Source organism: Fusibacter sp. QWL-12 (assembly GCF_058683495.1).
On the sequence record NZ_CM178745.1, the window covers coordinates 3,341,175 to 3,398,845 of the forward strand.

General features: G+C 36.6%; 60 protein-coding genes (2 of these 60 cut by a window edge). 53 read left to right on the forward strand and 7 right to left on the reverse strand.

Features of this window, described 5'->3' with window-relative positions:
• On the reverse strand, positions 1 to 318 hold the 5' portion of the coding sequence (locus AC4PID_RS16050; protein WP_492132998.1) for a DUF2202 domain-containing protein. 396 nt of this gene lie to the left of the window's left edge; only the first 318 of its 714 coding nucleotides appear in the window; its start codon is at positions 316 to 318; its stop codon lies off the left edge, out of view.
• Positions 319 to 796: 478 nt separating this feature from the next.
• Between AC4PID_RS16050 and AC4PID_RS16055 the strand changes: the two genes are divergently transcribed.
• From AC4PID_RS16055 to AC4PID_RS16100, 10 genes are all read left to right on the forward strand, one after another.
• Positions 797 to 2,356: an ATP-dependent nuclease gene (locus AC4PID_RS16055; protein WP_492132999.1), complete on the forward strand. Its 1,560-nt coding sequence runs from the start codon at positions 797 to 799 to the stop codon at positions 2,354 to 2,356.
• Positions 2,341 to 3,393: a hypothetical protein gene (locus AC4PID_RS16060; RefSeq protein ID WP_492133000.1), complete on the forward strand. Its 1,053-nt coding sequence runs from the start codon at positions 2,341 to 2,343 to the stop codon at positions 3,391 to 3,393. Before AC4PID_RS16055 ends, AC4PID_RS16060 begins: the two co-directional genes overlap by 16 nt.
• Before the next feature lie 73 nt (positions 3,394 to 3,466).
• Positions 3,467 to 4,321: a hypothetical protein gene (locus AC4PID_RS16065; RefSeq protein WP_492133001.1), complete on the forward strand. Its 855-nt coding sequence runs from the start codon at positions 3,467 to 3,469 to the stop codon at positions 4,319 to 4,321.
• Between the two features lie 94 nt (positions 4,322 to 4,415).
• Complete coding sequence (locus AC4PID_RS16070) at positions 4,416 to 5,246, forward strand: DUF2971 domain-containing protein (RefSeq protein WP_492133002.1); 831 nt, start codon at positions 4,416 to 4,418, stop codon at positions 5,244 to 5,246.
• A gap of 157 nt (positions 5,247 to 5,403) precedes the next feature.
• On the forward strand, positions 5,404 to 6,708 hold the full coding sequence (locus AC4PID_RS16075; protein ID WP_492133003.1) for a deoxyguanosinetriphosphate triphosphohydrolase family protein: 1,305 nt from the start codon (positions 5,404 to 5,406) through the stop codon (positions 6,706 to 6,708).
• 198 nt (positions 6,709 to 6,906) lie between these two features.
• Positions 6,907 to 7,311 carry a hypothetical protein gene (locus AC4PID_RS16080; RefSeq protein WP_492133004.1) on the forward strand — a complete coding sequence of 135 codons (405 nt, stop codon included), beginning with the start codon at positions 6,907 to 6,909 and terminating at the stop codon, positions 7,309 to 7,311.
• Between the two features lie 21 nt (positions 7,312 to 7,332).
• Positions 7,333 to 7,644: a hypothetical protein gene (locus AC4PID_RS16085; protein ID WP_492133005.1), complete on the forward strand. Its 312-nt coding sequence runs from the start codon at positions 7,333 to 7,335 to the stop codon at positions 7,642 to 7,644.
• A gap of 24 nt (positions 7,645 to 7,668) precedes the next feature.
• Positions 7,669 to 8,001 carry a hypothetical protein gene (locus AC4PID_RS16090; RefSeq protein ID WP_492133006.1) on the forward strand — a complete coding sequence of 111 codons (333 nt, stop codon included), beginning with the start codon at positions 7,669 to 7,671 and terminating at the stop codon, positions 7,999 to 8,001.
• A gap of 27 nt (positions 8,002 to 8,028) precedes the next feature.
• Positions 8,029 to 8,328 (forward strand): hypothetical protein, encoded by a 300-nt coding sequence (locus tag AC4PID_RS16095; RefSeq protein WP_492133007.1) that lies wholly within the window; start codon positions 8,029 to 8,031, stop codon positions 8,326 to 8,328.
• Between the two features lie 293 nt (positions 8,329 to 8,621).
• Positions 8,622 to 9,527: a helix-turn-helix domain-containing protein gene (locus AC4PID_RS16100; protein WP_492133008.1), complete on the forward strand. Its 906-nt coding sequence runs from the start codon at positions 8,622 to 8,624 to the stop codon at positions 9,525 to 9,527.
• A gap of 297 nt (positions 9,528 to 9,824) precedes the next feature.
• Here the strand turns inward: AC4PID_RS16100 and AC4PID_RS16105 are convergent, their stop codons facing one another.
• A complete protein-coding gene (locus tag AC4PID_RS16105; protein WP_492133009.1) occupies positions 9,825 to 10,172 on the reverse strand; it encodes a hypothetical protein in 348 nt (115 codons plus the stop codon).
• A gap of 85 nt (positions 10,173 to 10,257) precedes the next feature.
• Here AC4PID_RS16105 and AC4PID_RS16110 point away from each other — a divergent pair, with 85 nt between their 5' ends.
• The 13 genes from AC4PID_RS16110 (at position 10,258) to AC4PID_RS16170 (ending at position 20,418) form a co-directional block, all read left to right on the forward strand.
• Positions 10,258 to 11,154 (forward strand): hypothetical protein, encoded by an 897-nt coding sequence (locus tag AC4PID_RS16110; RefSeq protein WP_492133010.1) that lies wholly within the window; start codon positions 10,258 to 10,260, stop codon positions 11,152 to 11,154.
• 250 nt (positions 11,155 to 11,404) lie between these two features.
• Positions 11,405 to 12,289: an acetamidase/formamidase family protein gene (locus AC4PID_RS16115; protein ID WP_492133011.1), complete on the forward strand. Its 885-nt coding sequence runs from the start codon at positions 11,405 to 11,407 to the stop codon at positions 12,287 to 12,289.
• A gap of 145 nt (positions 12,290 to 12,434) precedes the next feature.
• Positions 12,435 to 12,923 (forward strand): hypothetical protein, encoded by a 489-nt coding sequence (locus AC4PID_RS16120; protein ID WP_492133012.1) that lies wholly within the window; start codon positions 12,435 to 12,437, stop codon positions 12,921 to 12,923.
• Positions 12,924 to 12,927: 4 nt separating this feature from the next.
• A complete protein-coding gene (locus AC4PID_RS16125; protein ID WP_492133013.1) occupies positions 12,928 to 13,461 on the forward strand; it encodes a hypothetical protein in 534 nt (177 codons plus the stop codon).
• 73 nt (positions 13,462 to 13,534) lie between these two features.
• Positions 13,535 to 13,708 (forward strand): SHOCT domain-containing protein, encoded by a 174-nt coding sequence (locus AC4PID_RS16130; protein WP_492133014.1) that lies wholly within the window; start codon positions 13,535 to 13,537, stop codon positions 13,706 to 13,708.
• Between the two features lie 184 nt (positions 13,709 to 13,892).
• A complete protein-coding gene (locus AC4PID_RS16135) occupies positions 13,893 to 14,531 on the forward strand; it encodes a TetR/AcrR family transcriptional regulator (RefSeq protein WP_492133015.1) in 639 nt (212 codons plus the stop codon).
• A gap of 1 nt (position 14,532) precedes the next feature.
• Positions 14,533 to 15,387 carry an ABC transporter ATP-binding protein gene (locus AC4PID_RS16140; RefSeq protein ID WP_492133016.1) on the forward strand — a complete coding sequence of 285 codons (855 nt, stop codon included), beginning with the start codon at positions 14,533 to 14,535 and terminating at the stop codon, positions 15,385 to 15,387.
• A gap of 1 nt (position 15,388) precedes the next feature.
• Complete coding sequence (locus AC4PID_RS16145; RefSeq protein ID WP_492133017.1) at positions 15,389 to 16,426, forward strand: ABC transporter permease; 1,038 nt, start codon at positions 15,389 to 15,391, stop codon at positions 16,424 to 16,426.
• A gap of 10 nt (positions 16,427 to 16,436) precedes the next feature.
• Complete coding sequence (locus AC4PID_RS16150; protein ID WP_492133018.1) at positions 16,437 to 17,435, forward strand: Rv2686c family ABC transporter permease subunit; 999 nt, start codon at positions 16,437 to 16,439, stop codon at positions 17,433 to 17,435.
• A gap of 17 nt (positions 17,436 to 17,452) precedes the next feature.
• Positions 17,453 to 17,659, forward strand: a complete 207-nt coding sequence (locus AC4PID_RS16155; protein WP_492133019.1) for a hypothetical protein — start codon at positions 17,453 to 17,455, stop codon at positions 17,657 to 17,659.
• A 97-nt stretch (positions 17,660 to 17,756) separates the two neighbouring features.
• Positions 17,757 to 18,848 (forward strand): DUF5050 domain-containing protein, encoded by a 1,092-nt coding sequence (locus tag AC4PID_RS16160; RefSeq protein ID WP_492133020.1) that lies wholly within the window; start codon positions 17,757 to 17,759, stop codon positions 18,846 to 18,848.
• A gap of 124 nt (positions 18,849 to 18,972) precedes the next feature.
• Complete coding sequence (locus AC4PID_RS16165) at positions 18,973 to 19,689, forward strand: B3/B4 domain-containing protein (protein WP_492133021.1); 717 nt, start codon at positions 18,973 to 18,975, stop codon at positions 19,687 to 19,689.
• A gap of 42 nt (positions 19,690 to 19,731) precedes the next feature.
• Positions 19,732 to 20,418 carry a radical SAM protein gene (locus tag AC4PID_RS16170; RefSeq protein WP_492133022.1) on the forward strand — a complete coding sequence of 229 codons (687 nt, stop codon included), beginning with the start codon at positions 19,732 to 19,734 and terminating at the stop codon, positions 20,416 to 20,418.
• Between the two features lie 89 nt (positions 20,419 to 20,507).
• Here the strand turns inward: AC4PID_RS16170 and AC4PID_RS16175 are convergent, their stop codons facing one another.
• Positions 20,508 to 20,843: a DsrE family protein gene (locus tag AC4PID_RS16175; RefSeq protein ID WP_492133023.1), complete on the reverse strand. Its 336-nt coding sequence runs from the start codon at positions 20,841 to 20,843 to the stop codon at positions 20,508 to 20,510.
• 243 nt (positions 20,844 to 21,086) lie between these two features.
• Between AC4PID_RS16175 and AC4PID_RS16180 the strand changes: the two genes are divergently transcribed.
• The 14 genes from AC4PID_RS16180 to AC4PID_RS16245 all read left to right on the forward strand — a co-directional run bounded on the left by AC4PID_RS16180 (position 21,087) and on the right by AC4PID_RS16245 (position 40,753).
• A complete protein-coding gene (locus AC4PID_RS16180; RefSeq protein ID WP_492133024.1) occupies positions 21,087 to 23,600 on the forward strand; it encodes a beta-glucosidase family protein in 2,514 nt (837 codons plus the stop codon).
• Between the two features lie 17 nt (positions 23,601 to 23,617).
• The gene (locus tag AC4PID_RS16185; protein WP_492133025.1) at positions 23,618 to 26,359 is read left to right on the forward strand and encodes a beta-glucosidase; all 2,742 of its coding nucleotides are present in this window, start codon (positions 23,618 to 23,620) and stop codon (positions 26,357 to 26,359) included.
• A gap of 115 nt (positions 26,360 to 26,474) precedes the next feature.
• Complete coding sequence (locus AC4PID_RS16190; protein WP_492133026.1) at positions 26,475 to 29,195, forward strand: GH39 family glycosyl hydrolase; 2,721 nt, start codon at positions 26,475 to 26,477, stop codon at positions 29,193 to 29,195.
• 111 nt (positions 29,196 to 29,306) lie between these two features.
• Positions 29,307 to 30,146, forward strand: a complete 840-nt coding sequence (locus tag AC4PID_RS16195) for a phosphatase PAP2 family protein (protein ID WP_492133027.1) — start codon at positions 29,307 to 29,309, stop codon at positions 30,144 to 30,146.
• Positions 30,147 to 30,419: 273 nt separating this feature from the next.
• Complete coding sequence (locus AC4PID_RS16200) at positions 30,420 to 31,013, forward strand: hypothetical protein (protein WP_492133028.1); 594 nt, start codon at positions 30,420 to 30,422, stop codon at positions 31,011 to 31,013.
• A gap of 17 nt (positions 31,014 to 31,030) precedes the next feature.
• On the forward strand, positions 31,031 to 31,678 hold the full coding sequence (locus AC4PID_RS16205) for a TetR/AcrR family transcriptional regulator (protein WP_492133029.1): 648 nt from the start codon (positions 31,031 to 31,033) through the stop codon (positions 31,676 to 31,678).
• The gene (locus AC4PID_RS16210; protein WP_492133030.1) at positions 31,671 to 33,200 is read left to right on the forward strand and encodes a sigma-54 interaction domain-containing protein; all 1,530 of its coding nucleotides are present in this window, start codon (positions 31,671 to 31,673) and stop codon (positions 33,198 to 33,200) included. Before AC4PID_RS16205 ends, AC4PID_RS16210 begins: the two co-directional genes overlap by 8 nt.
• Positions 33,201 to 33,559: 359 nt before the next feature.
• The gene (locus AC4PID_RS16215; RefSeq protein ID WP_492133031.1) at positions 33,560 to 34,387 is read left to right on the forward strand and encodes a beta-keto acid cleavage family enzyme; all 828 of its coding nucleotides are present in this window, start codon (positions 33,560 to 33,562) and stop codon (positions 34,385 to 34,387) included.
• On the forward strand, positions 34,387 to 35,331 hold the full coding sequence (locus AC4PID_RS16220) for a 3-hydroxyacyl-CoA dehydrogenase family protein (protein WP_492133032.1): 945 nt from the start codon (positions 34,387 to 34,389) through the stop codon (positions 35,329 to 35,331). Before AC4PID_RS16215 ends, AC4PID_RS16220 begins: the two co-directional genes overlap by 1 nt.
• A 14-nt stretch (positions 35,332 to 35,345) precedes the next feature.
• On the forward strand, positions 35,346 to 36,728 hold the full coding sequence (locus AC4PID_RS16225; protein WP_492133033.1) for a short-chain fatty acid transporter: 1,383 nt from the start codon (positions 35,346 to 35,348) through the stop codon (positions 36,726 to 36,728).
• Between the two features lie 465 nt (positions 36,729 to 37,193).
• Complete coding sequence (locus AC4PID_RS16230) at positions 37,194 to 39,041, forward strand: GTP-binding protein (RefSeq protein WP_492133034.1); 1,848 nt, start codon at positions 37,194 to 37,196, stop codon at positions 39,039 to 39,041.
• Positions 39,042 to 39,148: 107 nt separating this feature from the next.
• Entirely contained in the window at positions 39,149 to 39,517 is a 369-nt protein-coding gene (locus AC4PID_RS16235) for an HsmA family protein (RefSeq protein ID WP_492133035.1), read from the forward strand.
• A 159-nt stretch (positions 39,518 to 39,676) separates the two neighbouring features.
• The gene (locus AC4PID_RS16240) at positions 39,677 to 40,282 is read left to right on the forward strand and encodes a BsuPI-related putative proteinase inhibitor (protein ID WP_492133036.1); all 606 of its coding nucleotides are present in this window, start codon (positions 39,677 to 39,679) and stop codon (positions 40,280 to 40,282) included.
• 180 nt (positions 40,283 to 40,462) lie between these two features.
• Complete coding sequence (locus AC4PID_RS16245) at positions 40,463 to 40,753, forward strand: hypothetical protein (protein ID WP_492133037.1); 291 nt, start codon at positions 40,463 to 40,465, stop codon at positions 40,751 to 40,753.
• 40 nt (positions 40,754 to 40,793) lie between these two features.
• On the opposite strand, the gene AC4PID_RS16250 is transcribed toward AC4PID_RS16245, so the two are convergent.
• Positions 40,794 to 41,228, reverse strand: coding sequence for a Dps family protein (locus tag AC4PID_RS16250; protein ID WP_492133038.1), 435 nt, complete (start codon positions 41,226 to 41,228; stop codon positions 40,794 to 40,796).
• A gap of 154 nt (positions 41,229 to 41,382) precedes the next feature.
• Here AC4PID_RS16250 and AC4PID_RS16255 point away from each other — a divergent pair, with 154 nt between their 5' ends.
• The 10 genes from AC4PID_RS16255 to AC4PID_RS16300 all read left to right on the forward strand — a co-directional run bounded on the left by AC4PID_RS16255 (position 41,383) and on the right by AC4PID_RS16300 (position 50,747).
• Entirely contained in the window at positions 41,383 to 41,679 is a 297-nt protein-coding gene (locus tag AC4PID_RS16255) for a winged helix-turn-helix transcriptional regulator (protein ID WP_492133039.1), read from the forward strand.
• A gap of 70 nt (positions 41,680 to 41,749) precedes the next feature.
• Positions 41,750 to 43,042 carry an MFS transporter gene (locus AC4PID_RS16260; RefSeq protein ID WP_492133040.1) on the forward strand — a complete coding sequence of 431 codons (1,293 nt, stop codon included), beginning with the start codon at positions 41,750 to 41,752 and terminating at the stop codon, positions 43,040 to 43,042.
• A gap of 232 nt (positions 43,043 to 43,274) precedes the next feature.
• Complete coding sequence (locus AC4PID_RS16265; protein ID WP_492133041.1) at positions 43,275 to 43,928, forward strand: bifunctional 4-hydroxy-2-oxoglutarate aldolase/2-dehydro-3-deoxy-phosphogluconate aldolase; 654 nt, start codon at positions 43,275 to 43,277, stop codon at positions 43,926 to 43,928.
• An 11-nt stretch (positions 43,929 to 43,939) separates the two neighbouring features.
• Entirely contained in the window at positions 43,940 to 44,962 is a 1,023-nt protein-coding gene (locus AC4PID_RS16270) for a sugar kinase (RefSeq protein WP_492133042.1), read from the forward strand.
• Positions 44,959 to 45,918, forward strand: coding sequence for a bifunctional 4-hydroxy-2-oxoglutarate aldolase/2-dehydro-3-deoxy-phosphogluconate aldolase (eda, locus tag AC4PID_RS16275; RefSeq protein WP_492133043.1), 960 nt, complete (start codon positions 44,959 to 44,961; stop codon positions 45,916 to 45,918). Before AC4PID_RS16270 ends, eda begins: the two co-directional genes overlap by 4 nt.
• A gap of 4 nt (positions 45,919 to 45,922) precedes the next feature.
• Positions 45,923 to 46,828, forward strand: a complete 906-nt coding sequence (locus tag AC4PID_RS16280; protein ID WP_492133044.1) for a dihydrodipicolinate synthase family protein — start codon at positions 45,923 to 45,925, stop codon at positions 46,826 to 46,828.
• Positions 46,829 to 46,840: 12 nt separating this feature from the next.
• The gene (locus tag AC4PID_RS16285; RefSeq protein ID WP_492133045.1) at positions 46,841 to 47,806 is read left to right on the forward strand and encodes a tripartite tricarboxylate transporter substrate binding protein; all 966 of its coding nucleotides are present in this window, start codon (positions 46,841 to 46,843) and stop codon (positions 47,804 to 47,806) included.
• A 133-nt stretch (positions 47,807 to 47,939) separates the two neighbouring features.
• Entirely contained in the window at positions 47,940 to 48,395 is a 456-nt protein-coding gene (locus tag AC4PID_RS16290) for a tripartite tricarboxylate transporter TctB family protein (protein ID WP_492133046.1), read from the forward strand.
• 11 nt (positions 48,396 to 48,406) lie between these two features.
• Positions 48,407 to 49,912 carry a tripartite tricarboxylate transporter permease gene (locus AC4PID_RS16295; RefSeq protein WP_492133047.1) on the forward strand — a complete coding sequence of 502 codons (1,506 nt, stop codon included), beginning with the start codon at positions 48,407 to 48,409 and terminating at the stop codon, positions 49,910 to 49,912.
• A gap of 25 nt (positions 49,913 to 49,937) precedes the next feature.
• Positions 49,938 to 50,747, forward strand: a complete 810-nt coding sequence (locus AC4PID_RS16300) for an IclR family transcriptional regulator (RefSeq protein WP_492133048.1) — start codon at positions 49,938 to 49,940, stop codon at positions 50,745 to 50,747.
• Between the two features lie 47 nt (positions 50,748 to 50,794).
• On the opposite strand, the gene AC4PID_RS16305 is transcribed toward AC4PID_RS16300, so the two are convergent.
• The 3 genes from AC4PID_RS16305 to chrA all read right to left on the reverse strand — a co-directional run bounded on the left by AC4PID_RS16305 (position 50,795) and on the right by chrA (position 53,095).
• A complete protein-coding gene (locus tag AC4PID_RS16305; protein ID WP_492133049.1) occupies positions 50,795 to 51,649 on the reverse strand; it encodes a DMT family transporter in 855 nt (284 codons plus the stop codon).
• Positions 51,650 to 51,651: 2 nt separating this feature from the next.
• Positions 51,652 to 51,807, reverse strand: a complete 156-nt coding sequence (locus AC4PID_RS16310) for a hypothetical protein (protein WP_492133050.1) — start codon at positions 51,805 to 51,807, stop codon at positions 51,652 to 51,654.
• Between the two features lie 109 nt (positions 51,808 to 51,916).
• Positions 51,917 to 53,095 carry a chromate efflux transporter gene (gene chrA, locus AC4PID_RS16315; RefSeq protein WP_492133051.1) on the reverse strand — a complete coding sequence of 393 codons (1,179 nt, stop codon included), beginning with the start codon at positions 53,093 to 53,095 and terminating at the stop codon, positions 51,917 to 51,919.
• 150 nt (positions 53,096 to 53,245) lie between these two features.
• Between chrA and AC4PID_RS16320 the strand changes: the two genes are divergently transcribed.
• The 6 genes from AC4PID_RS16320 to hisG form a co-directional block, all read left to right on the forward strand.
• The gene (locus tag AC4PID_RS16320; RefSeq protein ID WP_492133052.1) at positions 53,246 to 53,554 is read left to right on the forward strand and encodes a PadR family transcriptional regulator; all 309 of its coding nucleotides are present in this window, start codon (positions 53,246 to 53,248) and stop codon (positions 53,552 to 53,554) included.
• 94 nt (positions 53,555 to 53,648) lie between these two features.
• Positions 53,649 to 54,428 carry a hypothetical protein gene (locus AC4PID_RS16325; RefSeq protein ID WP_492133053.1) on the forward strand — a complete coding sequence of 260 codons (780 nt, stop codon included), beginning with the start codon at positions 53,649 to 53,651 and terminating at the stop codon, positions 54,426 to 54,428.
• A 129-nt stretch (positions 54,429 to 54,557) separates the two neighbouring features.
• Entirely contained in the window at positions 54,558 to 55,205 is a 648-nt protein-coding gene (locus AC4PID_RS16330) for a transglycosylase domain-containing protein (protein WP_492133054.1), read from the forward strand.
• On the forward strand, positions 55,206 to 56,051 hold the full coding sequence (locus tag AC4PID_RS16335; protein WP_492133055.1) for a metallophosphoesterase: 846 nt from the start codon (positions 55,206 to 55,208) through the stop codon (positions 56,049 to 56,051).
• A gap of 346 nt (positions 56,052 to 56,397) precedes the next feature.
• The gene (locus AC4PID_RS16340; protein ID WP_492133056.1) at positions 56,398 to 57,264 is read left to right on the forward strand and encodes an ATP phosphoribosyltransferase regulatory subunit; all 867 of its coding nucleotides are present in this window, start codon (positions 56,398 to 56,400) and stop codon (positions 57,262 to 57,264) included.
• On the forward strand, positions 57,258 to 57,671 hold the 5' portion of the coding sequence (gene hisG / locus AC4PID_RS16345; protein ID WP_492133057.1) for an ATP phosphoribosyltransferase. It continues 195 nt past the right edge of the window; only the first 414 of its 609 coding nucleotides appear in the window; it begins with the start codon at positions 57,258 to 57,260; the stop codon falls past the right edge of the window. Before AC4PID_RS16340 ends, hisG begins: the two co-directional genes overlap by 7 nt.

A 57,671-nucleotide genomic window follows, 5' to 3' on the forward strand; every position in this document is an offset into this window, starting at 1 on the left:
TGTAAAAGGTTTTGTTGTATCAAATTCATCGATGATGGCTGCGTATTCTGCTTTTGCTGCGTATTCGTCTTGGATTGCATAGGTTAACATTTCTTCTAATGTATAACTTGAATCTGCTAAAGCTGCTGCTGACCCTGTGAGCGGTGCATCGGTTGCGAAGGTGCTTCCTGAAAGTGAGCTAAAGATTAATGTGAATGCAATTAGACCAGAAACACCAAATTTTTTAATCTTACTTCCAAAAGTTGCTTTCTTAATCATTTCCATTTTATTAAGTTCCATTTGATTCATTTCCTTTTCGTTTAATAATAAGTTTTTCATAACTTCCTCCTTATGGGTTTTATATAGTGGAGACCTTTTGTCTCTTACAAGCTTGGCTTGTTGTTATGGTCTTATATTAATCTGCAAATGTGATGGAAGTTTGATGGACAAATGGAAAAAGTAAGAAAAAATATATCGAAAGTGTGATAAGTTATATGTTATAATACAATTAATTTAAGACTGGTAAAATACTACCAATTATGGTGAGGACAGGGATACATATCATACAGAAGGGTCATAAGACCACCCACCTAAACCATAGCATAGGGGGGGACTTATGCAACATACATATTACCAAGGCGAGAGTACGCCAATTTTATACATAACCTATAGCCCTTTTTCCTAGTTAGGAAGAGGGCTATAGGTGTTTTTGATTAAATTGATCTTCTGAACTACATGGATTGGTAAATTTTAGAAATGTTTGAGATTGGTGTTTGGGGTTATTGGTGTCATCAGAAAGAGAAAAAAGGAGAAAATAATGAAATACATAAAAAAGCTCAAAATGTTTAATTATAAGAAATTTATACAAAGTGAAATTATATTCAATAGTGACATGAATCTATTAATTGGAGACAACGAGGCTGGAAAAAGTTCGATTCTACAAGCAATTGATTTAATTCTTAGTGGTTCACGTAATAAGGTTGAAACTATTGGTCTTGACAGATTAATTAATATGAGTGTAATAGAAAATTTTATGAATAGTGATAGAAATATTTCAAGATTACCTAAACTAATTATTGAACTGTTTTTAAACGATCAAATGAATCCATTTGTAAACGGAACAAATAATTCGGAAGGTCTAGAATGTGACGGACTAAGATTAATTTGTGAACCAAGTCTAGATTTAACTAGTGAAATTATAGAAGCTTTATCCGTCGAAGATTCTTGCTTTCCATATGAATATTACACCATAAAGTTTTCGACTTTTGCTGATCAGACTTATTCGGGTTATAAGAAGTTCTTAAAGCATTTATCAATTGATAGCTCAACAATTAACACAGAATATGCTTCAAGAGAGTATATAAAATCGGTATACTCAAGTATTGCGAGACCAATTGAAAAAGCAAAACATCAAAGTGAATATCGAAAATCTAAATATATATTTAAGCGTGATAATTTAAATGAAATAAATTCAAGGATACATGATTTTGAATTTGATTTAAAAACAGATTCTAAATCAAATTTGTTTAACGACATAATAATTACAGAAGATAGTATATCTATTGAAAATAAAGGCAAAGGAAAACAGTGTTTTGTAAAAACTGAGTTTGCACTTCAGAGGAATAATTCTGATATTCAAGTTATTTTGTTAGAAGAACCAGAGAATCATCTCAGTCATACTAATATGAAAAAGTTAATCCAAAAAATTACAGATACAGTACCTAAGCAAGTCTTTATTACTACACATAATAGTTTAATATCCACAAGACTAAATCTAAAAAAAGCAATTATGCTTAATAGTGGTTCTTCAAATTCAATATCTTTATCAAGTGTACCAGAAAGTACAGCTAAATTTTTCATGAAAGCACCAGATAATAACGTTCTAGAGTTTATTCTTTCACCAAAAACAATACTAGTTGAAGGTGATGCTGAATTTATCTTGATGGAAAAATTTATTCAAAGAGTCGCAGGTTCTACAAGTTCAGAATTAGGTATACACGTAATTTCAGTTGGTGGCACAAGTTTTAAAAGGTATTTCGATATTGCTAAAGAACTTAATTTGAAAGTAGTGGCAATTAGAGATAACGATGGTGACTATGAAAAAAACTGTAAAGAACTATACAATGAGTATGATGAAAACAACATTATGATATTTGCTGATTCAGATAACGATAGAAGTACTTTTGAAATCTGTGTATATAAGGATAATATTGCAATTTGTGATGAGCTGTTTGGAGTGAGAAGAGTCAGTTTAAGTGTACAAGATTACATGTTAAAGAACAAAGCTGAAGCTGCGCTTGAACTTCTGGAAAATAAAAGTGATTCCATGATCATCCCAGCATATATACAAGAGGCGATATTATGGATAAAAAATTGATTAATGCTGTAGCCGGTTCTGGAAAAACTACTTATATTATTGAGCAGTTAAATTTAGATGAACGTTTCCTTATTTTTACTTATACTGAAAACAATTATGAGAACTTAAAGTATAAAATTATAAGTAAGTTTGGATATCTACCTCATAACATATATTTAATGACATATTATAGCTTTCTATATAATTTTTGTTATCGTCCATATTTAAGTGATAAGATTAGAGATAATGGAATTGTCTGGAAACAACCGCATAGTTCTACCTTGAAATTAAAAAGGACTGATAAAAGATTTTACATTGATAATTATGGACGAATATATTCCAATCGATTAGCTAAATTATTAGAAATAATGAACGTTGAAGAAGCTATAAGATTTAGATTGCGTAAGTATTTCGATAAAATTTTTGTTGATGAAGTTCAGGACTTTGCAGGGCATGATTTTAATTTTCTTTTGAATATATCAGACTGTGAACTTGAGTTACATTTTGTAGGTGATTATTTTCAACATACATTTGATACTAGCAGAGATGGAAATGTAAATAGCTCTTTGCATTCCACTGAAGAGATCTACTTCAACAAATTTAGAAGTAAAGGATTTACAATTGATATTGACACATTAAAGAAAAGTTGGAGATGCTCAAAGTCAATTTGTGATTTCATAAATCAGGAGTTAGACATAAGAATTGAATCAAATAGAACAGATATAACATCAATAAAATTAGTAGAAGAAATTAACGAAATAAATAATATCGTTGAAGATGACAAAATTATAAAATTGTTTTATCAGAATTACAGAAAATACAATTGCACCTCATTAAACTGGTCAATATCTAAAGGACTTGATTGTTTTCAGGATGTTTGTGTAATATTAAATGCCACCACACTTAAGAAGTATAAAGAAAATAAACTTCATGAATTAAATAGTCAAACAAAGAATAAGTTTTATGTTGCTTGTACACGAGCAAGTGGAAATCTTTATTTTGTAAAAGAATCTGACATCAATAAATATAAAATCAGTACTCTTTCTGATAATACATAGTCCTCGCAACTAATGTTGCGAGGACTATAAGAACGTTAGATGAAATACATCCAAATACAGGAGAATAGTTTAAATGAAGAATAGATTTAACACAAATATTTTAAAATCGGGAATAAAACTTAATGAAGTGAATTTGTTTAGGCAATTAGCTAGTGAATTTAATACAAAGTTTTCAAGTAGTACATTTGTAGAAGAAACGCATAGTCATAAAGGATTCGTTGAATATGACTCTCGGCTATTAGGTAAAAGGAAATTGGTTGAGATCTCAGATTTGTTGTTTATAACATATAATAAGTCGATAAAAGAATTTCGGATTAACTTTTTGCAAGCTAAGTATCAGAGCAAGCCTTATAAAAAGTTCATTTCTTTTAGAGGGAATATTTATCAAAGAGAATTATTATCTGAAAAACCTGATGTTTTTGATGTGAAAGGGTTAGGTTTTCACCGCAATATACTAAATTATACTAATTTTAAAAGTATAACTTCATATGGAGTATTTTATGTAGATATTAAAGGGGATATTGATTTTCTTTATACCATGCCAGAATATACTATACCTAGAAGTTTTAAAACTAAAACAGGAATTACAACATTTTATTTTGAACCTAGTCCATATTGTCCTAACGCTAGTTGTAGAGCAGGAATGCTAGCGCAAGAAACAATTTCAACATGTTCAATGGACATATTTGCTTCAGAAGTTATTATGGGCAGGATAGGTGCACCTCTACAAAATTCTCAAGTACCTTATTTTAAAGGTTTGTTTTCCATTTTGCTGAATATGAACCCAGATGATCATGTTTTACGTGAAATAAATGAATATTTAAAGGAAAATGAAAGATACAATAATGAGATGAAAACTTTAAATGATTATCATCCCAATGTATTTGTAGTGATTACCGAAGGAAGAGAAAATAATATAGAAATATAATTAGTGATTCCAGTATGAGCTTCAGCTAACGTTCTAATAGCCCTCATCACTGAGGCGACTAGAGCTATAAGAATGTACAGAAAGAGGTGTAAATATGTACAGAAAGAATTTAATATATCACTATACATCATTATCAACGGGCATGGAATACATTCTGCAAACAATGAGATTGAAAATATCATCTTTCAATATGGTTAACGACCCAAAAGAATATAGAGATTCAGAATTGAGTTTCCTTTCTTATGGGACATTTATGGATGATTTTTCCTATGAGAAAATGGAGAAAATTAATAAGAATATTAATAATCATAAGTTTAATACCAAAATGGTTTGTTTTTCTATAGATGATGAGGATGTAGAAGATTATCATAGAGACTTTATATATCAAAACTATTATAAGCGCGGGTTTTGCTTACCTAGAATGTGGTCTCAGTATGGAGATAATAATAGGGGAATGTGTTTTGGATTTGAAAAAGAAAAATTAATTGACTCTGTGAAGGAAAGTGTAACTCATAAAGAAAATGTACATCATGGTAATGTAATATATACAAATGATGTCAACAGACTACATGAAGCAACTCAAGTTCTTATTGATAAAGAAAATTGTAGTAAATCTCAAGATGAAATAGTTGAGATTCATATTAAAAAGAATTTTCAGGATATCTATTTTACTAAACTTCAAAACTGGAGAGATGAGAACGAATATAGAATAATATATCTGGGAGAAAATCATGAGGATTTGTTTGTTCAAATAGATGATTCTATTAAAGTAATTTATTTAGGGCTTGAATTTCCGCATATCTATCAGCAGTTAGTCGAGAAACTATGCAGATTATATAAAATTGATCTATATAAGTTGGAGTTAAGGAACTATATCGTATTTCTTAATAATATTTATAGTAACACTACAGAGGATAATCTGTAACAATCGGTAAACATTATGATTCCCAACATTCACCTCTATGTCACAGCGTCTGCGAGTCACACGCTGCGCTACTTTTTATGCTAAGGTGCTAAAAATGGGGGAAAGCGGGAATCGACGGAACGTTATGTGCAATAATAAAAATTAGGAGAATGTTCAAATGAGTGACAAAGGAGCAGATTATATTGTTAGTCAGTACAAACAACTTATTACGTTAGAAAAGAGAATTTCAAAAGAAAATAAATTTAGTGATCAAAGAGAACGAAATCCATATCAGAGAGACTACTCTAGAATTTTATACTCTACATCATTTAGAAGGTTGCAAGGAAAAATGCAATTAATGAGTGTTGACAGTTTGAGATTCTATAGAAACAGATTAACACATAGTTTAGAGGTTTCACAAATTGCAAGAAGTATTGCTGAGAAAATGCGTGAAATATTAAGTTTCGAAGAATTATATCAAAAAGATATGTATGTAATTGAAGCATGTTCTATAGCTCATGATATTGGTAATCCACCATTCGGGCATCATGGTGAGACTGTTTTAAATGATTTATCAGAATTATTCGGAGGATTTGAAGGGAACGCACAAACTCTTCGTATATTAAGGACATTAGAAAAGAAACTACCATCTGAAAGAGGATTAAATTTAACATTACGTACACAATTTGCGGTAATGAAATATTTTAGTCCTGCAAGTTCAGGGAAAAAGAAATTCTTATATACTGAAGATTATAATTTTTATAATGAGTTAGTAAATGAATATGGTGTTTCACCACGTACTTTGGATGCTCAAATAATGGATTTAGCAGACGAAATAGCCTATGCAGCACATGATTTAGAGGATGCTTTAGCATTGAAATTATTCACTCTTGATGAATTTCGTTATGAGTTCAAACATTATATGGAAACGAAAAGCTCTGAAGAAACGAAAGATAAGATTTTACTTGCAATAACAAAATTCGATGAATTAGTCAAAAATGCAAATGAAGTTGCAGTAGGTGCTCAAAATATCCACTCGTCAGAAGAGTATTCTCATATATTACGGAGAGAATTAATTTCAAATTTGGTTAATACGTTAGTTACTGATATTGGAATTGTTAAAACTAATGAAAAATTTAGAAATGATACTGGTAGTAAGAATGATTATGAAGTAAATTTTTTGAATTATAAGGAATTAGCAAACGGATTGAAAAAATTTACATTTATCTGTATTAATCGCCAAAATAATGTATTGGTATATGAGAAAATTGGTGAAAAAGTATTAAGAGAGTTATATCAAGCATTTATTGATGATAAATTTAATCCCCAAAATATGTTATTACCTGCAGAATTTAGAGCTGATACTGGAGTATCTAGAGAACGAGCTGTTATAGACTATTTAGCAGGGATGATGGATACTTTCGCAATTGAGACACATAAAAAGTATTATGGTTCAAATGCATTAGAAAAATTATATCCATAGATTACTTCACTTAATACACAAAACTCTCATCTCACATTATAAGGATTATTAATCAATTAGTTAATTTATTTAAGCAGAAAATTAATATCAAGTAGTATATCTACACCTTTATCAAGTTGAACTATCTATCTAGGAGTAAAACCATATAAGTAAGTTACACATGCACTCAATATAGCTTACAACAAAAAGGAGTAAGCAATGAAAAAACAAGTTATGTACCTTGTTATTACTATCTTAATCATCAATTTTGTGATTTTACTAGTCAAAAATAATCAAGAGAAACAATATTGGCTGAGTGATTCCCCTATATCTATTGAACTAGAAAATAGAATTTCAGGCGAATTAATGACATTGAGTTCATCAAATGAAATCAAGCAAATATTAACTGAACTAAAGAACATTAAGTACACTTCTAAAGAAGTCGAAGAGACTTGGGGGTTAGGATACTCGATAACTATTGAATATGAAGATTTGACTGTTAATTATTACTTTGCAACGTCAACGCATTTGTTTATTACTTTAAATGATGAAAGTTGGCGAGAATATGTGATTGAGTCTAATGAGAACTCAATTTATGATCAGCTTAGAGAAAAATTTAGATAACCATTAAGAAAGGAGGATTTAATGAAGAAAACCTATTTATATTCAGGAACGGCGTTTTTGCTTTCGGGATCGCTATTACTTGGCTTGGTTTTTTCAACCATTGGGAATTATATGCCACATTTAACTGGTTGGAGTTCGCCACCAGGTAAATTTGCAACTGTTTTAGAGAACACCATGCAGACTTTTCCCTTGATTTTAAGTCTGGTATTTTTATGTATAGGTTTGTTCCTACTAGGAAAAGTAATCTTTACCGAAATGAAGTCGGAAAGACTGGCAAACACTGAAATATCTAGCTCTAAAGACAACTTAGAAAAGATTGAAAGAGACAAATAAAAAACTATGAGGAGATTTTACATAATGGAAAGTATAAAAATCAAAAGACTTGCCTTTAACAGCTACTTAGAACTCACAGGCATCGTAGGCTTCATGACTGGCGTCTATAGTATGATAGTAACATTATTCCAAATATTTGAGGCAACCGCCAACAACTATAAGTTCCCAGTAATGTCAGTTATTATGATTTTAGTATTTACACCGATTTTTTCAGTTATAGGTGGCTTAATTTTGGGGGTGCTTACTTACTATCCATATAAATGGATTATGAACTTGAAAAAGGGAACAACATTAAAAGTAATTAAGTTTGAGTCAAACTTAGATCAAAGCAGTGTCGGTACTCAAACAAATGAGTAATAAAAATAATACATATAAGGAGTCCATATGAAAAATTATGAGATCAAAAAAATCAGCCCACAGAGTGCATTTAAGGTTTATTTTTACTTTATGATTATCCCTATCATAGCTACGATGATTATTCTTCTGATAGGCACTGTGGCTAGTATATCAATGTCTGGATTATCACTCTTTAGAATGTCGTTTGTTTCTTTTATACCTTTTGTTTTGATGCTTCTAGTTTATGGCGCATTTGTCGCATTGATGGCTATGATTTACAATGCATTGGCAAGTCGTTTTGGTGGATTAGAGCTTACAATATCTGAAAGTCAAGATGAGTCGTACTAATCGTTCATTTCATAAAAACATTTCTACAATCAAAGCCTCTTAGACCATCCTCTAAGGGGCTTTTAAGTCGTTTAAACCATTATTCAAGATTTAATCATATGTAATTAAATCTTTTTGTTAAGATAAACATAAAAGTGAGTAAGATTTTAGAAATGAGTCAAGAAAAGCAATGAAAATCTGATGAAGTTTTTTATGATGAATTTTTGTTCATCATAACTACAAAACGTGTTTAATATTGAAAAACATGTAACAATATTTTGATTTATTTTACTATTTTTATATTAGGAGGTAAAATGTATTCTATCGGTTGGTTAATTAAAACTGAACGAACCAAAAGAAAAATTACACAAGAACAGTTATGTTTTGGAATTTGCTCAACTAGTTATTTATCTAAAGTAGAAAATGGATATGCCTCAGCTAGTCAAATAGTGATCAAAATGCTACTTGAAAGATTAGGAATTAATCATGAAAAATATCTAATTTATTCTAATGAGAAAGAATATGAAATTAATCAGTTAATTTTCCAAGTTCGTCGATCTAATGTTCTTGGTGAATTTGATCAACACAAACAGTATTTGAAAAGAATTAGAATTCTTAATTCTGATTCAGACCATATTATTAATCAGTTCTGCTTATTACATCAGAGCTTTATTGATAAAAGAGAATATATGGCTCCTGAAAAAATACTTGTTAATCTCGAAGCGGCATTAAAACTAACAAAACCAAAAATAGATTACCAAAATTTAGGTAGCGAAGTGCTTACTTTAAATGAATCAGTAATACTAAATAATATTGCTATTCAAATTTATTCACTTGGTCAAAGAAAAGAAGGAATTATAATTCTTAAGGAATTAAAAAACTATTATGAAACTAAATTTATTGATTATGAATATAACAGTAAATTTTATGCAATTGTTCTTTCAAATTTATGTAAATGGATTTATCAAGATGAAAATTATTTTGAGTGTATTAATTTATGTGAATATAGTTTGGATTTTGCAATTAAATATAATATTTTAGATATTTTGATTGATATTACATATTATAAAGGTAATTGTTTGATAGAAATTGGTAAAAATGTAGAGGGTAAAGAATTACTATTTCATTCGTATTATTTAGCTAAATTAACAAAAGCTACTCAGCAATTAGAAATAATAAAACATAAGTTACATGAAAAGTATAATGTTGAATTAAGTTAATAATTTTCTTTTTCTGGTAAGTCACATGTTATAATATTTTGAATGTTATTTTCGTAATTTGTAGTTTCGTGTATCAATGAAGAAAGATTTAGAATTAATAGAATATATAATAGAATTGTTATACTAATTTTACTCATTTTGTCACCACCTTTTAATATTATATTAATAGTTTAAAAAATAAGGTCCATGAACTATAAGGAAAATATATGTTTCCTATTAGTTCATGGACCTTTAGCTTATACAAAACTAAACTAAATATATAATAAATAAAGAGTAGATATAAGAATAAAATAGTTTTTACATAATAATTTTCTTGTCGTTATATTTTACTTTTTCATTTTTATTTAGAAGAATAACATGTGTTTTTAATGTGTCAGTTACATTTAAAAAAGTTATATCAATGTAGCCATCTTTCATATTAATTGATATTTGATCAGATGCAGCTTTGATTATTAGAATACCTGTTTGTGGATAATAATAATAATCTTCAATATTGCTATAGATATTATCAGATACATCGTCTAAATAACCTATATATTGAAAGTTGTAACTATTTTCAATCTTTTTAAACATTAATATAGTGATACTAATGGTCAAAATAAAAGTAAAAGCAACAAGTAATGTAATGAATATCTTTCTGGTCATATTTTTCACTCTCCTATGTATTATTAATGTGCACATTATACATTATTTAACATTAAAAGTAAATATTATAAAATGGAGGAATTAAATGAAAAAAATTATTGTTTTTTTGTTATGTATGTTTACTATCGTTTCATTGAGTTTAAGCTCTTTTGCATCAACTTCAGAGCCAATCAACAATACTTCTAAATCAAACGAAGAACTTTCTAAACTTATCAAGATGGACTTGATGAAAACAAATCCCAACGATTCAGTAACATTTACGTACACTGAAAAAGATTTAATTGAAGCATACCAAAAATTGAGTAATCAAGAACTAAAAAATATTGGATTATCGGATTCTGAAATCGGATTAATTAAAAATATGAATTACGATAAAGTAATGCAAGAGTTATCAAGTTTACCTGAGTCTGATTTAATTGCTATGGGGCTAAGTAAATCTGATATAGAATATATTAAATTTTATTCAGTTAATGCACAAAGCCTATCAAGCATAAGTATCAGTGTTTCAAAAGATGTCTACTATTATTCAAGTACAAAGACGACAGCTAGAGTGAGAGTTGATTGGGAGTGGTCCAATATACCTTTTTGGACTTTCACAGACCAATTAGCAGTATCAGTTGCACAAGTTATGTACTACAATGCAAGCAGAAGTTATTCTAAAGTAGATTATTATATACTTGAAACAGGAAATTTTGCATATAGTTTGTATACAGATTTTGTTCCAGCAGGACCAAGTTCTGTAGTTTCAACTTCAATTGATATCAAACGAGGCATAGTAAATGGCATAGAATGGGCAAAAAAAGGTACAACTTATGTTCAGTTTGAAGTATCAAGTAAATATGTAGAAATGGGAGTCTTTGCAGCTTATGGACATACTTTAGTATTATTTACTCCATCTATAACGGTTTCTTCTACAGGATTTATTAGTTTTACTCCGTCAATAAATGTAACTACATATTCTTCACAAATTGTAATTAGATGATTCTAGTTAACACTTACTCATAAACTAGTTAAAAAATGTGCATATATAATAACTTTTAAGCAGTTTATACTTTGTTAAACTGCTTTTGAGTTTTTTGAAATAAGCTTAATATTGAATTTTATTACTTTTGTTTAAAAAAAGGAATTCATTATTTTTAAGTCATTTAAACCTTTAATCAAGATTTAATCATATGTCAGAACATCCTTGTGTTAAGATAAATATAACAAACATTTGAACGGGGGAGGACCATATGCTGAAAATAGAAAGAGCCAATCATTATTTCACGATATCAAGCGAAATCAGGCCTGTTCTGTACTGTAATTCAGGTGATGAAGTCGAGTTCGAGACGCTTGACTGTTTCAGTAACAAGCTCATACCAGAAGGGGCGACCTTTGGCAAGGACAATCCAAAGCAGAGCAACCCTGTGACTGGTCCTTTGTTTATAAAAGGTTGCAATGAAGGCGACACTTTACAAGTTGAGATTTTGGAGATTTCACTTGGGAGTACGGGCATCGCTGTTACGGGACCGATTAACGACACGTTCGCAGAGCACCTTTCAGAGATTAAAACGCACCGTGTGAAAGTTGCTGGTAATAAGATCATGCTGCCTAATGGAGTGCTGGTTAAAGCAAAGCCGATGATTGGCACTATCGGAACGACACCGAGTGTAGAAATGCCATCGCTAAAACTTGGCGAACACGGTGGCAACCTTGACTGTAGTGATATAACGGTAGGGACGACACTGCTATTACCTGTTTTTGTAGATGGTGGTCTTCTTTATATGGGTGACCTACATGCTGTTATGGGGGATGGTGAACTGGCAGAAGGTGGTCTAGAGATCGACGGTAGAATAAAGGTAAGAGTTACAGTGATTAAAGGACAACATCATCCGTTACCGATGGTATTTACCGAGTCGCACATCGGTGTAATTGGGCTGGGTGGCAACTTAGATTTCGCTGTAGACGCTGCAACTGAAAAGCTTCTTACCTATATGGTAGAGTCACTTAAAGTACCTGCAGATGAAGCCAACTACCTTATCGGATTATGTGCTGAAATTAAGGTTGGACAGTGCGTGAACGATCTAAAATCAGTGGTCGTTAAATTACCTCGTTTGGTAATCAATAAGCCATACTGACTGTAATCAATAAATTTTTTAATTGTCGCTAATCAAACATGTTAGAGGTAAACATTATAACAAATTAGTTACTCATCATTAAACCATATAAATGCGAATAATTAAATATATTGCTTAAACATAATAATAAAAGGGGGAATATTTAATGGAACAAGTTGAAGCAAGAGCACTTTCACTTAAAAGCTATATGAGGTTATTTTTATATCTGAGTATCTTTACATGCTTTATCAATTGGATATTCATGCTGTTTTCTTTTTTTCCATTTTTCAATTTTAGGTTATTTGTGAATATGAGAGCGTTGCCAACGGTTTGGTCGGTTTTATTTCAGCTACTTCTTTTTCCACTATTTACGATCTTCATGTCACAAGTTTCATCTTTTATCTCATACTGGCCATATCGATTGATTTCTAAAATTTTTAATCACAAAGAGATTTCTTACATACCTCTTGATCCATATGCGGTGAGAGAGAACACTGGTGCTGTGACGCAAAGACCGATAACGCCAGATGAACGACACCAATCTGATTTTAATGAACGTGAACGCGTCATAAAAGTGAAAGAGATGAAGAAAAACGATTTCTTAATCAGTGCAGACGATCCTAGATATCAAGCGATGAAGAATAATAGAAGGTAAATTTATGGCAGTAGATCGAGAGCTTTATGGCTTTTTTTCTGTTCCAAAAATCAAATACAAGTATATACTAATTGTATTGAACATCACCACTGGACTGATACTTGGTAGCATCTATAAAGGTCTTGAAAATAAAGACTTCTATGGCTATGCCATCTATTTGGTATTACTTAGTTTCATCTATCTAGAGGACTATGTAGTCCATCGTTTTAACTTTCGATATAATCTGTATGGCGCAGGTATGCTTGGTTTATTGGGTTTAATTATTCTATTAAACTTACCTAGCTTTACTTATAACGATGCAGTGGAAAAGCTAAGCGCGTACTTACCCGACAGTTACGCAGTGTTGAGCTATGAATCGCTCAATACGCTATATGATCAAGGCTTTGTGGAGAAGTCCAAGGTGATCAATAAGGTTGATCTTTTTGACAAGGCTTACATCGTGTATGCTATAGAAACAGAGTCATTGGCGTTAAAAACGTATAAGGTTTATGAAGAGACAGGGAACATAGAACCAGCGGTTTTCGTATATTATCATTAATTAACATGCAGTCATAATTATGCCATATTTGTAGCGCATACTGGTCTCAAGAAAAGCAAATGGAGGCGATATTATGATGTTTTTACCTTTACTACTTATAGGTGGTGTCGTTTATTATATGTACGCACACAAAAATGGGAGTGCAATCGTTACGAAGAATCCTGAAACGATATTGAAGGAGCGCTTTGCGAGAGGCGAGATCGATGAAGCAACTTATTTGAGAATGCTTGAAACGCTGAAACATTAGTTTAAATAGATGGATTCCCCCAAAATTCATAAGGTTTAGATTTCTTTTTTGCCCCGTAGGTTAATCCTACGGGGTTTTGTTTTTGTGTGGGATAAATTTTAAACAATAAGTGTTGATAAGCTTTTTTTATGGGTATGATATGACTAAGTGGTCATATGACTGAACGGTCATAAAGGAGAAGCGTATGCCAAAAGAGACTTTCTTCAACCTTCCCGAAGAAAAACGGGATAAAATTTTAGATGTTGCGATGACTGAGTTTGAACACCTAGGATTTGACAATACTAGCATCAACCAAATCGTCGCAAAAGCAGGTATTTCAAAAGGTAGTTTTTATCAATACTTTGAAGACAAGAAGGATTTGTTTAAGCACATATTGTCACTGATCTTAGAAAAGAAGATGACATACATCACACCTGCTATGATGAACCCACTAAAACACAATTTTTTTACAGTGATACGCGATATGAATTTGTCTGGTCTTAGATTTGCTAAAGAAAATCCTAGATTTACAGCGATAGGCAGCTGGTTGCTCAAGGACTTTAAAAAGCCAATCTACAAGGAGTTTATATCAGAAAATCAAGGGCAAGCTCATGATGTGTATGTGATGCTTCTGAATAACGCCATAGAGCGTGGAGAAGTCAGGGCGGACATAGACGTAGACTTCACTGCAAGGATGATCTTCAAGCTCAGCTCTGAGTTGATCATCGACGAGATCAATCTCAACACCGACAACTGGACAGATGATGTGATCGGTGTACTAGATAAATTCATGAAACTGATAGAAAATGCAATTGCAAATCCTAACTTCAAAAAGGAGGCTTAAAATGATATCCGTTAAAAATCTGTATCACTCGTATACCAACGATGATGTGTTTGCGGTTTCAGATGTGAATTTTGAGATTACAAAAGGAGAGGTGTTTGGCTTCTTAGGTCCTTCCGGTGCTGGTAAATCAACCACACAAGGGGTGTTGACTGGACTTTTACCACTCCAAAAAGGCGAAGTTATGGTGGCGGGCTATGACATGAAAAAAAGAAAAAGAGAGATGTTCAATAAGATTGGCGTTTCCTTTGAACAGTCCAATGTCTATAACAAGCTGACCGCAATTGAAAACCTAGAGTTTTATAAGAAACTGTTCGATGTGCCAACGATGGACCCAATGGTTCTACTTCAAATGGTTGGACTAGATGAAGTGGCTAATAAAAAGGCAGGGACATTTTCAAAAGGGATGAAGCATCGCCTTACTTTTATCAGAAGCATGCTCAATCATCCTGAGCTATGGTTCTTAGATGAGCCGACTACAGGACTTGACCCTGCGATATCGAGACAAATTATTGACATCGTAAAGCAAAAAAAGGCTGAAGGGACAACGGTCTTTTTAACCACTCATAACATGCAAGTGGCGGATGAGCTTTGCGATCGGATTGCCTTTATCATCGACGGCGAAATCAAACTCATCGATTCACCTAGAAATCTGAAGCTACAGTTTGGCGAAAAGCTCGTTATCGTTGAGCACATCCTCGATGGTAAGACGAAACGGGAACAGTTTTCTCTTCTCAATCACGAGGATTTGGCTAAGCTAAATGTCATCATGCAGACAGGTAAGGTCGAGATGATGCACACGAAAGAGGCAACACTTGAAGAAATCTTTATCAAGGTAACAGGGAGGGGGCTTGAGTAATATGCAAAAACTCTGGACGACCTTTATCAAAGATATAAAGCTTTCTTATCAGGGCATATATTTCTATATGGAAATCGGTATGGCGGTGGTGTTTATCCTAGTGATGCTGTTTGCTGTACCTGAGAATTTTGATCGGACGCAGACCTTTTATGCCTTTGTTGAAATCGATTCAATCAAGGGGCAGTTGACAGAGACCGTATTCGACAGCGATGGGTATCACCTAGAGCTGTTTGACAGTCGAGAGGCACTGGAAGAAGCACTTTCAGAAAATCGATCTGCTGTAGGAGCACATATCTATATGGATGGTGATCAGCCAGTGATCGACTTGGTACTTCAAGGTCATGAAAGTGAGAGTATGAAAGCCTTTCTAAAATCTACTTTAGAAGGGGAGTTTATGGCTGAAATGCCAAACTATGTAGATAAAACCTCAGTGGTTTCACTAGAAGCAACCCCTATTAGACTATCAGATCGCGCCAATATTTTACCGATGTATCTGGTGTTAAACGTCGCCTTTATGGGACTTTTCATCATAGCCGCATATGTGTTTTTGGATAAAGAAGAAGGTGTCATCAAGGCCTTTGCAGTAACGCCTGTAAAAGTATGGCACTATCTGGTGAGTAAAATTATGATCATGGCTTTAATGGGTGTTCTGATCTCAGTGATCGTTGTGATTGCGCTGATGGGCTTAAAAGTTAACTATGCACTGATGATTCTGACGATTTTGGTTTTTAATGTTTTTGGCTCTATATTGGGACTTCTTATTACGAGCTTTTTCGACAGTATGACTAAGGCGATGGGGGCATTGTTCTTTTCGATCTTTGTCTTGATGTTCGGTGGTTTCTCATACTTTATGCCGACGTTTTCACCAATATGGATCAAATTTTTACCATCGTACCCGATGATCTTTAGCTTTAGAGAGCTTCTTATGGAAAACGGTGATTTAGGTTACTTGTTTACCAATCTAGCAATCTTCACAGGACTCAGTGTGATTTTGTTTGTCTATACGAACTTTAGATTTAAGAAAACCTTAACGGTCTAGGAGGTGCATGATGAAAAAAATACTTGCAATTATAGGCCGAGATATTAAAAGTGGTACGAGAGATTGGCTGATTATCTATCTGAGCTTGGCGTCAATTCTCATCGCTTTAATTTTAAAGGCGTTAATTCCATCGGTAAGTAATTCGTCGCTGAATCTCGTCTTAACTGAAGACACATCGCCTGCTTTTGTCCAGTATCTAGAAAGTAAGGCGCAGGTGAGTCTGGTTTCAGATCAAGCAGCACTGGAAGAAAGGGTTTTGAGAATCGATGATGTACTTGGCGTCGTTGAAACTGGTGGCACATACAACATTATTAAGCAAGGTAATGAGGCTTATCAAATGGAGGAGCCACTGAGATATATCTTGAATGCTTATGATTCTCAAGACATTAATTTGCCTATAAAAATTATGTTCTCAGATATTGGATGGCGCATGTCACCGATTAAACTTGAAGGCGGGGCATTGCTCATCATCTTTACGACTGTCTTTGGCGGTATGCTGATTCTATTGAACCTAGTAGAGGAAAAGATGAGTAACACTTTAAGTGCCATAAATGTAACGCCAATTAGTCGATCACAATTTATCTTCGGGAAGGGCATACTCGGTTTTTCTATTCCGATCATCGGTGGTATATCTGCAGCTCTAATCTTGGGCTTTACGGGCATCAACATAGCGATGTTTATCGTAACGGTGGTTGCTTTAGCCTTTATCAGCATCATCATTGGTTTTAGCATCGGCGTGATGAACAGTGAGCCAATCTCCGCCATTGCCAGCATGAAAATGGTGTTTTTTCCAGTTCTTGCATCGGTGTTTGGAGCGATGTTCTTACCTGAAAAATGGTTAGTAATCCTTTACTGGTCACCTTATTACTGGGCATATCAAAGTATCCATGGCATCTTACTTCAAGAAGCGACATGGCATATGGTTTTAGTGAATGCGGGCATCATAATTGGCCTAACTGGACTCGTCTTTTTAGCACTTAGAAAGCGAATCCAGCATGGACTTAAGTAAATATAAGGAGGTAGTTTATGAACGGACTTGCTTTATTGGGGATTCTTTTGATACTGTATGCAGCAGCAGTGGTTTTAATTGCGGTTAAGAAGCCAGAAAAGATTTGGAACATGGCAAAAATTCGTATGTTCATTAAAATCTTAGGTGAAAGTGGAACTGTTATTTTCTTCTATGTATTTGCTGCTATCTGCTGTGGTGTCGGGATTTGGCTGGTAATTAAATAAAGTGTCAATGACAAATGATAGGACTTAATAAATTGCCCTCTTAATTATGATAAATTAGCAGTGTAGAGTTAATTTGTTATCAATTAAGGGGGTTTTTATGCGATTATATGGATATAAAAGGATGTGTGCTTTTTTTATAGTTTTGCTGTGTTTATTACTAGTAGCTGGATGTTCGAATGATGCCACCACAGCAAGTAACGAGGCTATGACTGAAAATTCAGGAGATATTAGTGAGAATGATGGTGCGTTAAATCAAGGTAATTCTGAAGATAAAGCGGGTACTGAGAAAGAGACGGAAGCTAGTAAAGAAGAAGTCATTCAAACTGTGAAAGATGAACCCAACACAGTGGGCGGGTTGCCAGGAAACATTGCAAATGGTTCGTTTTGGGGTTTTCAAGGCAACACCATGTATTATACTGCAAATTACGATTTAGGTGTTTACAATTTGGTATCTGGCGAGGTTTATAAAATCAAAAATGCGGCGGGGAATAGCTATCAAGTGCTTGGAGATGAATTATTTGAAAGCAGTTTGATGGGCATACGAAAAGTGAATCTTGTCAGTGGCGAAATAACGAATTTATATAATGATTTTGCAGAGTGTATCAATGCGGTTGATGGTTGGCTCTACTACATCAATGCGAAGGATGACGATAAAATCTATAAAATGGATGTGAATGGTGGTAACAGACAGTCACTCTCAAATCTTGATAATGTCAGTACTTTAATCTATTATGATGGACAGCTTTATTTTAATAGAGATTGGAACTCATGGGAACTGTATAAAATGAACTTAGATGGATCGAATCTCGTCATGCTACAGCAAGATTGGATAGAAACTTTTATTATAGACAATGGTTGGATTTATTTTTCAGATCAGGGTAAGGGGATCTTTAGATTTGACTTAAACGGCGGTAACAAAGCAAAATTAACGGATAGCTACAGCGATCAAATCAACATATGTGGTGGTTACCTTTTCTATAAGAACAGTAACGATGATAATAAGTTCTATAAACTCAATTTAACGGATTTTTCAACTGAAAAAGTACTCGATTATGCAATATCCTATTTCTCAGCTTATGAGGAGTATCTCTATTTTCACGACATATCTGATCCAGAAGCGAGATTGCATCGGATGAGATTTGATGGGAATCAAGCGGAGTTGTTTGATTTGCCGACGGAGATAGAATAAGTTTGCAAACATGGTATTGAATTGTCTCCCTTAACTGGCGGAAACCAGTGAAGGGAGTTTTTTACATTATAGATAAATCAGGGTATAATGTATACGTGTAGCGACTATAGCTAGGGAGGAAATTATGAAGCAGTTTATTATAGAAGAACCTTTTTGGGAAGTATTCCCGAGTGCTAAAATAGGCGTCCTTGTTTTTAAAGGGATAAATAACCATATTGATCATCAAAAGGACTATGAAGAAGTGTTTGGTCAGATATTACTTTCAGCCGAAAAACAAGCGACGAACTATTTTACAGAAACCGAATTCAGTCAGAATTCTGTTGTAAAAGTATGGCGTGACGCTTTTCAAAAATTTAAGACGAAAAAGGGTGCAAGATCATCGATAGAGTCACTATTAAAACGCGTCAATAATGGCAATCATATCGGCTGCATCAATCCACTTGTAGATCTCTATAATTCCATTTCTTTAAAGTATGCGATGCCTTGTGGTGGCGAAGATATTGATACTTTTGTAGGCGATATTAGACTCACAAAAGCATTTGGGGATGAAGCCTTTATCACCTTAGGTACAGATGAATCCGCGCCACCTCATGAAGGTGAAATCGTCTATAAGGATGACGCTGGTGCCATCTGCAGATGCTGGAACTGGCGTGAATCAGTGAGAACCATGCTTACAGAGGAAACGAGAAATGCCTTTTTATGTATCGAGTTAGTTGATGAGAGTAGGGAAACCGAGTTTAAAGATGCTTTAAAGGAACTTTCTGAGCTCACTCAAAAATATCTTGGTGGCACTTTTGAGATGTTTATTTTAGATGACTCGCATAGAAGTATAGAGATATAGAGATATAGAGATATAGAGATTTAGAAGTCATTGGAGGTAGTAGTGAAGCACTTTTCGTATAAACCTGCTTATTTTGAAAATGATAGAAAAGTTTTGGAGATCAACATCTTACCTGAGAAATACTGTAACTTTGACTGTATTTTTTGTCCGATTGGTCGATCCGATAATGTAACTGATGAAACTTATAGCTTTGATGGCATTGAAGAGGACTTGGCTGAGTTACAAGCACTGATAATAGAAAACCAACCAGATCTAGTCTTTATCAATCCAAAAGGTGAGGGGTTGGTACATGATGGGATAGCTGAGATAATTGAGTCAATTAAGTCTTCCAACATAAAAGTACGTCTTTTGACAAATGGTTATCTACTAAATGATGAAAGATTTAAGTATATTACCAACCTTTGCGACGAAGTTATCGGAGAGATGAAGGTGACTAGAAACGAAGATTTTATTAAAATACAGCGTCCTTTAAAAGGCTACTCAATTGAGCAACATATAGACAATATGGCTTCCTTTAATAAAGACTATAATGGTAAATTCATACTGGAATTAACCCTTATTAAAGGCTACAGTGATGACGAACACTCAATTATCGCTTTTAAAAATATGATCAATCACATAAAACCGAGTGAAGTTCAGATTGTTACGATCGATAATGCGCCTTTCAATAATAAATTAGGCGTAGATGAATTAAGATTAAAGGAAATTTCAAAGGGCATAATGGAATAATTGCAATGAAAAAAAGCACTTTTGACAAGTGCTTTTTTATTTGCAGAAAAAAATATTTACATATTTAGTGTAGTTAAATCATAGAGGTACTATATCGTAATTAATTTCTCATCGTTTTTAAGAATCTCAGTTAACCCTTCACCCCAATATTTCACTTCGATGCCCATAGATACTAACTTTTCACTGACGCCAAGTTGGTCTGCACATGCCTTGCAGGCAGTAACTTTAATACCAAGTCGGATAGCGTATTCTACCATTTCTTGAATCATCTCATTTTCAGCGACGAGCTTTGAAGGTGCTCCCCAGATGATCAAGGTAATCTCATCCCACCATTTGTGCTTAATGCTATTAACAGTGTACATCATAACCATTTTTTCTGATGTGATCGGATCGGCATTTGTCCATAATACGTTTAATTTACTCATAATAGCCTCCCAAAATATATTTTCACGTTTGTTTGGTTCAATCATATTATTTAGCTAATGATAAGTCAAATCTAAAAGTCTTAATAAATTACTAACTCAATTATAACTGTGTACAAAAAGACAAAAATCGGAACATCACTAGATAATTTATGGAAGGATTGGCGGTTTTGATACTTTTATAATGTAAGTAAGAATTAAAAGCCAGAGTCTGTAGACAAAACGCACGTATTGAAAGGGTTGGTTATGATTAAGAATCTTGAGTTAATCAAAAAAATGACACTTGAGGAAAAGGCTTCACTTTTATCAGGTGAAAATTTTTGGAATACAAAGGCAATTGAACGTTTGGGTATCCCATCCATTATGCTTACAGATGGCCCACATGGGCTTCGAAAACAAGGCGGGAAAGCGGATCATCTAGGACTCAACAAAAGCATACCAGCCACATGTTTTCCAACTGCTGCAACACTTGCAAACAGTTGGGATGTAGATCTACTTTCAGCAGTAGGTGAAAAGCTTGCTGATGAGTGCCTTAAAGAAGAGGTCAGTGTCATATTAGGGCCAGGACTCAACATCAAACGCAATCCACTTTGTGGCAGAAATTTTGAGTACTTCTCTGAGGATCCTTATCTAACGGGAAAGCTTGCTGCAATTATGATTCAAGGCATTGAGTCAAAAGGCGTCTCAGCATGTCCAAAGCACTACGCTGTTAACAGTCAAGAGCACATGCGTATGACCATCGATGAAAGAGTGGATGAACGCGCATTAAGAGAAATGTATCTGGAGGGTTTTCGTTATGCCGTTACTGAGGGAAAACCGGGTACATTAATGACTTCTTATAATCAGGTCAATGGCACGTTTGCCAATGAACACCCTCATCTTTTAAAAGAGATCCTTTTAGATGAGTGGGAGTTTGAAGGGGTGGTTGTAACAGACTGGGGTGGTAATAACGATCGCCTCGCTGGACTAATAGCGGGCAATCATTTAGAAATGCCAGCCACAGGTGGTATAACCGATCGTGAAATTGTTAAAGCGGTTAAAGAAAAGAAACTGGATGAAAGGCTTTTAGACGAGAGAATAGATACACTTTTATCCTTGATTTTCAATCAAGCTAATAACACGATTGCCCATAATTATAGTATAAATAACACCAATACCGATAAAGATGAATCGATATCGAAGCATCTAGAAAATCAAAAAGCTATACCAATAGACTATAAGCTACAGCATGCCTTTGCTGTCGAAACAGCCAAACAGTGCATGGTTCTCCTAAAAAATGAAGAGGAGATACTGCCTCTAAATAGAACTCAAAAGCTTGCGGTAATCGGTGACTTTGCTAAAAAACCTCGTTATCAGGGTGCTGGCAGTTCACTAATCGAACCGACTGAGCTGGACAATGCTTTGGATCAAATCAGGAAACGAACACCAAATGTTATCGGCTATGCGCAAGGGTTTAACCGATTAGGTGGTGCAAGTCAAAAGTTAATCGATGAAGCAGTTGCTTTGGCTAAGTCGTCAGAAGTTGCCTTGGTTTTTCTTGGACTCGATGAAGGCAGTGAGGCAGAAGGCGTAGATCGGAAAGATATGGCTCTGCGCGGTGAACAGCTAGACCTGATGCTCGCCTTATTAAAGGCACAAGATCACGAAAAATATAGAATCGTCATCGTATTATCAGGTGGCTCGCCTGTGGAGATTCCTTTTGAAGGGAATGTTCAGGGCATACTTCATAGCTATCTCGGAGGACAAGGCAGCGGTGAAGCAACTGCCGCTTTATTATTTGGTGAGTTAAGCCCAAGTGGTAAGCTAGCTGAGACTTATCCAGTCGCTTATAAGGATGTGCCATCAAGCGCTTATTACCCAGGAGTAGAGAAAACCTCAGAACATAGAGAAGGATTATACTTCGGCTATAGGTATTACGATAAGACAAAGGTAAGAGTCAGATACCCTTTTGGATATGGATTATCTTATACCAGTTTTAAATATTCGGATCTTGTCATAGACGGCGATCAAGTATCCTTTAAAGTGACCAACAGCGGCAATATGGCAGCCAGTGAAATCGTTCAGCTCTACATCGGAAAAGAACAAGAAAACGTATATCGCTGTGAAAAGGAGCTCAAAGGCTTCGGTAAGCAATTCATCGAATCAGGAGCTTCGCACGTATTTACCCTTCAACTTGAACCGCATCATTTTGAGTACTTTGATGTGTTTGCGGATCAGTGGGAAACGGAAGCGGGTAGATATGAAATCGCCATAGGGGCGTCTTCTGAAGACATTAGACTCAAAGGCTATATTGAGATTACAACAGAAAAAGTGGCGGATCATCCCTTTGTCGCTTCACCTAAAAGTGTCAGTGAAACGCATGCCAGCTTAAGTCAGGATCGTATACTAGCACCGTACTATACGGGTGCGGTCAAGTCGGTCTCATCTGAAGCGTTTGAGAAACTCTGTGGGGCTGAGCTACCTAAGAATACTTGGAATCGACAATCACCACTGGGATTTAACGATACGGTTGGACAGGGTCACTATAAGAGCTGGGTAGGTCGAACGCTCGCAGGTGTGTTGAATTTAGCGAGAAAGGTTCTGTGGAAAACAGGCCATCCGATTCTTGCCAATAACGTCTACTTTGTAATTAACATGCCATTTAGACAAATCGAGAGATTTACCAAGGGCAAGTTTAGCAAAAAAAATGTTCATAGATTACTAAATGTGATTAATTATGGTCTGATAAAAGGCCTAATGCACCGAATAGATGATAACTAAACCATGGGGAGGATTATATGTTAAGTCGAAAGGAATTAAAAGCGAAAGTAAAAGGTGAGTTTGCAGATTATAAAGCAAAGCGCGCTGAGACAAAGATGCGCATCCAACAGCTAGACCAATCAGAGCAAGCTGCAGCGCGTAAAAAGCTCAAATCAGATGCAAAAGAAGCGAAACAGCTTAGGAAAGCGGCACTCAAAGCGATGCCAAAAGCTGAAAGAAAGCAGGAAAAGCATCACGATAAGTATTTTAAAAAGCTAAAAACAAGACCAAGACGTTATACGATTTGGGCAGTAGTTCTGTTGCTATTCGTTTATGTTGGTGTGACTTACGGTCCGGTTCTGGGTGACATCTCTGACCTTATGAAGCTTAAGCTGACGACTGAAACACAAGCGGCTATAGACGCGAGAGCGCATGGTGAATCAGTGGCTGAGTTGATTTCAGATGAAGGTCTTGTCCTTCTTAAAAATGAAAATGAATCTTTGCCTTTAAAGGATAAGAAGGTCAATGTATTCGGATTTTCAGCGATCAACTTTAGAAGTGGTGGTTCAGGCTCAGGTGCAGCTGATCAAAGCCGTACGGTAAGCTTCTATCAAGGACTTGAGAATGCAGGAATTGCATATAACAAGGATTTATATGACTTCTATATGAGCCAAAAGGGTGCTTTGATGGAAGAGAAAGCAACTGGACTGGGTCAAATCGTAGATATGCTTATGGGTAAGGAGTTTGTCAATGAACCAAGTGCGGATTATCTATCAGATGAAGTACTAGCAGAGGCAAAAGCATACTCTGAAAATGCAATCATCGTCATCTCTAGCTCAAGTGTCGAGGCATCAGATGCAACGCCTGAAAAGCTAGCTTTATCAGAGGGGCAAAGAGCGCTTGTCGATAAAGTTGCGAGCCAGTTTGAAAATGTCATCATCATCGTCAATGCTGGTAACACAATGGAGCTTGGCTTCTTAAACGAGTACGATAACATTCATTCTGCACTTTGGGTTGGTACACCAGGGTCTAGAGGTGCAAACTCAATCGGTAAAACACTAACCGGTGAAATCAATCCATCGGGTAGATTGGTGGATACCTATGTGTATGACGTGAACAGCAGCCCTGCAACTGTAAATTTTGGAGATTATGACTATACGAACATCAAAGGCATGTCCTTTATCAACTATAACGAGGGCATCTATATCGGCTATAGATTCTATGAAACCTACTATCAAAACGACGAAGCTGGCTACCAAAATGCCGTTCAATTTCCATTTGGCTATGGACTCAGCTATACAAACTTCGACTGGCAGGTGGGCGAACTGGTAACCACAGATGAAACGCTATCCGTAGATGTTACAGTGACAAACACGGGTGACACTGCAGGGAAAGAGGTTGCACAGCTATACTTTTCTGCCCCTTATTATGAAGGTGGTATCGAAAAGTCAGCGATAGAGCTTGGTGCATACGCGAAGACAGGGTTACTCGAGCCTGGCGCATCGGAAACGATAACCTTGTCAATGCCGATTAAGGATTTATCATCATACGATATGTTGACAGAAGAAGCCTATGTTTTAGAGGCAGGAGAGTATAAGATTTTTGTAAGTAAAAACGTGCATTCGCCTGTAGCGACACTTGATTATAACGTGGCTCAGACGATCGTCTATAAAACTGATGAAGTAACGGGTACTATTTATGAAAATCAATTTGACTATGCAAATGGAGATTTGACTTATCTTTCAAGATCGGACTTTGATGGCACTTATCCAACATTAGAGGGGATGTCTTATACTGCAAGTCAAGCGGTCGTGGATGGATTTACATCTAGACCTGCTGCAGCTGAGGGTGAACCGGGTATAACGGGTGCGGATAACGGGATTATGCTCGCTGACTTGAAGGGATTATCAAAGGACGATCCTAAATGGGATGCATATGTCGATCAATTTACCATAGAAGAAATGAAAAAACTGATTACAAATGGCGCTTATAAAACTGTAGGCGTGGAAAGACTTGGCTTACCATCTACGATTTTACTAGATGGTCCTGCTGGAATTAACTTCTTCTTCATGCAGACCTCAGCAGCATCTTATCCGACAGAAATCGTTATTGCTTCTACTTGGAATGACGACCTTGCCTACCTCATGGGAGAAGCAGTGGGAATAGAAGCCAACGCTTATGGCGTCAATGGATGGTATGCGCCTGGTATGAACATCCACCGCTCTGCGCTAGGTGGCAGAAACTTTGAATATTATTCAGAAGATCCACTGTTATCAGGAAAAATGAGTGCAAGTATGGTAAGTGGTGCTCAAAGCAAAGACATTCTCGTCTTCATGAAACACTTTGCACTCAATGAACAAGAAGTTAATGCGCGTTCAGGCGTAATGGTATGGGCAAATGAGCAAGCAATCCGTGAAATCTACCTTAGACCTTTTGAAATCACAGTTAAGGAAGCGGATGTAACGGCGGCTATGTCAAGCTTTATCCATATCGGCTACAAATGGTCAGGTGGTAATCCTGAGCTCCTTCAAAATGTATTAAGAGAAGAGTGGGGATTTAATGGGCTTGTTTCAACCGATGCACTTTTAGGCGGTTTTATGGATTTAAATCTAGCTTTACGTTATGGTAATGAGTTGATGTTAGCGGTAGCACCGACATTTACAGAGCGATACTTTGACGAACTCTATAAAGCAGACCCAGTAGGCATCACCGCTGGTGCAAAGGAACGTACTAAAACGATTTGTTACACGTTCTTGAACTATACGGATGCTGTTAAATAACCAGACATTATAGTTACCCTTTATTTGAGGTAAGGCATTTCCATTGGGATTGCCTTGCCTTTCTTTTAATTCAAGGCGTATAATAAAAAAAATGAGTGTGGAGGCGTGAAGCGTTATGGAATATCTCTATGAAGCTATAGTGCATCAGAAGGATTTACCAATAAAGATATTTACACATACACTAGAGCAGTATCCGTATCACTGGCATGAAGATACTGAGCTTCTTTTAATATTAAAGGGTGCCTGTGAGATGCGAGTAGGTAATGAACAAGTCATACTCCGTGAAGAGGATTTATTCATCATCAATAAGGATGAGGTTCATTACACTAAATCCACATCACCCAATGAAATGACAGAGATACTTGTACTTCAGTTTGACTTATCACATTTCAGCTCGGTTCTTGAACTCAATGATGGCGCTTGTTTTAGAATTACTGAAAAAAGATCGTCACAGGATAAGATGATACAAGGTCAGATAAAAACACTTATGGCAAGACTGATGTTTGAGGTTTTAGAGCATAACAAAGGGTATCGGGTCAACGTTGAGATGATGATGCTAAGGCTTTTGTCTATTTTAGCTGAGCATTATGCGACCTGTGAAAAACCAGAGGGCACCACTTTAGAACACGGTGATCAGAGGTTACTGAGTATATTAAAATACATTGATTCACATCATATGGATGCCGATCTAAGCTTAAATCAGATTGCAGATGCTTTTTACATGAACCCTCAATATCTCTCAAGATATTTTAAAACGCATATAGGTCTTTCTTTAAAGAAGTTTATAGATAACATGCGTTTAAACAAATCGTTGGTGGCACTCCAAATGACAGAGGAGAGAATTATCGATATTGCACTTAAATATGGATTTCCTGATGCGAAGGCATACTATCGCGTATTTAAAGAGGTACTAGGCGGAACACCACAGACGTATAGGGAAAAGCATAAGATAGAAAATGACGTGATTCAAGCAATGGATTATTTCAATATTAATTCAAGAGATACCTTTGCCAAACTCAATCAATATTTAGAGTCAGCGCCTTCACTAAGTCACAAACGACAACATTCGTCCGATGAGGATACGGGTATCGTCGGTAGTGCGACGATTAAAGAAGTGACACTCAATTTAGGTGTAGAAGTTCAGGCAAATCTAGTTGAACAGGCTAACTTATTGAATCAGTCTAATTTATTGAATCCGTCTAATTTATTGAATCCTTCTAATTTAATTGATCAGAATAATTTGGTTGATAATCGTTATTTAAATGATCAGCATAATCTGGTTACTTATCATAAGCACAAAAAGTCGGCTTTAAAATTAATGACCTTTGGTTATGCTGGGCATGGGCTAAGAGCAGATTTTAAAGATCAACTAAAGCAAATTAAGACGGATATTGGATTTGAGTATGTTCGTTTTCATGGGATTTTTTCCGATGAATTTAACCTATGTCAGCGTAGTGCCAATGGTAGCATTCAATATAACTTTGATAAAATCGATCAACTATTGGATACTTTACTTGAAAACAAGGTTAGACCCTTTCTCGAACTTGGATTTATGCCAAGTGCACTAGCAAGTTCAGAGAAAAACCTGTTTTTATGGCAAGCCAATCTTTCTGCACCAAAGCATCTGAGTGAATGGGAAGAGTTGATTGAGACATTTATAAAACATCTTCTAAATCGTTACGGTTTAAATGAGGTTGCAAAATGGTATTTTGAATTTTGGAATGAACCTGAGATTAGAGGTGTTTTCTGGCACGATACAGATACCAGTTTCTTTGAATTTTATAAAACGACCTATCAAACCATCAAACGGATAGAACCATCCTTAAGAGTAGGTGGATTTGGCAATCTGTTTTTTAGTGAAGAAGATGACTGGCTTAAAAAATTTACTGAATATGCGACTGAAAACGAAGTGAAAATAGACTTCTACACCTTTCACATCTACAATTTCTTTTTGTCAAACAACGATTTTGTTGATGATATTTTGTCTGATCTGAAAGATCGATTTGATAACATCGATGTTGAGAAAATCGTTCAGATGCAAAAGAACAAGGTGTTTTTGGGCAGTTCCGAGCAAATGCATCAAAATATTTTAGACATCACTGAAAAAGCAAAACAGCTGCCGTTTTCTGATGAGTATAATCCATCACTTTGGATCACAGAATGGAACACCAACACAAATGGAAGAGAATTAATCCGAGATACCGCTTATACAAGTGCGTTTATTTTAAAAACCGTGTTTGAGAATGACCATTTAGTCGAAGGTATGGGGTATTGGACTTTTACGGATATCTTCGAAGAGCTAATGGTGCCAGACCAGCTTTTTCATGGTGGGTTTGGACTCATGACGGTAAACGGATTGAAAAAACCAGCTTACCGAGCATTTGAATTTCTTGACGCACTCAGTGAGGATATCGTCTTTTCGAACGATGATATGAGAGTCACTCGGATAGGGGATACTTATCAAATACTGATGCATCATTACTGCCATTATAATGATCTATACGCTTCAATGGATTTCTCACAAATTACACTTTACAAGAGAGATACTGTTTTCGGAAAGGTAAGCGATAAAGTCTTCAGAATGTCCATAACAGGATTAAAAGGTAAATACCGCATTGAGCATCAATATGTTAATTCAGACCATGGATCCGTCTATGACGGTTGGATTAAGATGGGCGCACCAAATTCTATCTCAAAAGAAGCGTACACAAAACTTGCAGCGACCTCAGAGCCAGGTTATCTCTATCAGGAGTTTGTGTTCAATGAAGAATCGGTACTTGAACTGAGTCTCAAACCGCATGAAATCAGATTACTAAAACTAACACCGATATATTAAAGTCAAAAATCGGAACATGACTTATCGTGTTTCGGAAAGCGGAACATGTTCGTAATTTCGTACAATATAAGTAGAACGCTTGATGTTTTTAAGTGATACTTAGGGGGAATTATGAAAAGCATAAGAAAATTAGGCTGGTTTACTTTGGCAATGGTTATTCTATTAGCTGTTTTGGCAATAGGCGATCTGGATTATACGATTTCCAAGCAACTTATTAATCGCAAATCTTTGTTTGGTGAGTTTTTTAACATTTTAGGTGAAATTCCTGCGAACCTTGGACTATTAATCGGTACGACCATCCTTTATGGTGCAAGCAAGAGAGAAACGGCAATTCAGAAAATCTTAAAAGGGCTTCTATCTGTTCCATTTATGCTTTTATTTTCTATTATGACCGTTCTTGGTTCGGTGAGATATATCTATGAGTTTTCTGAGACAGGTATGCCGACTGCAGTGACCATCGCGGCTCTAATAGGAGGCGTCGCACTTTTCGCATTTGCATTTTCTAGAACTTTAGTTTGGAAGAGAGACCGCTTTTTGAAATGGCGCAGCCGAGGTGGTTTACTAATCGTCTTAGTTGTAGGTGAAATTATCGTGGTGAACTTACTGAAAATAGTGTGGGCAAGACCAAGAATGCGTTCGATAACCTCTGTAAGTGAGTTCAAACATTGGTATGAAATCAATGGCCCAATGAATTCAGAAGAGTTCAAATCATTTCCATCTGGTCATACTGCAAATGCATTTGTTCTGCTAGCGTATACGATGTTTATCCCTCAAGATAAAGCAAAACTAATGAAGCAAGTTACTGCTTTCGCAGTTATTTGGGGCGTATGCACAGCCATTAGTCGCGTTATATTAGGTGCTCACTTCTTAAGTGATGTGTTTGTCGGTGGCTATATTACCATTTTAATCTTTTATCTGTTACAGCGTGTTTGGATCGAAAAGAAAAACTAAAAAGTAAAAACTAAAAACTAAAAACTAAAAACTAAAAATTAAAATAGACTTAGGTAAAAGCATCTCATGAGAGGTGCTTTTTATTTATGTCAATTATTTCTTAAAAAACGATTTTGAAAAAGTCATTGACGAGAATACGGATTGATGGTAAATTTAGTTTATAGACCACGTGGTCTACAGAGTAAAACCCGACTGAATAGCTATACATCGTATAAAACTACAATTCGGATGTGATGATTTAATTCGACTGAAGTCGATTGAAAGGAGATTTTTATGAACTTTTTAAAATCAAGTAAGGATGTAACACAAACCAATAAAATACTAGCTTTAGTTTTTTCTGCACTCGCTTTGATCTTTATCGTCATTATGGCAACCAATAAAGCTTTCTTTGATTGGGCATTTACAAGACATCAAAACGTACTCAGCTGGTATTTAAGACCTTTGTCTTTAATTCCATTTTGCTATTTTGCTTATAAACGTAATCCGATGGGGATTGCAGCGACTATATTTTTACTACTCACCAGTATGGCATGGTTTCCAGTGCCATCATCTGTAGATGATAAAGTCGTTGGATTCTTACAAGTGGAGAAGGATTACTTAACTTCAACATGGACCATAGGTAAGATTCTAATCAGTTCTCTTGTGCCGATAACCATGGGCTTTTTAGCGGCAGCTCTCTGGAAGCGCAACCTCAAATGGGGCATCTTTGTATTAATTACCATCGCTTTTGCTAAAATGTTTTGGAGCGTCCTCGCTGCAGGTTCAGACGGTACTGCAATTATGGTACCTGCTATGATTGGGCTTGTTATTTGTATCGCAGTCGTTTATTATGGTTTTAAAAGAGCTGAAAAAAAGAAAGTAGCTTAAGCGTTTTAGGAGGACATATGAGCAATGAAGTTGAAGGTCGCGAGAAGTCTTTTGAGAAAAAAGAAGAAGTCCTTGAAGCGGCACTAAATGAATTTATAGAGGCGGATTACGAAAAAGCTTCATTGAATCGGATCATAAAAAACGCAGGCATCAGCAAGGGTACATTCTATTATCACTTTGAAAACAAGGAAGCGCTTTACTTGTTTCTCTTAACGGAGAGCAATCGTATGAAGTGGCAGTTTATCCAAAGTGAATCGAGCGCTGCACCGGTTGATTTTGCAGCTATGGACATATTTGACAAGTTTTTATATCAAGCGGAGCAGGGCTATACATTTGCAAAGAAATTCCCTAAGTTTTACCAGCTAAGTGTGATGTTTTCAAGAGAAAAGGGCAACCCTATCTACGACAAAGCTCTAAAAGCTTTAGGGGGAGACGGCGACGCTTTAATGAGACAGCTCATCGATGCAGCTTATGAAAATCATGAGTTGGATGCGTCTTTCGATAAGGGGTTTATCGCTCAAATTTTAAGCTATCAGTTTATGCACTATGATCAAATCTTTAATGTCGCTACAGACTTAGAACTTAATATGCAAAACCTTAAAAATTATGTCGCATTTTTGAGATATGGATTTGGTGCAAAGAAGGCTGAGGAACAAGATGACTGATAGAGAACGTATTATACAACTTAAGCAGTTAGTAGAAAAAATCAATGAAAATTGTCAAAATAAAAAACCTCATGAAAATGAAACGCTTTTTAATGCTTATCAAACGCTATATGGTGAGCTGATGGAAGAATATTTGGATTTTAGAGAAATATGTGACCATCTATTTGACGGGATCTATATCTCTGATGGTACAGGTAAAACCATCTTCGTTAATGAGGCTTACTCAAGAATTACGGGAATAGAAAAAGAAATGGTGCTCGGTCGTACCGTTAAAGAGATTTCTGAAGAAGGGAAACTCTATAAAGGTGCAGTAACGATGGATGTCATCGCTAAAAAGAAAAGGGTGAGCTCCATTGGGAAAAGCTTATTAAATAAAAGAGAGCATCTGGTCACTGGATCGCCACTACTTGATGAAAAGGGCAATGTGAGACTGGTCGTTATAAACAACAGAGATATCACAGAGCTAAGAGATCTAGAAGGTGAAATGTCTCAGCTAAAGATCGACAAGGACCGTGTAGATGAGGAAGTTAAATTCTTAAGAAAACAGTTATCTGGTGAAATCGTTAGAAGTCAAGACTCTGAAATGGCTCGAATATACGATGTGATGAAAGCCGTTGCAGCGACAGAGGTAACCGTATTAATCACGGGAGAATCGGGAACAGGTAAAGAAATCATAGCAGATGAAATTTATCGAGAAAGCAAGCGAAGCGATCGCCCATTTATCAAGATCAATTGTGCAGCGATACCTTCTGAACTCCTCGAATCAGAGTTGTTTGGATACGAAAAAGGCGCTTTTACAGATGCCAAGAAAACAGGTAAAATCGGACTTTTTGAGCTTGCCAATACAGGGACGATCTTGTTAGATGAAATCGGTGATATGCCGATAAAACTTCAAAGCAAGCTACTTAGAGTTCTTCAAAATATGGAAATCGTCAGACTGGGTGGTACGGTACCTATCAAGCTCGATCTAAGAATCATCGCATCAACCAATAAAGATCTGTATACTGAGATGAAGATGGGAAACTTCAGAGAGGATTTATACTATCGTCTTAACGTCGTGCCAATTCATTTAAAGCCATTAAGAGAGCGAAAAGAAGATATCATTTATTTTGCAAGATACTTTATCGATCGTTTTAATAAAAAATATGGTAAGAGACTTGAATTTGACACCAGTGCTGAGAATCTTTTGAAAAGCTACGATTGGCCAGGTAACATCAGAGAAATTGAAAATGTAATGGAACGCGTAGTCGTTATCCATCATGAACCTATGATCAAAGAAAGGTTTATTCGTAATCTGCTACATTTGGATTCTGCAGTTCATAAGCCTTCACAAAATGAAGGCATAATGAAAGACGCTGTGAGTCAGCTTGAAATGCGTATGATTTTGGATGCTTTAGAAGTACATGGTTCCATTAACAGAGCATCTAAAGCTTTGGGATTATCGCAACCTGGGCTATCTAAGAAATGCCGAAAATATGGCATACAGCTCCCCAATGTATCGGATTTAATAATGGAAGAATAATGTTAATTAATAGAACAAGCTATAACTAAAGTTATAAGTATATTATAACGTTGGTTATAGCTTGTTTTGTTTTTTGTTTATCTCTATATTTTGCAGAAGAGTTATGGATGAATTGAAATTATGCATCTCTATAAATACAAAACCGATAAAAAGGTGAACTTTCGTAGTAAATAAAAATAAGAAAATTGAAATGATATATAACAAAAGTTATAACTAGTAACTACATTTGTTTGCAACTGTCATCTGCTTAAGGGCATGAAACAGATATCAAACACCTGAAACCATTGAAAATACATGATTTTATAAAGTTGGCACGGAGATTGCGTTATATAGGGTGACGAAATAGAAAGGAGTCCTAAATGAACAAACGCATAATTACTGTCGCACCCACTGGGGCGTGGCCGACAAAAGAAAACAATCCAAATGTACCTATGACCCCACTAGAAATCGCAGAAGATGTTTACCAGTGTTACCTTGCAGGTGCTGCTGTTGCACATCTACACATGAGAGATGCAGATGGAAAAGGTACGATGAGCAAAGAATTGTTCGAAGAAACCGTCAGTCTCATCAGAGCTAAATGTGACATCGTTTTAAACTTGACGACGTCAGGAGATTTAAATGCGACTGATGAAACCAGACAAGCACATCTCAAATCCATTCAACCTGATATGGCTTCATACGATTGTGGTTCAATGAACTGGATGCACAGCTCACTTTTCATCAATCATCCTAAATTTCTTGAAGAGCTTGCTGTCACAATGAGAGAAAACAATGTTAAGCCAGAAATCGAAGTATTTGACGCAGGTATGCTTTACAATGCGCTCTATTACTTGAAAAAAGGTTTCTTAACTGAGCCACTTCATTTTCAGTTTGTTTTAGGTGCTGCTGGAGGTAGTACTGCTACGGTAGAAAATCTTGTTTATCTCAAAAGCTTATTACCACAAAATGCTACTTGGTCTGCTCTTGGAATCGGAAAGGGTCATGTACCAATTCTACTTGCAACGTTAGCATTAGGTGGACATGTAAGAGTCGGGATGGAAGACAACGTCATGTTTAGTGCAACTGATCTTGCGACTTCAAATGCGCAGTTTGTAACACGTGCAGCAAACCTAATCAAAGAAGCCGGCTACGAAGTTGCAACACCAGATGAAGCAAGAGCGATTCTTGGTTTGAAAAGAGGCAATTAATGATTAAGAAAATCGCAGTAATCGGTGGCGGTACAATGGGCCATGGCATTGCAGAGGTTTTTGCACTATATGGTTATTCGGTTAAGATTTATGAATATAGTGAATCAATTAAGCGTCAAATAATGCCATTGATCCAAGCGGAACTAGAATTTTTAAAAGAACAGGACTACATCGAAGCAGCTCAAATCGAATCGACATTAAAGAACATTACGATTTGTGATACTGTAAAAGAAGCTGCAATCGATGCGGACTATGTTATCGAAGCGATCGCTGAAAACATATCACTGAAAAGAGATTTGTTTAAAGAGCTCGACAGCTATTGTAAAAGCGAAGCCATTTTTGCAACCAATACCTCTTCTTTATCCCTTAGCGATATGCTTCCGGCTGTCTCAGATGCAAGAAAGGGTAAAATGTTAGTCTGTCATTGGTACAATCCAGCGCATTTAATGCCTATCGCTGAGCTATCTTATTTTGGCAATATGGATGAGGCGACTTTTGCAGAAGTGGAAGAACTCTACTTGAATATTGAAAAGCAAGTTGTTAGAATTTTAAAGGATGTACCAGGTTTGGTTGCCAATAGGATCCAACAAGCCATTGCAAGAGAAGTTTTTTCACTAATAGAGATGCAAGTGGCATCACCAGAGGATATCGATAAAGCACTAAAGTTTGGTCCAGCGTTTAGATATGCAACCACCGGACAGCTAGAAGTCGCAGATATGGGTGGACTGGATATTTGGTGTGTAGTAGGGGACAACCTCTTAAAGGAAATGGACCATCGACTTGATGCCAATCCGATTTTAAGAGAAAAAGTAAATGAAGGTAAGTTGGGCATGAAGTCAGGCGAAGGTTTTTTCATGTACCCAGAAGATAAGAAAACTCAAATCAAAAACGATTTTAATAAAAGGCTAATCACTCAATTAAAGACCAGTAAAAAATATGTTTAACGGGGGAAACACATATGACAAGTAATATAAAGGGTCAAAATAAGAGTAAGGGTTCGATTTTATGGCGTTTTAGTCAAAGATTTAATTTTGCAGCTGAAAATATTATTCCAGATCCATTGGTATTTTGTTTAATTCTAACGGTATTATTATTTATCGCAGGTGTTCTTTTTACAGAGTTTACACCAGTTGATATGCTCAACTCATGGTTCAAAGGTATCTGGTCACAAATTGCATTCGCATTTCAAATGTCATTTATGGTTGTAACTTGCTCAGTAACTGCAAGATCGAGACAAGTTAAAAACTTTTTATCTAAAGTGGCAAAACTAGCGAAATCACCAATCGTCGCAATTATACTTTTAATGATTTTTGGTTATATTTCAAGCTTTATGAACTGGGCATTCGGTACGATTGCAACACCAGTTTTGGCAATGCTTTTAAGTAAAAATGTAAAAGGGCTACACTTCCCAATCCTGATCGCAGCGGGTTACTCGACGATGATTTTAGGACAATGTTGGGGACCAAGTGCTTCTGTATACGCTTTGATTGCAAGTCCAGATCACTTCCTTGTAGATAAAATTGGTGTCATCACTCAAGATATCTCTGTTTATAATACGATGAACACAGTTCTATTCTTTATCTTGGCGATAGGAACCATTCTTTTAACGATCAAATCCATGCCACCAAAAGATCAAGTTATTGAGTTTGAAAGCTTTGAAGAAGAAGTTGAAGTGAAAGTCAATAAGGCAGAAAAATTAAGCTTTGCGGATCGTATGAACGGCAGCAGAATCTTAATGTGGATCATCGGATTAGGTGGCCTAGTGGTTATCGGATCAACCATTATGGAAAAGGGCTTCCTTGGTTCTTTAAGCCTTAACTTTGTCATCTTCATCTTCTTAATTGCAAACTTTTTCTTATACAGTTCACCTTCGCAATTTGTAGGCGCATACAGAAAAAATATGAGCTTGGCAACAGACGTTATGATTCAGTTCCCATTCTACGGTGGTATCTCAAGCATGATGGCGGATTCAGGATTAGGTCAACAAATCGTAGGCGCATTTACTTCAATAGCAACCGCAGATACGTTACCACTTTTATCGTATTACTCAGCATCAATCTTAAACTTATTCATCCCATCACAAGGCGGACAGTTTATCGTTCAAGGTCCAATCCTTATCGATGCAGCGCAACAACTTCATGCAAACGTGCCTTATGTTATCAATGCATTTGTTTACGGTGATGAAGCGACGAATTTACTACAACCACTTTACGTTATCCCTGCACTAGCAGTCGTTAACATGAAGCTCAAAGATGTCTGGGGCTACATGGCATTTATCTGGTTGTTCTGGTTTATTATAACGACAATTGGTTTATTAGTACTTCCTGTCGTGTTTGGTTAATCTAAGGGTGTTATCCTCTTATTTATAGGGGATAGCACTTTTTTTCATTTATAAGTTTTTCAAAAGAATTTCAAACCTATGACAAATTGATGTCAAAATAAGTTTTTCACTTGATATCTCTTTTTCTATGTGATTAAATGATCATATAAGTGCAAAGCACGGTCACTAAAGGTGACACAAAAAGGAGGTCGAAAATATGACATGTACAAAATTCAGAGAAAACTTAATAAAATCATATTTTATGACCATCGGTAAACAGGCATAGGTATTAGTTTCAGACTTTAATGATGCATTTTTGTCAGCTTCTAGAGTAACTAGATCAAAGCATGATCAGAAACGATATCCTTATCTACACCTATTAAATCTCTTATAATTTGAGTTGATTACCACAGTCATAAACTGTGGTTTTTTTGTACCCAAAATTCGGAACAAAACAATCATACAAATTATAGGAGAAAAAGATATATGAAGATGAACATAGGCATATTGGCACATGTAGATGCTGGAAAGACAACGATTACAGAGCAAATGTTATATACATGTGGCGTTATAAATGAAATTGGTAGAGTGGACAAAGGCAATACGACCACTGATGGGATGTCACTCGAGAAAGAGCGAGGGATCACCATTAGACAGGCCACTGTAACCATGAATTATAAAGAGCATAAGATTAATCTATTGGACACCCCTGGTCACGTTGATTTTATCGCTGAGGTAGAGCGTTCACTCAGTGTACTCGATGCTGCGATACTTGCGATATCAGCAAAGGAAGGCGTTCAAGCACAGACGAAGGTGATTTTTAATGCGTTGAAGAAGATGGACATCCCTGTGATCATCATGATAAACAAGGTCGATCGAATGGGGGTTGATCTTTCAGATATAAGGACACAGATCAAAGAAGAACTGTCAGACGCCCTCTATCTGGTGAATGCTGTGAACGATGAGGGTGAGCGACATGCCAGTTTAAGGGCGCTAGATGAAGCTGAGCTAAGCAGTAATATTGAGACTTTGGCGCTGTTAGATGATGCTGTTTTTGAAGCGTGGTCAAGCGATACAGTGATGACGTCAGCGATGCTTTCTGGAAAAGCTAAGACGTATTTCAACCAAAATAAGCTTTTTCCGGTTTTAAATGGCTCCGCTTTACTTGGACTAGGGATAGAGCCGCTACTTGAGCTACTTTCAGAGTGGGTGGAACCCTTGACACAGGAAGAACTTTCGGGAATCGTCTACAAGGTCGATCGAGACAGTCATGGGAATAGACGCTGCTTTATACGCCTTTTCGGAGGCACACTCGTATTAAGAGAATCTTATCCGGTGTATGGTGAGGAGAGAGACTATAAAATTCTTAAAATGGATGGGTTATGCGGTATTAAACCTAAAAGACAAGACGTTGCTATCGCAGGTGATGTGGTGGTTCTTTATACGGATGCGTTAAATGTCGGAGACGTTCTAGGAGAGCTACCAATGGACCGGCAGCTGGTGCATATCGCGTCACCGACATTAAGAGCAAGAGTTGTGGCTGAGGATTTGGCAATCAGACGTGCGGTTTGTGATGCTCTAACACAGCTTACGGACGAAGATCCATTTTTAGGGTTTGAGATCCATCCTGAGACTGAAGCGATAGAGCTGAAGCTGTTTGGTATGGTACAAAAGGAAATTATCGAACAGCTTTTGGTTGAGCGATTTGAGATCAAGACTCAGATTTTAGAACCAGAAATCGTTTATCGCTCTAGTATTAAAAACACCACTGAGGCATGTCTTTACATGTACAAAACAGATAACTTTTTACCGGCGACAGTGGGCTTGGTAATCGAACCATTAAAGGTCGGTGAAGGGATTGTTTACGAAACAGAAGTGTCATTTGGCGATCTTAAAAAACCTTTTCAAAATGCGGTAAGAGAGGGTTGTGTTTTTGGACTTAAAAAAGGGATGGATCATCTAGAGGTAACAGATGTCAAGGTGAGATTTGTCTATTCAGAGTTCGACAGTGTAAATAGTACGCCATCGGATTTCAGAAAAGTAGCTGAGCAGGTGGTTCAAATCGCGCTAGGTAAAGCTGAAGGCGTTAAGCTTGAACCAATCAATCGATACGAACTAATGGTTCCGCAGCTATTAATCGGCAGAGCAATTGCAGATATCTTGAAGATGAGAGGCAGCTTTGAGGAACCGATGATTAAGGGCGAATTGGCTGTTATAAAGGGCATATTGCCACTCGAGACTTGCCAATATTATGAGGTTGAACTATCAGATTATACCAGTGGTAAGGGGATCATATCCTATCAATCGGAAGGTTATCAGGTTGCGCCTGAATAAATTGCATAAAATATAATTTTAAATGATGCAAGATGACTCAATTTCATTTATAATAGGAGAGTATCTTATACTTAGAGAATAAGGAAAATGAAATTGGAGGAATCAATATGTTACCATTTGCAATTATTAGTATCACGTTGGCGCTAGTATTTTATACCATAGGGGTATGGGGCGAGCGTCTGAAAGGCACGCTGACGAAGACGCATTTAACGATATTTTGGATCGGTTTAATATTTGATACAATAGGAACGACACTGATGAGCCAAATCGCAGGTGAAGGATTTAAACTCAACTTTCATGGCATCACGGGATTGATTGCAATCGTTCTAATGCTGTTCCATGCACTATGGGCAACAGTGGTTCTTGTTAAAAATGACACTAAGGCGAAGGCAAATTTTCACAAGTTTAGCCTAATCGTTTGGCTAATTTGGTTGATTCCATATGTTTCAGGTGCTGTTTTTGGTATGGCGAGATAGAGCATGTTTTTGCTAGTAAACGTAGTCGCTCATGTTAATAGACTCAACCCAATGTGTGTCTTAGAGTTATAGCAATTAGAGATTTATGGAACTTTGAGTCTGGATTTCTCGTCTTAATACTATGTCAATCAAAACAGACGATCAATTAGGAGGAGACATATGATTAAGAAAATGAGATTAAGACCCGTATATACGATGGTGCTCATTCTAGTACTCGCATTAGCATTAACGGCTTGTGGTACAACGAAAACACCAGTAGATTCAGCAACTACCACTGAGAATAATACACCAGATATGACCATTGAAGAGCCAAACTTACTAACGAGCGAACCCGTCGATGAAGAAACAACTGAAGAGGATACCACAGCAGGTGGTGCTATGATCAACCCAGAAGAATTATTTGAATCTAAGTTAACACTCATTGAAGATGGCGATCTACTAAAGATTAATTTTGAGTTTACAAACGTAGGCGCAGATGATCTAACGTTAACTTATATGTCAGGTCAAAGATTTGATTATCAGATTTTAGACGCGGCTGGTGAAACGGTCTTAACATGGTCAGCCAATAAAAGCTTTATCGAGATGATCACAGAAGTGCCTATGGCAGCTGGTGAAACCATCCTTTACACAGATGATTTCGACTATAGTGATATGATGGGTGGTAAAATAGCAGCAGGTAATTATACGCTTAAGTTCTTTACTAGTTTTTCAGTGAATGAAGAAATGATTACACTTGAAGCTTCTGAGCCATTAACGGTTAAATAAAATATAAAGCCTGTCTTAGTAATTTTACTTTGACAGGCTTTTGACTTTAAACACAGCTTTTTAGTAATAAAAAGTAAGAAAATTATAGTTACTATTGCAAATATATTTATTTCATTTTCTTAATAATATTAGTATAATTAAGTAACCGTTAAATACGGAATACATAATTAGGGGGATCTTATGGATCAAAACATTACCAGAGATGAGTATGGTAACAAGCAAGAAAAGTGGGAGGCAAAAGGGGCATCAAGTTCAGAGGTAGTTAGTGTAAAAGACTGGATCATCACAATGCTAATCTTGATGATACCTATAGTAAACTTAGTCATGGTGTTTGTATGGGCATTTGGCGGCGGTAGTAATCCAAGTAAAGCAAATTACTTTAAAGCGATGATTCTCGTCACAGTTGTAGGTATGGTATTATGGTTCTTATTTGTTGGGGCATTATTAGCGCCATTATTTAATTCGTTCTAATAAAAAATAAAGCCTATATCTTGTCGATATAGGCTTTTATTTATTTAGACATGCTATCTAAAAACCAAAGGTTTTTATCATATCCTGTTACATGGTCTTCCATCATGTTAGCGGTTGCAAAGTCATCTTCCTCTGACGCGAGGCCTCTAATTTCCAAAGCGAGAATCTTAAGCTTTTTAAGATCTTCCTGAAGATAAGCAACGACTTCTTTAGCTGAAAAATCTTTGCCAGGAAGCTCTTCAATAGTAGCGTGTTTTAGATAATCTGATAAAGTACTTAAAGGTGTTTCACCTAGAACTTTAATTTGTTCAGCAACTGCATCTAGTTTTTCAAAAGCGTCATCATAAAGTGCTTCTGTAAAGTTATGAATTGCCATAAAGTTAATGCCCACCACGTTCCAGTGTAGGCTGTGTAGTTTAAAATTGATGACCGCTTGATTGGCTAAATATTGGTTCATTAATTCGATTTTTTTCATGTGTGTCCTCCTTAAATTAGGTTAAAGTTTAGTAAGAATGTTTCTCATTTACTAAATTATATGATATACTAAAAAAAACAAAAAGAGACAAAATTGTTACTTAATCAGTTGAAAAGTAAGTAATTTATAAATAGAATTTTTGTAGGAGAATAAAATGAAGACACAAACGACTATGACAGAGGGTTTTAAACTCATACACGATATCTTTCGGTTAAGATGGATTCCAGAAATCATCTCAACCATAGGAAACGGGTATCATGGCTATAATGAGATTTTATCTCAAATCGATTTTTTGAGTAATACAGAACTCAATAGAAAGTTAAAAGTATTACTTGAGAGAAATGTCATTGATAAAAAAGAAGCTGAAGGCTATTATTTAAATGAATTTGGTGAGGATTTGCATCATATCTTCAAGCATTTTGCTGATATGAGTGATAAGTATCTTACGTAAAGGAGGCAGGGTCTTGGACGCAATCAGTGTACAATCTTCGATTTTATAATTATTAAAATCGGAGGAAAATATGGAAAATAAAATAAAACTGAATAAGAATAAATTGTTGTACACGTTATTAGCGACACAAGCCGTGTCCATTATTGGTACGAGAATGACTGGGATAGCACTTGGCATATGGGTGTTTCAGAGAACGGGACACGCAACCGATCTTTTGTTGATTCCCTTTTTTGCAGAAATGCCACAACTACTGTTCGGGCATTATTTAGGTGCGCTGATCGATCGTTTTAGAAGGAAATGGGTTCTTGTTCTATCTGATTTTGGCCAAGCTTTAGGCACTTGGGGATTGATCTTACTCATACTAACAGGATGGTTCCAAATCTGGCATCTATATGTCATCGTATTCTTTCAAGGCATATTCGCAGCCATGCAGACGCCTGCTGCTGATGCAACGGTAACCTTTTTGACCGATGAGACCAACCGTGCAAGAGTAAATGGTGTTAAAGAAATGCTTTTTCCAACCGCGAGTATCGTCGCGCCTGTTATCGCTGGCATTATTTATGTGAATTTTGGGATTCAAGGTGTTGTAGCCATTGATTTGCTTTCATTTCTTGTTGGCTCTTTTGTGGTAATCTTTATGAAGTTTCCAGACATCCCTTTATCAGTAGAGACTAGCATCAATGAAGGGATGAAGGTTGGCGTAAGTTATCTATTAAAAACAAAAGCCTTACTGGGATTAATCGCATATGTTGCCATAGTGAATTTTTTGTTGAATGGTCCACTTGAGCTTGTAATTCCTTATATCTTGTCAGTCACAGGTGACGAAATGATTCTTTCTGTGATGATGACAATCATGAGTGGTGCAGCCTTTATTGGTGGTTTACTGGTGACCTTGTTTGGTTTGCCTAAGAATAATAATAGGCTGATATCACTGATGATGTGCCTAACAGGTGTATCAATGCTTGCATTTGGCGTAGTCAGACAGTCATTTGGACTTGGCATATTTTTAATTCTTTGCATGTTACCTTTGCCCGTTCTTAATGCAATATTTAGAACGATTTTACAGGATACTGTACCTGGCCCATTACAGGGTAGAGTCTTTTCTATCGCTTATCAGGTGGCTTATGGTTTGGCTCCGATTTCTTTTTTGATCGTTGGTCCATTAGTAGATCGCATATTTGAACCAGCACTACAGTCTGGTAATTTAGGATGGATTACAACTGTTTTTGGAGAGGGTGTCGGATCTGGAATGGGGTTTATGCTAGGGATAGCAGGTGTTTTGATCGTAATTGCAACGCTTGTATATCATTTTAGCTCAAAAAAAGCTGTTCATGCACGGATGAGTAAAGAACTAGCAAACTAAATAGTTAACTAAAAAATTAAAACCTCAAGTTAAAAACTTGAGGTTTTTTACTTTTTGGCTTATAACGCTTAATTAGTAACCATTACAGCTTTGTACAAAAATCTACACATAATTTAATTACAATTTAAAGCATCAAAAATTGTTGACAATATGTAAATAGTCTGATAAATTTATGTTAAACAATGTTCATATATGATGAACAATATACATTGAAATGCGAAAGGAGATTATAATGTCTGAAAAAACGTCAGAATTTATATTAGAAAATGGTATAGTTACCATTTGTCGTAAATTATATGGCGAAGATCTTCTAAACCTTGCAAATGCGTTATTTGAAGGTGGTATTAAACTGATTGAGGTCACTTTTGATCAAAGTGATGCGGATTGCATCCGTAAAACTTCTGAAGCGATTGCGATGTTGGTGACAAACTTAGGAGACAAAATGCTGTTTGGCGCTGGAACAGTTCTTACATTGGATCAAGTTAAAGCGGCTGCAGATGCAGGTGCAACCTATATTATCTCACCAAATGTAGATCCAGCAATTATACGCTATACCAAAGAGTTGGGATTAACTTCGATTCCAGGTGCTATGACCCCAACTGAAATCGTGAATGCACATCAGTATGGCGCAGATATCGTAAAAGTGTTTCCGGCAGGCTATCTCGGATTAAAATATGTAAAAGATATCAAAGGTCCTATCAGCCATATTCCTTTATTGGCGGCAGGTGGTATCAATGAGGAAAATATAGGCGAATATTTCAACGCAGGCTATTTAGGCTTCGGTATCAGTGGTCGTTTAACAGAAGGTAAACTTATAAAAGAGAAGAACTTTAAAGAATTTACAGAAAGAGCTAAAGCGTTTGTCAAAGCTTTAAAGGAAGCGTAGTTGGAGGCATGATGAAAAAAGTAGTTTGTTTTGGTGAAATTATGTTAAGGCTTGGGACAGAAGGTTACTTAAGATTTTTACAAGCCGATAAAATGATGGTCAATTATACGGGTGCTGAGGCAAATGTCGCTGTTGCACTTGCACAATTTGGTATGCAGACTGAAGTTGTGACCAAATTACCTGATAATGATATTTCAAAGGCAGCAATTGCAACGATGAAAAAGTTTGGTGCTGGCGTTGATCATATCGCGTTCGGAGGTGAGCGAATCGGCGTTTACTATATTGAAAAAGGTGCTTCACAAAGAGCATCAAAAGTCATTTACGATCGTAAAAACACAGCAATTTCAGAAGCGAATCGCGAAGATTTTAATTGGGATGCAATACTAGAAGGTGCAGACGCTTTCATCTTTACAGGGATAACAGCTGCACTTGGCAAAAATCTTCCTGCAATTATCGAGGATGCTTGTCAAGTGGCTAAGAAAAAAGGCGTACTCGTTTTCTGTGACCTTAACTATAGAAAGAATCTATGGACGCCTGAGCAGGCGCAATTCGTGATGAAAGAGTTGGTTAAGAATGTAGATGTACTAATCGGTAATGAGGAAGACACTGAAAAAGTACTTGGCATAAAAGCGGGTGAATCCGATGTCACACAAGGTGAACTGGATTTTGATTCATACTCAAAAGTTGCAAAACAACTCAGCGATACCTATGGTTTTAAATACGTTGCTACAACTTTAAGAAAAAGTATTTCTGCCTCTGATAACAAGTGGTCTGGACTTCTTTATCACAATAGTGAAACCTTCCATTCAAAAGAGTATGATATTAGAATTGTCGATCGTGTTGGAGGCGGAGATTCTTTTGCATCAGGTCTGATTTATGCGATACTTAATCAGTATGATCCTCAAAAATCGGTTGAGTTTGCAGTTGCAGCATCTTGTTTAAAGCACAGTATCGAACTTGATTTTAATCTGGTTACAGTTGATGAAATCACTAGTTTAATGAATGGTGATGGTTCAGGAAGGGTTCAAAGATGATGAATCCACTTTTAGAAATTAGTAAGACTGGCATTCTCCCCACAGTCTCTTTCAAAGATGTTGAGTCAGCAGTCAAGACCGTAAAGGCTCTTGATCTGCATGGCATCAACGTAATTGAAATTATGCTGAGGTCGAATGCTTCTATAGATGCCATAAAGGCGATCAAGGAAAATTATCCTAATTTTATAGTCGGCGCTGGTACAATTAAATCCATTGAGGATGTTGAACGTACACTTGAAGCCGGTGCTTCATTCTTCGTGTTACCTTATTGGGATGAAGCGGTTGTAAACTATTGCATTGAAAATAAATTACCGGTAGTTCCTGCCGTTTCTAGTGCTAAAGAAATTGCGTTGGCTGAGAAGCTCGGTCTTGAGTGTGTTAAATTTTTTCCTGCTGAACCACTGGGTGGTGTAAGTGCACTTGAGTTATATTCAGGCGCTTTTAAAACGATGAAGTTTATTCCCACAGGAGGCATCACTCAAGAAAATTTCAAATCATATTTGAACTTACCTTGTGTAACTGCAGTCGGTGGCGGTTTTATGCTCGATAAGTTAGCGCTGGAGAACAAAGATTTTATCGCGGTTACTGAGTCCATTGGGAATACAATATTAAAGCAATTTAATTTTAGAACCAAGCATGTGGGCATTAACATGGAAACAGAAAATGAAGCGTTTACATTAGCAGGGCAGCTAGCATCACTTTTTGGAAAAACCATAAGAAATGGCAGTAAATCAGTAATGGTAGGCGGAGATGTAGAGGTTATGAAGTTCAATTACCATGGTGAAAAGGGTCATATCGGAATTGCTTCTGATGATGTAGATAGAGCCTATCATTATCTCTCTAAAAGAGGCGTGACTTTTATAGAGGATACAGTCGCATATGATGTACATGGTAGAGTGACTGTAGCCTATCTTAAGGAAGCCTATGGCGGATTTGCAATACATTTGATGAGGTGAGCCGATGAAAAAGTTAAAAGGTGTAATTACTGCTATGACGACCTGTTTTGATGAAAATGATCAAGTGGATGTCAATGGCATGCAAGAGTTAACAGAATTTCTAATAGAGAGTGGTGTCAATTGTCTTTATCCTTGTGGTACGACTGGAGAAATGCATTTGCTCACCGTAGAAGAAAGAAAACTTATCGCTGAAACGGTTGTGAATGCAGCGGCTGGTCGAGTGACCGTCTATATTCAAGTTGGTGCTATGACGACCAAGGATACGATTGAACTTGCCAAACACGCATGTGAGATTGGCGCTGATGGTATTGGGATTGTAACCCCAAGTTATTTTCACGTCGATGACGATCCAATGATCGACTACTTTTTAGAAGTTGCTTCTAGTGTACCAGAAACATTTCCAGTTTATCTTTATGGTATACCACAGTGTGCAGGTAATGACATTAGTGCATACGTCGCTGAGGAATGTGCGAAGCGATCAAAAAACATTATCGGAATCAAATATAGCTATCAAGATATGCATAGGATTTGTGAATATTTAAAGGTCAATAACGGTGATTTTTCAGTCGTCGTAGGACTGGATCGATTATTTTTGTCATCGTTGGCGATTGGTTGTGATGGGACGGTATCAGGTGTTTCATGTCCTATGCCAGAACCATTTGTCAATGTATATAAAGCATTTACAAGAGGGGATTTTGAAACCGCTAAACGTTGGCACAACATTGCACACGATGTTGTTGTCGATTTGAAAGCAGGGTCAGACATGAGCATTTTCAAACATGCGTTGGATGTGAGAGGTTTAAAGGGGGGATTTATGAGGAAACCACTGAAAACCATTGATGAAAATGAGAAAGTGCATTACACAAAAGTGGTGCAAAAGCACTTAGAAGTATTTAATCAAATAAAATAGGTGGAGGTTAACATGTCAAAGAGAGTTTTAAGTTTGGTTCTAGGATTAATTTTGATTATGGGTTTATTTGCTGGTTGTTCAACAGGTAAGGACGAGTTTCCAAACAAGATTATCACCATCGTCGTTCCATATTCTCCAGGTGGTGCATCAGATACAGTTGCTAGACTTTATGCACAAGAGCTTGAGAAAGCAATCGGTACTTCAATTGTCGTTACGAATAAAACAGGTGCATCAGGCGCAGTTGGCCTTGAAGCCGTTAAAAATAGCAAGGCAGACGGTTATACAATAGCTTATATGCCTGTTGAATCAACAATGATTAAGTCTTTGGGTTTAACTGATATTACAAGTGATGATTTTACTTTCATCGGTAGAGCAATGACGATCCCAGCTGCAGTTACAGTAAGAAGTGACGCACCTTGGAACACATTAGAAGAGTTTTTAACTTATGCAAAAGAGCATCCAGGTGAGGTCCAAGTTGGTAACTCAGGAACAGGTTCAATCTGGCATATTTCTGCAGCATTATTAGAAGATAATTCAGGTGCAAAATTCACGCATGTTCCTTTTGAAGGTGCAGCTCCTGCAATCGCAGCATTAATGGGTGATAACATTCAAGCCGTTACAGTAAGCCCATCAGAAGTTCAATCAGGCGTTGAAAGTGGTGACTTTAAAGTGTTGGCTGTATTGGGTGAAGAAAGATCATCGATTTTACCTGATATCCCAACTGCTAAAGAACTTGGTATAGATGTTGTTGCACAAGGTTGGGGTGCTTTCGCAGTACCTAAAGATACACCAGAAGATGTTGTAAAAAAATTAGAAGCTGCATCTGAAACGGCTTTAAATAGTGACAACATTAAGAATCTTTTAGCTGAAAGAGGATTTGAGCATGCTTACATGAACGGTGCTGATATGGACAGCTACGCTAAAGTCCAATTGGATAAATTCTCTGAGTTGATTCCTAGTTTAGGTATTGTACAATAGTAGTATAAGATTATATGGTTTAATCATTCAGGGTGGAAGGGTGATTCGTGGAATCATCCTTTCAACTGTATCAATATCGAAATATATCAGAAAACCATATTTTATGTTGATTCTGAGAACAAAGGAGCCAAATATGTATAAAAAGAACATGATTTCCAGTATCATATTTATCATTTTAGGTGGGTTGTTTATGAAACCTTCATTAGATTTAGGTTTATCTTCAACGACTTCAGATGGTGTGCCTGGTGCTGGTTTTTTTCCTTTCTTTATGGGCCTTGGCATCGTAATTTTAGGAGTGATCTTATTCATCACAGCATTTATACAACTTAAGAAACTGACAGAGCCTCAAGAAAAAACCGTCGCAAATCGTGAGAATGTACGTAATGCTATCGTGATGACGTTTATCATATTGGTCTATATTCTTTTGTGGAAACTGGTCGGTTATTATATAGCGACATTTATCGCTGCATTTAGCATCAATTGGTACTTTAAAAGAAGCTGGATTTTCACAATCGGTTTTTCTGCTGTTTTTGTCCTTTTGATTTACGCGATATTTACCGCTGGCCTTAAAATTCAGTTTGTCATGTAAGGAGGATCATTATGGAATGGGCAGCAGCTTTTGACCAAGTGTTACATTTAAATGTTATGTTTTACCTGTTAGCAGGTGCAATTATAGGAACCGTCGTTGGTGCGTTACCAGGATTATCTGCGACAATGGCGATTGCAATCTTGACACCATTGACATTTTGGCTTGCGCCAAATGAAGGCTTTGCAATGCTAATAGGGGTATGGAATTCAGCGATTTTTGCAGGGGGAATCTCTGCAATTTTAGTTAATACACCAGGGACACCAGCGTCGATTATGCAGTCGTTAGATGGGTACAAGCTTTATACGAAGGGGCAGGGCGGTCTAGCGCTGGGAATCAACGTTATCTATTCAGTATTTGGTGGTATTTTTAGTACTCTGATGCTTATGTTTTTCTCATTTCCAATTGCAAGATTTGCGATCAAGTTCGGTCCAACAGAATACTTTGCAGTTGCACTTTTGGGAATGTCAATGATGATCGCCGTTTCAGAAAAATCTGTCATCAAAGGCTTAATCGTCGGCTTAGCAGGTGTTTTGGTTTCAACGATAGGACTTGATCCTATCTTAGCAGTAAAGCGATTCACATTTGGTAGTACAGATCTTATAGCAGGCGTAACTTTCTTACCTGTTATGATCGGTATGTTTGGGATCGGTGAGGTACTCAACCAAATTTACGAGCGAGACAGGGAAGTAGAAGCGATTGAAGAAGCACAAAAGAAACAAAACCTAAAACTCGGTCGTGTTTTACCTACCAAGAAGCAATTTGTCAGCTTAATTCGTCCTAGTGTGATTGCAGGTGCAGTAGGCAGCTTTATTGGTGCGATACCGGCCGCAGGTGGTGATATTGCATCGATCATCGTATGGGGACAATCTAAGAAGATGTCAAAGCATCCAGAAGAATATGGTGAAGGTTCTGTGGAAGGACTTGCTGTCGCTTCAACTGCAAATAATGCCGTGTTGGGCGGTGCGCTTACAACAATGCTGACTCTAGGTATACCTGGAGATGCAGTTAGTGCCATACTAATTGGTTCGCTGATGATGTACGGTATGCAACCGGGACCAAAAATGTTTACAGAAAATAGCAGTTTTGTCGCAACAATTATTTTATTGATGCTTTTGGCAAATGTTGTTATACTATTTCTAGGGCTTGCAACTGCAAAGGCTTCAGCGAAAGTCCTCAATGTTAAGAAAGAAACTGTTTGGGTTGCGGTAACACTTTTCTGTATCGTGGGTGCATTTTCACTTAACAATAGTGTGTTTGATGTAATGATTATGTTGGTAGCAGGAATATTGGGCTTCTTATTTAAAAGAGGTGGATTTGTACCAGGGCCATTTATTCTAGGGTTACTTTTAGGAAATTTACTGGAATCCAATATGAGACGTGCTCTGGTTATGTCTCGTGGTAGCTATGCGATTTTCTTTACAAGACCGATTACTTTGGTCATCTTTATTTTCATTACGATTTCACTCGTATATCCGTCTTTAAAAAGACTCTTATCAAAAAGAAAAACAGCAGCATAAAATTTAATGAAAGGCAGTGTATTGAATGAGTAAGAAAGATACTGTAGAAGTTTGGAAAATTAATACCATAATTAAAGCGACAGGTATCTTGAAATTATTTACAGGTAAGAATCCTAACTGGTCGTATAATCAATTGGTTCAAGAGACGAAAATGCCTAAAAGTACGCTGTCAAATCTTCTAAAAACACTTGAGTTTACCAGATTGCTTGAAAAAGATGAGCATACTCAGCTCTACCATCTTGGTCTTGAGATTTTAGAGATGAGTTACAGTGCGCGAAAAGCATTCAATATCATCGAAACGGCGATGCCTTTTTTAGATGATTTGCAACAGCGTACAGGCGAAATCGTATATTTCTGTGTACCAAAGGATGGGAAGGTTCTTTATCTAGAAGCGAGTTATCCAGCGAGTAAGAGTGTTGCATATTCTGTTACTGGTAAGACCTTAAACATGCATTGTACAGGTGTCGGTAAAGCGATGCTTTCTAAACTGTCCTCTGATGAGGTTAAAACGATTGTTGATTATTATGGGCTTCCTAAGTATACATCGACGACGATCACCAACTATGATGATTTAGTTGAAGAACTTGAAGCGATTAGAAAAAGAGGCTTTGCAATCGATAATGGCGAGGAAGCATACGGGGTAAGATGTATCGCAGTACCAATCGTGAATGGTGACAGTGTCATCGGTGCTGTCAGTATATCAGGTTCTACCTTGAGCATGAAGGATGAAAAGTTTGACGAATATGCACCAATGCTGATGGAAGTTGCAAACACATTGGCGCGAAGTGCAGATAAGTTTCCAGAGTCAAATATTTTACCACCAGAAAGTGACTAGATTAAATCAAAAAATAAAATCCTGCTGATCAGCAGGATTTTTTTATTTTACAATGGTATAACCTTTTTAGAGTTCTGGATTCTATAATTGAGATAGCCGGCCAATATGATCAGTAAGGCACCTGAAATAGCTATGACATCAGGTGTTTCTTGCCATAGTAATAAGCCCCAGAATAAAGAAAATACAATTTCAATGTAATTATAGATGGAAAGCTCTGAAGCAGGTGCATATTTATAGGCATTCGTCATAAACAGCTGTGCAATTAGTGCAAATAGACCAATCGCAAGTAAGCTTAGCCCTTCAGTAAATGTTGGCAATACGAATCCGCCTATCAACAAAAATGGCACGAGTACAATGCTTGAGAATAGACAAAAGTAAAATACAATCGCTGTGGGTTGATCGTGTTGGGTTAAGCGCCTTACAACTGTATAGGCTGCGCCAGCGCTAACCGCAGAAGCTAAAGCGATAAGTGCTGGTAAAATTTTGACGTCAAAAGATGGCCTTATGACCAAAAGTGCGCCTAAAAGCCCGAGTAAGATGACCCATGCTTGACCCTTTAAATAGGGTTCTTTTAAAAAGATTAAAGCGAAGATGACCACAAAGATAGGCGATATTTTATTTAAAATAACTGCATCTGCTAGTGGTAGTAGTGATAGTGCGCCATAATAAAGACCAACGCCTGCCAAACCAAAGAATGCTCTTAAAAACATCAGCTTTGGCGCGTTGACCTTAAAGGAAATCTTTTGCCTTGTCATTGTGATCGTTATGGCGATCAATCCAATAAAGTTTCTAAAAAATACCTTCTCTGCAAGTGGCAGGTTTGGAACGCTTTTCACTGCTAGTGCCATTAATGAAAAGAAAAATGCAGATGTTAGGATATAAATAATGCCTCTTTTTTTCATGATTATAATTTGTTTCTAAGACTTAAAAGCTTTGCGCCACTGACGATACTTAAGATGCTTAAAGGAATAGCGACCGATAATAAGACCGAACCTACTACGATGTTTAATGCGCCTGCTTGAGCCAGTTCACGTTTGGCTTTCTTTAATAACTTTTCCATTAGAGCCTCCTTTAATTATTGTTTGAAGTTCTTTACGATATCTATTTCTGTTTTGATATCGATATTCATTTTGATATCAATTTAGTTTTCTATAATATCATAACATATTTTACCCTAAGAAGACACCGAGTAGGAGTGATGCAAGCACCAACAAAGGTGCAGGTATTTTTTTAGTAGCAAGCAATCCGACTGTGACAACCGTTACGATAAGGTTAATCGGTGTAAAGCCACTCTTTTGCATCAGGATAATAGATGCAACAGCAATCAGTCCACCAGCAACAGCGTTAATCCCTTTTAGAGAAATTTTGATGCCTTTGATGCTTTTGAGTTTTTCCCAGATGGGATAGATGAAATAGATTAATAATAGACCCGGTAAAAAGATTCCGACACCACTGATCACCGCACCGAGAACTTGGGTGAGCCAGCCGTGACCTCTCGCTGCCATACCGCCGGCGTAGGCACTAAAGCTAAACATAGGACCAGGTAAGCCTTGTACAAGGCCGTAGCCTGTCAAGAACTCTGCATTTGTCATGTAGTGATAGCCGTCGACGAGTTCGCTATGCATCACAGGAACGACAACTTGTCCACCACCAAATACTAGATAACCATAGCGATAGAAGCTTTCAAATAAATGAACAAGAACGTGATCGACGGTCAAAGTCAGCCCAATACTGATGAGGGCGATACTTGCGAATGCTATGAAATAACCCCACTTAGGCATGAGCTTAACGCGCTCAAATAAATTGTCTTCACCTGAGGCGATGACGCTAATAATACCACCAATGACTAGAACCGTCGGGAAGATCCATGGTGATCTTATAAAATAGGTAATCAGTGCGCTGGACAAAAAGAGAAAAACGGTTAGTTTGTCAGTTACGACTTTTTTCCCGATCCGATAAGCTGCTAAAATAATAAAACCAACTGCCATTGGTCCTATAAATCTTAAAAGATCACTAGAAACATTTTTATCACTTAAGAACTGATATAGAAAAGACAAAAGTGTCATCATCGTTAAGACTGGTAAAGCCCAAACCAGCATCGTTAAAAGTGCTAAAAGTGGACCACCTGTTTTATATCCGATAGAAACTATGGTCTGTGTGCTTGTTGGACCAGGAAGAATGCTACAGAGAGCAATTAATTCAACCAGTTCCTCTTCGCTTAGATACTTCTTTTTAATAACCAGTTGATCCGTGAAAACACCGTAGTGAGCTTCTGGCCCACCATAGGCACCTAGTGAACAGATAAAAACGTCTTTTAAAAATGTGCTTCGTTTTATGTTTGTGCTCATATGATCTCCTTTAAAAAAAACGATTCAAATATTACTTTGAAATTATCTTCAAATCCATATACAATTAGAAATATAAACGATATAAACATTCGATATCGAAATGCGATAACGAAATTCGATATCAATAATATACCCTAAAGGAGATGCTTTATGCAAGAAAAAATTATGAGAAAGCTTTTTTTAGGTTTTATACAAATTCATATACTTCATCATGCTAAAAAAGAAGCAATCTATGGCAGTTGGATGCTAGAGGAACTCGCTGAGCATGGCTATGATATCAGTCCAGGTTCGCTTTATCCCATTCTTCATGACATGGAAAAAGGAGGCCTTTTAGCGGTTTCTGACAAAGTAGTAGAAGGTAAAATTAGAAAATATTATACGACAACGCCATCAGGTGAGGCGGTCCTCAAGGAAGCTCAAAAAAGGGCTTATGAGCTGTTTAAGGAGATTGACTCCTAGGCGTAGAAAAGTGGTTTGACGCCAGAATGCGAAAATGTTATAATCTCTAAATGAGAACCAATATCAACAAGTGATTGTAATAGAGAGGACTAATATGAGTTGTGCATGTGCAAGTAAGCCTAGACTATGGCTAAGACTTGAAAACGTTAATCAGGATTCTGATGAAACTTTCTCTTTTGATTTCAGTAGCGAAGAGGAATTAAACTGGAAAGAGGGCGATAGCTCAAAAGTATTTTTAATGGTATCTGGGATGGAACAAGGAAAGAAATTTTCTCACGCCACTTTACCATCAGAAAAGAAAATAAGATTTACCACAAGAGTGCGTGAAGATAGAAGTGCATATAAGGCAGCGTTATCTGAGCTAAAAGTAGGTCAATGGCTTGAAATTTCTAAGCCTGAAGGTCAATTTGCTCTTAAGAGAGAAAACAGACCTATATTCTTATTATCCAATGGTGTTGGAATTGCAGCTACAAGGGCTCTGGTTAAAGCTTTTGAAAAAGATCAGACAATGATTCCTGAATTGATTCAAATCAATGTAGACGCAAACTCAGCCATTTATAGAGATGAGTTTGTTAAAATCGAGGATGAACTCAGTACATTTAAGTCTAAGTACTTAAAGCATCGTGGTGAGTTTTATGATCATCTTGATTTTGAGCTTCAAGAAATCTTTATGAAATTTATCCAAGAACCTTTATTTTATGTCGTCGGAAGTGATGCTTTTGTTAGCGATACCATCGTTCATTTGGAGATGGTTGGCATTGAACAAGAGTCTATTATTACAGACGGACACAAATCAGGTGGTACTTGTGGCTGTAGCAGTGATGCTGGCTGTGGTTGTGGTGCTAATTTGGTCACTAACTTTATGACGTTATAATTAAGAATGCTCAATGGGGAAACTCGTTGAGCATTTTTTTTAACCTTACAAAAATGTTCGTTTGCCGTAAGGCAAGGTTATGGCTGATTAACTTACTTTCAATTAGTATGAGAGTATGAGGTGGAAACGATGAAAAGAAATAGGGATTTTTATAAAAAGGGATTAAGAAATATTGGCATTTCTGTAATTTTAATTTTTGTATTGGCGATAATTGTATCTTTACCGACAATTGTTCGAGGCTATGATATGTATAAAAATGCAATTTCTAGCGTACCTATTGATACAAAGGTGATGGAGATAAGAGCCGATGAAAACTTTTTAAAGCTATCAGAAATTCCAGTAGCTTATACAGATGCACTTATCGATTCAGAGGATCAACGATTCTATACGCATATTGGGATTGATTTTCAGTCTACTTTTAGGGCCGTTATAGAGAATTTTAAAGCAAAAAGTTATGTTCAAGGTGGTAGTACCATTACCCAACAGCTTGCTAAGAATATGTATTTCACCTTTGAAAAAAGGCTAGATCGAAAAGTAGCAGAGCTTCTGGTTGCCTTTAAATTGGAACAAAATTTCTCAAAGGAAGACATCCTAGAACTTTACTGCAACGTTACCTACATGGGCAATGGCTGCTATGGCATCAACGAAGCCTCGCGTTATTATTTTGATAAAGCACCAGATGAGTTGACTCAGGAAGAAGTTGAGCAGCTGGTACAGACGATTAAAAATCCCGGGTATAGAAATCCAAACAGTTTAAGTGAGGATGGAACACTTTAAATGAAGAAGATTGTGAGAAGTAAAAAGATGATCATAGGAATTGTTATATTAAGCATTTTGACACTATTTGTTCTTTTGGGATTGGATCAATCACTTAAAATAGTGACGTATAATGTTGCGTCAAATAAAATTAATAGTGAAGTGAAGATTGCAGTCATTACGGATCTACATTCGTGTGTTTATGGTGAAAATCAAATTGAGCTTCTTAGTGCTTTAGAAAGTGAATCACCCGACTTGGTGCTTTTAGGCGGTGATATCTTTGATGATCGAATGTCGCATGATGGTGCGATTGCTTTATTAAAAGGCATTCAAAACCGGTATCCGAGCTATTATGTAACGGGCAATCATGAGATATGGAGTGGCGAACAAGCAGCCATTAAACGACTTGTAAAAGCCTATGGCATCACAGTTCTAGAAGGTGATAAAAAAGAAGTAGAAGTCAATGGCAATAAGATTACAGTAACTGGCATTGACGATCCGTCGATAAATCAAATCTCTTCAGAATTTGAAAATCAGTCCCACCAGATCATTAAAGCGCAAGAGACAACATCAGATTCATATAATGTCTTGTTGATTCATAGACCCTTACACGCACTGACCTATTTAGATGGTAGCTATGATATCGCTGTTTCGGGGCACGCTCATGGTGGGCAGTGGCGATTGCCTTTTTTGATTAACGGATTACTCGCACCTGATGAGGGATTTTTCCCCAAATACGCTGGTGGGCGATACGATATGGGTGATCGTACATTAATCGTCAGCCGTGGGTTAGCGAGAGAGTCTACCAGAATTCCTAGGCTCTATAATCAACCTGAGTTAATTTTCATAAATCTCACATCAAAATAAATATTTATGCAAAATATTGAAAAACTATCAAAAAGCATTTGACAGACGATTTGGATTGGAGTATTATGCATATAATATCTTTTCCAAATAGGAGTTAATTATGAAACTTTCGACTTTATCAATTACAACTAGGTACCATCATCATCACAGCTAGAGTTTGTGTCCACCGTGGATGCAAGCTCTGTTCGTGCTTGTGTCTGCGTACTTAGATATTAACCGTGCGTAGACTTCGGTCAACGCACGGTTTTTTTATATTCTAAATTGCAAATATGCTGAAATTATGTGGTAAATAAGCGATATTTATTATCTTCAAATGTTAAAAAATACAAAATAAGGGTGAAAATGTATGAAGGTTATTGAAAAGAAATTGATTGAACTAGGTTATCAAAAAATTGAGACACCATTGCTGAGTGATTTCAATCAAACTAGAATTTACCTCAGTGAAGTTGAACAAAAAAATGCAATTAAAGTGACTTCACCAGATGGCAGAGTATTGAATTTAAGATGTGATTCGACTCTGGCTATGGTTTTATCACAGACAAATAAAATTGAGCAAAATGTCTACTATTTTGAACCCAACTATAATTATGACTTTGAAAAAAATCAATTAAATGAGGTTTATCAAATTGGGATAGAAAATGCTAAGTTTGGCATTGCTAAGTTGGAACAAAATAATGCTGAGTTAGCATATGGCTTGGAATCATTAGAGCTTGCGATTACATTACTTAAGGCAAAGGAACGTTCCAATCTACTCGTGGAAGTGTCCAATGAAGCCTTATTTATGGAAGTCTTAGACGATTTAAGTTTAGGAGAAGAAGAGAAGGAGAAACTATTGTATTTTATCAAGAGACGAAACGCAAAAGAAATTAGAATTTGCCTTGAACAGAGTGCAGTTTCAATAAATGTCATCGAAGTCTTAGTAAAATTGACAAGCCATCCGATTCAACTTGATCTCGTTTTAAGTATGATTGAAAACATTACGATATTTAACAAACTGACACAATGGTTAGAAGTCATTAGTCAAAGAATAGGGAACGATTTGCTGTTTGAGGGTTTACCAGATGCAAGTAAGCCATACTACAGTGGACTAAGCTATCGCATCTACGATAAGGAAAATCACCTGTTAAGTGTAAGTGGTGGCTGCTACTATTTTGAAGCCTTTGAGGTTGCAGGATGTGGCTTTACGATTCCAATGGAGGTGATTTCATGCTAAGAGTTGCTATTGCAAAGGGGCGAATTTTAGATGAATCTAAGTCAATCCTATCGAAGTGTTCTTTTGATCTCAACCAAGTTTATCATTCAAGGCAGCTTAGATTTTACAATGGTGACGAAACCATGGAACTCATCTTACTAAAGGCGGCAGATATTCCGCTTTATGTTGAGCTTGGTGCTGTAGACGTTGGCATCGTTGGTAAGGATACAGTTATTGAAAATGATAGATCTGTATATGAGGTAGGAGAGCTTAGCTATGCACTTTGTACGCTGTGTTTGGCTGGGCCAGTAGATGCCCCCGCGTTATCTGATGGGGTTAAGGTTGCAACGAAATATCCAACCTTGGCAAAACGATTTTTAAATGAAAAAAAAATAAATCCTGTGATTTTATCTTTGTCAGGCAGTGTG

Excerpts from the sequence above, each read along its gene's own strand:
- AC4PID_RS16075 (WP_492133003.1), top strand. The coding sequence starts at position 5,404 with ATGAGTGACAAAGGAGCAGATTATATTGTTAGTCAGTACAAACAACTT.
- AC4PID_RS16210 (WP_492133030.1), top strand. The coding sequence starts at position 31,671 with ATGACTGATAGAGAACGTATTATACAACTTAAGCAGTTAGTAGAAAAA.
- AC4PID_RS16150 (WP_492133018.1), top strand. The coding sequence starts at position 16,437 with ATGAAAAAAATACTTGCAATTATAGGCCGAGATATTAAAAGTGGTACG.
- AC4PID_RS16335 (WP_492133055.1), top strand. The coding sequence starts at position 55,206 with ATGAAGAAGATTGTGAGAAGTAAAAAGATGATCATAGGAATTGTTATA.
- AC4PID_RS16135 (WP_492133015.1), top strand. The coding sequence starts at position 13,893 with ATGCCAAAAGAGACTTTCTTCAACCTTCCCGAAGAAAAACGGGATAAA.
- AC4PID_RS16145 (WP_492133017.1), top strand. The coding sequence starts at position 15,389 with ATGCAAAAACTCTGGACGACCTTTATCAAAGATATAAAGCTTTCTTAT.
- AC4PID_RS16200 (WP_492133028.1), top strand. The coding sequence starts at position 30,420 with ATGAACTTTTTAAAATCAAGTAAGGATGTAACACAAACCAATAAAATA.
- AC4PID_RS16230 (WP_492133034.1), top strand. The coding sequence starts at position 37,194 with ATGAAGATGAACATAGGCATATTGGCACATGTAGATGCTGGAAAGACA.
- AC4PID_RS16250 (WP_492133038.1), bottom strand. The coding sequence starts at position 41,228 with ATGAAAAAAATCGAATTAATGAACCAATATTTAGCCAATCAAGCGGTC.
- AC4PID_RS16130 (WP_492133014.1), top strand. The coding sequence starts at position 13,535 with ATGATGTTTTTACCTTTACTACTTATAGGTGGTGTCGTTTATTATATG.
- AC4PID_RS16115 (WP_492133011.1), top strand. The coding sequence starts at position 11,405 with ATGCTGAAAATAGAAAGAGCCAATCATTATTTCACGATATCAAGCGAA.
- AC4PID_RS16175 (WP_492133023.1), bottom strand. The coding sequence starts at position 20,843 with ATGAGTAAATTAAACGTATTATGGACAAATGCCGATCCGATCACATCA.
- AC4PID_RS16090 (WP_492133006.1), top strand. The coding sequence starts at position 7,669 with ATGGAAAGTATAAAAATCAAAAGACTTGCCTTTAACAGCTACTTAGAA.
- AC4PID_RS16220 (WP_492133032.1), top strand. The coding sequence starts at position 34,387 with ATGATTAAGAAAATCGCAGTAATCGGTGGCGGTACAATGGGCCATGGC.
- AC4PID_RS16205 (WP_492133029.1), top strand. The coding sequence starts at position 31,031 with ATGAGCAATGAAGTTGAAGGTCGCGAGAAGTCTTTTGAGAAAAAAGAA.
- AC4PID_RS16295 (WP_492133047.1), top strand. The coding sequence starts at position 48,407 with ATGGAATGGGCAGCAGCTTTTGACCAAGTGTTACATTTAAATGTTATG.
- AC4PID_RS16270 (WP_492133042.1), top strand. The coding sequence starts at position 43,940 with ATGAAAAAAGTAGTTTGTTTTGGTGAAATTATGTTAAGGCTTGGGACA.
- AC4PID_RS16290 (WP_492133046.1), top strand. The coding sequence starts at position 47,940 with ATGTATAAAAAGAACATGATTTCCAGTATCATATTTATCATTTTAGGT.
- AC4PID_RS16125 (WP_492133013.1), top strand. The coding sequence starts at position 12,928 with ATGGCAGTAGATCGAGAGCTTTATGGCTTTTTTTCTGTTCCAAAAATC.
- AC4PID_RS16240 (WP_492133036.1), top strand. The coding sequence starts at position 39,677 with ATGATTAAGAAAATGAGATTAAGACCCGTATATACGATGGTGCTCATT.
- AC4PID_RS16305 (WP_492133049.1), bottom strand. The coding sequence starts at position 51,649 with ATGAAAAAAAGAGGCATTATTTATATCCTAACATCTGCATTTTTCTTT.
- AC4PID_RS16330 (WP_492133054.1), top strand. The coding sequence starts at position 54,558 with ATGAAAAGAAATAGGGATTTTTATAAAAAGGGATTAAGAAATATTGGC.
- AC4PID_RS16340 (WP_492133056.1), top strand. The coding sequence starts at position 56,398 with ATGAAGGTTATTGAAAAGAAATTGATTGAACTAGGTTATCAAAAAATT.
- AC4PID_RS16085 (WP_492133005.1), top strand. The coding sequence starts at position 7,333 with ATGAAGAAAACCTATTTATATTCAGGAACGGCGTTTTTGCTTTCGGGA.
- AC4PID_RS16195 (WP_492133027.1), top strand. The coding sequence starts at position 29,307 with ATGAAAAGCATAAGAAAATTAGGCTGGTTTACTTTGGCAATGGTTATT.
- AC4PID_RS16180 (WP_492133024.1), top strand. The coding sequence starts at position 21,087 with ATGATTAAGAATCTTGAGTTAATCAAAAAAATGACACTTGAGGAAAAG.
- AC4PID_RS16055 (WP_492132999.1), top strand. The coding sequence starts at position 797 with ATGAAATACATAAAAAAGCTCAAAATGTTTAATTATAAGAAATTTATA.
- AC4PID_RS16080 (WP_492133004.1), top strand. The coding sequence starts at position 6,907 with ATGAAAAAACAAGTTATGTACCTTGTTATTACTATCTTAATCATCAAT.
- AC4PID_RS16300 (WP_492133048.1), top strand. The coding sequence starts at position 49,938 with ATGAGTAAGAAAGATACTGTAGAAGTTTGGAAAATTAATACCATAATT.
- AC4PID_RS16235 (WP_492133035.1), top strand. The coding sequence starts at position 39,149 with ATGTTACCATTTGCAATTATTAGTATCACGTTGGCGCTAGTATTTTAT.
- AC4PID_RS16070 (WP_492133002.1), top strand. The coding sequence starts at position 4,416 with ATGTACAGAAAGAATTTAATATATCACTATACATCATTATCAACGGGC.
- AC4PID_RS16065 (WP_492133001.1), top strand. The coding sequence starts at position 3,467 with ATGAAGAATAGATTTAACACAAATATTTTAAAATCGGGAATAAAACTT.
- AC4PID_RS16260 (WP_492133040.1), top strand. The coding sequence starts at position 41,750 with ATGGAAAATAAAATAAAACTGAATAAGAATAAATTGTTGTACACGTTA.
- AC4PID_RS16310 (WP_492133050.1), bottom strand. The coding sequence starts at position 51,807 with ATGGAAAAGTTATTAAAGAAAGCCAAACGTGAACTGGCTCAAGCAGGC.
- AC4PID_RS16120 (WP_492133012.1), top strand. The coding sequence starts at position 12,435 with ATGGAACAAGTTGAAGCAAGAGCACTTTCACTTAAAAGCTATATGAGG.
- eda (WP_492133043.1), top strand. The coding sequence starts at position 44,959 with ATGATGAATCCACTTTTAGAAATTAGTAAGACTGGCATTCTCCCCACA.
- AC4PID_RS16095 (WP_492133007.1), top strand. The coding sequence starts at position 8,029 with ATGAAAAATTATGAGATCAAAAAAATCAGCCCACAGAGTGCATTTAAG.
- AC4PID_RS16165 (WP_492133021.1), top strand. The coding sequence starts at position 18,973 with ATGAAGCAGTTTATTATAGAAGAACCTTTTTGGGAAGTATTCCCGAGT.
- AC4PID_RS16215 (WP_492133031.1), top strand. The coding sequence starts at position 33,560 with ATGAACAAACGCATAATTACTGTCGCACCCACTGGGGCGTGGCCGACA.
- AC4PID_RS16245 (WP_492133037.1), top strand. The coding sequence starts at position 40,463 with ATGGATCAAAACATTACCAGAGATGAGTATGGTAACAAGCAAGAAAAG.
- AC4PID_RS16265 (WP_492133041.1), top strand. The coding sequence starts at position 43,275 with ATGTCTGAAAAAACGTCAGAATTTATATTAGAAAATGGTATAGTTACC.
- AC4PID_RS16325 (WP_492133053.1), top strand. The coding sequence starts at position 53,649 with ATGAGTTGTGCATGTGCAAGTAAGCCTAGACTATGGCTAAGACTTGAA.
- AC4PID_RS16105 (WP_492133009.1), bottom strand. The coding sequence starts at position 10,172 with ATGACCAGAAAGATATTCATTACATTACTTGTTGCTTTTACTTTTATT.
- AC4PID_RS16320 (WP_492133052.1), top strand. The coding sequence starts at position 53,246 with ATGCAAGAAAAAATTATGAGAAAGCTTTTTTTAGGTTTTATACAAATT.
- AC4PID_RS16100 (WP_492133008.1), top strand. The coding sequence starts at position 8,622 with ATGTATTCTATCGGTTGGTTAATTAAAACTGAACGAACCAAAAGAAAA.
- chrA (WP_492133051.1), bottom strand. The coding sequence starts at position 53,095 with ATGAGCACAAACATAAAACGAAGCACATTTTTAAAAGACGTTTTTATC.
- AC4PID_RS16060 (WP_492133000.1), top strand. The coding sequence starts at position 2,341 with ATGGATAAAAAATTGATTAATGCTGTAGCCGGTTCTGGAAAAACTACT.
- AC4PID_RS16185 (WP_492133025.1), top strand. The coding sequence starts at position 23,618 with ATGTTAAGTCGAAAGGAATTAAAAGCGAAAGTAAAAGGTGAGTTTGCA.
- AC4PID_RS16110 (WP_492133010.1), top strand. The coding sequence starts at position 10,258 with ATGAAAAAAATTATTGTTTTTTTGTTATGTATGTTTACTATCGTTTCA.
- AC4PID_RS16280 (WP_492133044.1), top strand. The coding sequence starts at position 45,923 with ATGAAAAAGTTAAAAGGTGTAATTACTGCTATGACGACCTGTTTTGAT.
- AC4PID_RS16255 (WP_492133039.1), top strand. The coding sequence starts at position 41,383 with ATGAAGACACAAACGACTATGACAGAGGGTTTTAAACTCATACACGAT.
- AC4PID_RS16225 (WP_492133033.1), top strand. The coding sequence starts at position 35,346 with ATGACAAGTAATATAAAGGGTCAAAATAAGAGTAAGGGTTCGATTTTA.
- AC4PID_RS16190 (WP_492133026.1), top strand. The coding sequence starts at position 26,475 with ATGGAATATCTCTATGAAGCTATAGTGCATCAGAAGGATTTACCAATA.
- AC4PID_RS16285 (WP_492133045.1), top strand. The coding sequence starts at position 46,841 with ATGTCAAAGAGAGTTTTAAGTTTGGTTCTAGGATTAATTTTGATTATG.
- AC4PID_RS16140 (WP_492133016.1), top strand. The coding sequence starts at position 14,533 with ATGATATCCGTTAAAAATCTGTATCACTCGTATACCAACGATGATGTG.
- AC4PID_RS16155 (WP_492133019.1), top strand. The coding sequence starts at position 17,453 with ATGAACGGACTTGCTTTATTGGGGATTCTTTTGATACTGTATGCAGCA.
- AC4PID_RS16160 (WP_492133020.1), top strand. The coding sequence starts at position 17,757 with ATGCGATTATATGGATATAAAAGGATGTGTGCTTTTTTTATAGTTTTG.